Source organism: Dolichospermum heterosporum TAC447 (assembly GCF_024584745.1).
Taxonomy (GTDB): domain Bacteria; phylum Cyanobacteriota; class Cyanobacteriia; order Cyanobacteriales; family Nostocaceae; genus Dolichospermum; species Dolichospermum heterosporum.
Genome location: NZ_CP099464.1, coordinates 634387 through 692057, shown reverse-complemented (window position 1 = coordinate 692057; position 57671 = coordinate 634387). Strand labels below are relative to the sequence as shown.

Below are 57671 nucleotides of genomic sequence, written 5' to 3'. Positions count from 1 at the left end.
ACTTTTAAAAGTCAGAAAGATACATTTATTAATGCTGATGAAATTGGCGCATCTTTAGTGGCAATTCTAGAATCTTTTAAGGTTAATGTAGATTATTATGGTGCTGATGTAAGTCCGGCATTTATTCGGGTGAAAATTAAACCACATTTAGGTGTGAAAGTTCCTTCAATTTTGAAATTATCCACAGATTTACAAGTACAATTAGGGTTAGAAAATCCCCCTTTAATTGCTCCCCAAGCTGGTTATGTCAGTGTTGATTTGCCGCGTCAAGATAGACAAATTGCCAAATTTGAAGATTTTATTCAAAAGCAATTTTTACCCCCAACAGCACCCGTAAAAATTGCTATTGGAGTGGGTATTGATGGAAAGTTGTTAGAGGCTGATTTATCAGATCCGAATACCTGTCATTTTTTGGTTGGGGGAACAACAGGCAGCGGAAAAAGTGAGTTTTTGAGATCCTTACTTCTCAGTTTAATCTATCGTCATTCTCCCCAACATCTCAAAATTGCCTTAGTTGACCCCAAGCGGGTAACATTTCCCGAATTTGAACAAATGTCGTCGTTATATGCACCAGTTGTCAAAGATAGCGATCGCGCCGTAGAATTAATGCAGGAACTAGTTGCAGAGATGGAATCTCGTTATCAAAAATTTGAAAAAGCTAAATGTGCAGATTTAACCACCTATAATCAACGTTCTTCCCTAGCTTTACCGCGTATTGTTTGTATATTTGATGAATATGCCGATTTTATGGCAGAAAAAGAAATTCGCACCATCTTAGAACAAAGTATCAAACGTTTAGGCGCAATGGCAAGAGCCGCCGGTATTCATCTAATTATTTCCACACAACGTCCAGAAGCCAGTATTGTCACCCCAATTATCCGTTCTAACCTACCTGGACGAGTCGCCCTACGTACCTCCAGCCAAGCAGATTCATGTATTATTCTGGGTGGAAAAGAAACAACAGCAGCCTATTTATTAGGCAAAGGTGATTTAGTTTACCAAGGTGGTTCGCACGGACAACGTCTTCAAAGCTTATTAGCACAAACCATTAAACTACCTTAAAAAGATCCCCGACTTCTTAGAGAAGTCGGGGATCTAAGTAACATAACCAAAGTTAAAATTTATTAGATAATATGAACGCTATATCATTGGGAAAGCGTCAGTAGAGGAATTAAAATGGGATATGTAATTGCAACAGCAAACATGAAAGGTGGAGTCGGTAAAACCACCATTACCGTGAATATAGCCACCTGTTTAGCCAAAAATCACGGAAAAAAGGTACTTGTTTTAGATTTAGATAGTCAAATCAGTGCCACACTGAGTTTAATGTCACCTGTTGATTTTGCCAAACGTCGCAAACAAAGAAAGACATTTAGATATTTACTAGATCAAATTATCAACCCTGAACCAGAGGCAAAATTTACAATTGGGGATATCATTCAACCTGAGATTTGTAACCTGACTGGATTAAACTTATTACCAGGGGACATAGATTTATATGATGAATTTTTGGTTTCAGAAATGCTGCATAATCAATCAGTAGCATTAGGAGAACAGGATTTTGAAACTATCTGGAATCGCTTTGAAAGGGTCTTAATTAGAGATATTTTAGAACCTATACGGCATGAATATGATTTTATTCTTTTAGATTGCGCTCCCGGCTATAATCTCTTGACTCGAAGTGCTTTAGCTACCAGTGATTTCTACATTCTTCCAGCTAGACCAGAACCCTTATCTGTAGTCGGAATTCAACTTTTAGAAAGACGCATTGGTCAATTAAAAGAAAGTCACGAACATGAAGCCAAAATAGATATTAAAATGTTGGGAATAGTCTTTAGTATGTCTAATGCCAATCTCCTGAATGGCAGATATTATAAACAGGTAATGCACCGAGTTGTTGAAGATTTTGGAGTAGATAAAATCTGTAAAGCTCAAATCCCCGTTGATGTTAATGTTGCCAAAGCTGTTGATAGTTTTATGCCCGTTTCTTTACTAAGTCCGAATACAGCCGGTTCTAAGGCATTTATGCAGTTAACTCAGGAATTATTGCAGAAATTGTAAATTAACAATATAGCGGTATACACTCCTGAACTCCTGATAGCGCAGCGTGTTGTTAGCCATACTTCTAGCCCTCACAGATAACTTTTTCAGCAAGCCCTAAATAGCATTAATTTAGAGGGTGTTTGAAAAGTCACGATTGCTGTATCAAATGTTTTACCCCTCCCTAACCCTCCCCTTATAAAGGGGAGGGTTAGGGATTTTATTGTTTCTCCCCTTTGTAAGGGGGGTAACAATGTGATGAAAATTACGGGATACCACTTTTAAAACATCCTCTTAGAGATTGGATAAGGGGTAATAAGTAAAAATATTACCCATTACCCATTACCCATTACCAATTACCCATTAAAATCTAAGCAGCGAAATTTGCAGCGACAAAATCCCAGTTCACCAAATTATCTAAGAAATTCTTGATGAATGCAGGACGAGCATTTTTGAAGTCGATGTAGTATGCGTGTTCCCAAACGTCAATGGTTAACAGAGCTTTTTTACCATGTGCAAGGGGGTTTTCGGCGTTGGGGGTTTTCATTACTTTCAGAGTACCACCATCATCAACCAACCAAGCCCAACCACTACCGAATTGAGTTGCAGCAGCGTTAGAAAATTCTTCTTTGAATTTATCGAAACTACCAAAATCCTGATCAATTTTAGCAGCTAATGCGCCTGTAGGAGCGCCGCCACCTGCTGGTTTCAAGCAATTCCAGAAGAAAGAGTGATTCCAAACTTGAGCAGCATTGTTGAAGATTCCAGCTTTTGTAGAATCACCAAAAGCGATTTGAATTACTTCTTCCAAAGACTTGTTGGCTAATTCTGTGCTATCAACAAGCTTATTCAAATTATCTACATAAGCTTTATGATGCTTACCATAGTGATATTCAAAGGTTTCAGCCTTCATGCCATAGGATTCTAAAGCATCAGAAGCAAAAGGTAAAGCTGGTTGGGTAAATGCCATTTTGTGAAATCCTCTTTTTACTGTTTTCTAGTTGAAAGCTATTGCCATAGCTAGGCAAATTACAGGTTTCGTATTTAGTAAGCCCTACTTAATCCTGCAATACAAAACTTAACATTGTTATTCTACTACCAAAGTGGAAATTTCCACCAATTAGTTTATAAACAAAGCAAATTCCATCTATTTAGCTTAAACTCTTAACTTCTCTCTGTTGCCTGGAGTGCCTGAAGCGTGAGCAAAAAGCCCGGTTTAAAATATATAATTATTAACTCAGACTAATATCCACGAAAGATGAATCTATCTGAAACTAGTTTAGGATGTAGTTCAAAGCACTAAAAATTAAAATGGTGAGTTAGTCGGCACTCACCACTGTTTTGAAGTCCTTTAGGAATTTGGGCGCAAGCCCTGCGCCCCTACATTCTGGTGATCTACCAATGGGATAGCCGCTGGTTGTAATGGCTAATGATTTGTGCTGCTACTTCAGAAGCAGTTAAACCGTCGGTTTGGAGTTCAATGGCATCAGCCGCTTTTTGCAAAGGGGAGACTTTCCGGGTGCTATCTTTGAAGTCGCGTTCAGCAATCTCCTGTTCTAGTTGTTCTAAACTCAAGATTGAACCTGTTTTTTGAAAGTCTTGCTGACGACGACGCGCTCGTTCACCGACGGAAGCGGTTAAGAAGATTTTAATTTCCGCATCTGGAAAGACGTGAGTGCCTATGTCTCGACCTTCTGCTACTAACCCCCCGCGTTGTCCCCAACTTTGCTGCTGTTTGACCAAGGCTTGACGCACTGCACTTTGGGCAGCGATCGCCGATACAAGAGATGTTACCTCAACAGTGCGAATTTTTTGAGTGACATCAATATCATTAATCTGGACTCTCACGGGAGTTTGCAAACTTTGACTGGGAGTGAGGTCAATTTTGCAGTGAGTGGCTAATTCCGCCACAGCACAATCATCATCAATAGCAATTCCCTGTTCCATGACTAACCAAGCGATCGCCCGGTACATAGCACCAGTATCTAAGTACACCAAACCTAGTTCCTGTGCCACTTGACGAGCCACAGTAGATTTACCAGCACCAGCCGGACCATCAATAGCAATGATCGGTTGGCGGAGTCTATCATTGCCATCGCGCAGAATCGTATTATCAATTAACCTTGTAGAACCAAGACGAGCAGCGATCGCCAACATTCCTTCATCCTCAACTTTTTCTAAAAACATCAACGTATTCGGTTCAACCAATTCAATATATTCCAAGCTGATATTCCTAACTTTTGCGATTTCTTGCCGCGCCAATGCTATAAGTTCACCACTGTCACGAACGCCAGCCCGAAACGCCGCTTCAGCTTGCCGTAAACCTTTAAATAACACAGTTGCTTGCTCTTTTTCTGTAGCCGTCAAATATTGATTACGAGAACTTAAAGCCAAGCCGGACACCTCCCGCACCGTAGGACAAGCAACAACTTCTACTGGCAAATTTAAATCAGCTACTAACCGTTTAATAATTGCCAATTGTTGACCATCCTTTTGTCCAAAGTAAGCTCGGTCAGGTTGTACCAAGTTTAAAAGCTTAGTGACAATAGTTGCCACACCAGTAAAATGACCTGGACGAAAATTACCACACAAGCTAGATATCATATCAGATGGAGGGATCACTTGTGTCACTTGAGTTTCTTCTATATTCTTCCCCGGTACACCGATTTCTTCCGGAGTTGGGGCAAAAATCACATCAACTCCCGCCTGTTCACAAAATTCTCGGTCTTGTACCAAAGTGCGAGGATAGCATTGATAGTCCTCGTTGGGTCCAAATTGTAGGGGATTGACAAAAATACTCACAATTACCGTCGCATTTTCCTGTCTAGCCCGTTTAATCAAACTTAAATGCCCCTGATGTAAACCCCCCATAGTTGGCACTAAACCAACCGCTGTGGGATACCAACTGGTTTGTTCATCAAGTCCCAGATCATCTGGTAGCCTCAGATGGCTTTGCCAGCGACGACGATTTAAATAGCAGCGTAAAGCTACAACTGTTGTCAGCACACGCACAAAATACCCCTAGTTTCTATCCTTTCCCCCGTTAGTGTATATCCGATAGCGCAGTGTGGCGCAAAGGATAATTGGGAGATAAAATAGAAGAACCAGGGGGATTTAATCGTGAAAAGCGAAAACGGAGTCGGAACTAGGAAACGGGTTATTTTCCTAAAACCTCAAGACTAACTGGAGCAACACCACTGCTGATCATACCCAAAAGCCGAGCAGCGCCGGCGGAAAGGTCAATAATTCGACCCCGGATGAAAGGTCCTCGATCATTGATTCTGACAACAACAGAACGACCATTACGGGTGTTAGTGACACGGATTTTTGTTCCCATCGGTAAGCTGCGATGAGCCGCAGTTAATCCTTCGGGATTATATCTTTCACCACTGGCGGTTTTATTGCCAGAACCATCATATCCATACCAAGAAGCCATCCCTTGGAAACTGAGATTGACATTACCGAAGGCAATTTTTTGCGGTAGACTAGCACTAGAAACTGATTTACTAGCGGGTAAGTTAGCAATTGTCTGAATGGGAGATGCGTTGCCAATGAGTCTCCGCAGTCTGTTAGTTGCTTGTAAGGCATCTTGGGCAAGATTTTCTGTGGTATCTGCTAATCTAGTACCTTCATTGACTTCTACCAGTTCTTGACCGTCAATGGTAATGGTGTAGCGATCCACTGACGGTTGTTTACGGAAGAAGCCTTTTTTATTGGCTTTATTGTTAATTACGGAATTATCCGCTGTTTTCCAACTGACAGTAATCTTGCTTGCATCTACATTGTTCTGGATCAGTTCGTTAATTCTAGCGGCAATCACACTAGCTTTCTGAATTGGATCATTGTCAATAGAGCTAACTTGTTTGTTAAAATTGATTGTATTACCAGCATTGCTAAAACTGGCAACTTTGGCTGTATTGGTAGCAACAAGAGAGTCAGGATTGATATTCTCATTGTTGCCAATTACTCCAACTTTAGTTTTGTTGTTAGTAACTGGGGTAGAACCCAAAAAAGTCAGAACAGGAATGTCCCGAACATAAAGAGTAGCTGCTTGTAAACCTTTAATACTGTGAGGATAAATCCTAGTAATCACAGCATCCAAGGTGGGGTTTTCTGTTGGGGATTGGTATTCTCCTACTTTGACTGCATCACTGATAGATGATGCTTGCCTAGTTGGGGAACTTTCCTCACTGGTTTGAGTTCGACCAACTGAGGGTAAACCCAAAACGGCCAGAATTACGGCAACTGTAGTCCACAAATGTCTTTGATTCATGCGTCCGATTTTAAAGCGACTGTAGAACTTAAGTTTTTTGATTAGCGGGGGTTTCACCTTGTGAACAGTGACTCTCGCCGGAAACTTTAACCCGTTCCGCTTTCACTTTGTGTTTTGTAACTCGAATACATTAACATGAATTTTCGGACTTGGGGATCAGGGTTTTAGCGGAAGTCTGAAAGAAATGTCCAAATTTATAGTTGAGTTTGAGCTTGTAAACCGTGATTAATTCAGGACTTTGGCTATGTAACGTTTTTTTTAAGATTTCTATATTTTCTTCGGGAAACTTCATATTAAGCGATCGCCCAATTTGACAATTACTACCTAATATTTATTCTCAGTAGTTGTAAATCATGAGGTATTGAAAAACTCATCTGGTTACTTGGTGTTTCGATGAAATTTTCCTGCCAATAGTTGACTCTTCAAAAGATATCACCAGCCTAAACATAATCTAGACAAAGATTAAATTGTTAAAATACTTGGACTCTTTTCGCCCAGTACATGATTTTTTATCTACATTCTTAGTAAGTAAATATATTTAAAATGTCTACATAATTAGTTGCAATTAGAACAATTGCTGTCAAGCAATAACAGTGATTTATTTCCAGTAAGTATTTATTCTTATCCCCAAATAAAAAATTAATGAGACCATAGAAAAATGGCATTAAACGCGCATAAATATACTTGTTAAGTATACAAGAATACATACTTACTTGTTGTTACGGAGTAAAATCAGTAATCAATTTTATATCAAGCTATTAAACATATATATAATTCGGAAAATGCAGAAATGTTATCATCAGCACTTTTAGGCATTTTCCAAAACTTATATTGCCAGTATAAATCCCTGAAAGACGGTGTAGTCGCTAACTATAACTCGAACTCGCCAAAGTAAATTCAGCGTCTGGGGTTGCCTGAGTTCAATATAATATAGTCATCCTGAAAACTAATTACAGCAGGAATCAGGAGTCAGGAGTAAAACTGTTCGCTACAGTTAACCGTTTCCATGTCAGTTCTTTGCCAACCTCATCCCATTTCCAACGTAATAAGTGGGCGGGTTGTTGGGCGGCAAATTTTGGTAAGTTGATAGCTTGCCTGGGTGCGTCTGTAGCGAGGCTAACGGCGGTTTCTAGGTCACAAATTCCCCATTTCACTAGATTTTGAACTCCAGTTAATAATGGTAGGGTTGTTCCTGATAAAGTGCCATCTTGTAATCTGGCTGTACCGTTGATAACTTCTATTTGTCGGGTATCCCAAGGATAGATGCCGTCAGGTAATCCTAATGGTGCAAGGGCATCACTGACAATAAATAACCTTTCACTGGCACGCAGAAGAACTTTTAAGATCATGGGGGCAACGTGCTGACCATCGGCAATGAAACCACAAAACACATCAGGATTGTTCATGGCTGCGCCTAATAAGCCCGGTTCACGGTGGTGTAGGGGTGGCATGGCGTTGAAGGCGTGGGTTATCATTGTAGTGCCTTGAGTAAAAGCTTGTTGGGCTTCTGTGGCTGTGGCTTGTGAATGTCCTAAACTGACAGTGATTCCCAAGGAACGCAAATATGGGATGACTTTACCTGTGGTGTCTAATTCTGGTGCGAGAGTGATGACTTTGACAATATGGGCATAATCTCCTAAAACCCGTTTAACTTGATCTATGGTGAGAGGAAGAAGATATTCGGCTGGATGTGCGCCACGTTTGTAGTAGTTTAAAAATGGACCTTCTAAATGGACTCCGAGAATTTGGGCGGAGGTTGGAGAATTGGGGGTATAATTGGCGAGAATGGCGAGCGATCGCTGAATATTTTCGATAGAGGTTGTGACTAGGGTGGGTAAATAACCGTCAACTCCTGCTTCCCAGAGAAATGAAGAGATTTTTGGCAGCATAAAGGAATTGTCTGCTGTTAATTCCGGGAAGGCCAATCCTAGTCCACCATTGATTTGTAAATCCACACCACCTAAAGAAATCCAGTCTCCAGCTACATCTAAAATTTGTAAGTTTTGTGGTACAACTTTTTCCCATGCTGTGTTCATGGGCATAATTTCCTCAATTATGCCTGCTTGGTTAACTAAGATTCTTTGTAAATCTTGATAACCGGGGACTCTTACGTTGATAATATCTACATTTGCCAGCATGGTATTTTTGTCAGTTGTTAGTTGTCAGTTGTCAGTTGTCAGTTGTCAGTTGTCAGTTGTCAGTTGTCAGTTGTCAGTTGTCAGTTGTCAGTTGTCAGTTGCACAAGAATATTTCTCCCCTTTTACTCCCCCTACTCCCCCAACTCCCCCAACTCCCCCTACTCCCCCAACTCCCCCAACTCCCCCTACTCCCCCAACTCCCCCAACTCCCCCTACTCCCCCAACTCCCCCAACTCCCCCTACTCCCCCAACTCCCCCACCTCCCCCACCTCCCCTTGTTCCCTGTTCCCTAAATTATATGAGTCTTGAAGTTGGTATTATCATGGGTAGTGATTCCGATTTGCCCACAATGAAGGATGCGATCGCTATTTGTGAAGAATTTGGTATTGTAGTTGAAGTTGCCATTGTCTCTGCCCATCGTACCCCAGAACGGATGGTTGAGTATGCTAAAACTGCACATCAACGCGGTATCAAGGTAATTATCGCTGGTGCTGGTGGTGCGGCACATCTCCCTGGTATGGTAGCATCTTTAACTCCTTTACCTGTGATTGGTGTTCCCGTCGCTACTCGGAATTTACAAGGTGTGGATTCTTTATATTCTATAGTGCAAATGCCAGCAGGAATACCCGTCGCTACCGTCGCTATTGGGAATTCTAAAAACGCTGGACTTTTAGCTGTACAAATTCTTGCTACTCACCAACCAGAATTACTCGAAAAAGTTCAACTTTATCGGCAAAGTCTTTGTAATATGGTCATGGAAAAGCAAGCTAAACTAGATCAGCTTGGATATGAAAAATATTTACAACAATAGATATTTACACCAGGCGGTTAGAAACCGCGTCTACACAGGCAAAACCCACCTGCGTGGGTTAAGATTTATTAGTCCATGAAGACGGACTTTGTTTATGTAGCCGCGTATCCCTAACGGGATGCGAAACCATATTGTATTCGCCAGGGCTTAGTGCAAAATATAAATATTCACATACCTCCATATTAAGTCGTGAACCATCCTATCAACACCTCAGCCCAAACCCAAAATCGCAAAGCAGATCATATTCGCATCTGTTTAGAAGATAATGTCCAATCTCCAGAAATTACCACTGGGTTAGAAAAATATCGCTTTACTCATGCTTGTTTACCGGAAATTGATGGTAAAGATATTGATGTGAGTACGACATTTTTGGGAAAACATCTCCATGCACCTTTGTTAATTTCTTCCATGACGGGAGGTACAGAACAAGCGGGGATTATTAATCGTCGCTTGGCTGAAGTTGCCCAAGCATACAAATTAGCAATGGGTGTAGGATCTGTAAGAGTAGCAGTGGAAAAACCTCAAGTTGCGGATACTTTTGCCGTTCGTAAATATGCGCCGGATATTCTCCTCTTTGCTAATTTAGGCGCGGTACAGCTTAATTATGACTATGGTATTGATGAATGTTTACGAATTGTTGATCTGGTCGAAGCTGATGCTTTGATTCTACATATTAACCCTTTGCAGGAATTCATTCAACCCAGAGGTGATACTAATTTTTATGGACTGCTTGACAAAATATCTGACTTGTGCAACGATTTGCCAGTTCCCGTAATTGCCAAAGAAGTAGGTAATGGAATTTCCGCAACTATGGCAGAAAAACTGATAGCTGTGGGAGTGCAAGCTATTGATGTGGCTGGTGCTGGTGGTACGTCTTGGGCGATGGTGGAAAGTGAACGGGCAGAAACTGCCTTACAGAGGCGTTTGGGGCAAACATTTGGGGACTGGGGGATACCCACAGCCGATTGTATTGCCAATATTCGGGAGCATGATCCCGATGTTCCCTTAATTGCTTCTGGGGGCTTACGCAATGGTTTAGATGTGGCTAAAGCGATCGCTCTAGGGGCTGATATTGCTGGTTTAGCAATGCCCTTTCTCAAAGCAGCGGCAGTATCGGAAGCGGCTGTAGTAGAATTAACAGAGGTTTTAATTGCCGAAATCACCACCGTATTATTTTGCACTGCCAATAGCAGCCTGTATAAATTAAAGCAATCTCAGAGTTTACAACGTATACAATAGAAAAAGGTTATTTTCTGGTCATTACTTTGGCATTAATGACTAATAACTAATGACTAATAACTAATAACTAATGACTAATGACTAATTTTCTTAAACAAACCCTAGCAAGTTTAATTGGTAGTTTACTAGGACTGACAATTTTTTCTGGAGTCAGCACACTGGGATTCTTATTAATATTAATTGCGGTTGCTAGTTCTCAAAGTTCAGCCCCAACAGTGAAAGATAAGTCAGTTTTAGTTTTGGACTTGTCCATGAAAATCACAGATAGTGAACCTAATTCCAGCCAACTTTTCCAAAAAACTTTTAGTGGGGCTGAAGAAAATAACATCACACTTCGCAAAGTTGTAGAAACCTTAGATAAAGCCGGACGTGATCAAAAAATTGTAGGTATTTATATAGATGGAACTAATGCTAATAGTGCAGTTGGTTATGCTTCCTTGAAAGAAATCCGTCAAGCATTAGAAAAATTCCGCAAAACCGGCAAAAAAATTATTGCCTATAGTACAGATTGGAGTGAAAAAGAATATTATCTAAGTTCCGTAGCCAATCAAGTTATAGTTAATCCTATGGGAGTAATGGAAATGAACGGTTTAAGTTCACAACCAATGTTCTTAGCGGGGGCATTTGAAAAATACGGCGTTGGTGTGCAGATTGTGAGGGTGGGTAAATTTAAGGGTGCAGTAGAACCGTTAATCCTCAATAAACTCAGCCCAGAGAACCGGGAACAAACCCAGAAATTGTTAGATGATGTGTGGGGAGAGTGGCGGAAATCTGTAGGTGCAAGCAGAAACATTCTACCGCAGAAATTGCAAGCGATCGCTAATAGTCAATCAATTTTAGAAGCTACAGAAGCTAAATCTAATAGTCTAGTGGATACAATTGCTTATGAAGATCAAGTATTCACCGACTTAAAAAAATTAACTGGTGACAGTAAAAAAGATCAAACATTCACAAAAATCAGCTTGGCTGATTATGCCGAAATTCCCGGAAAATCCTCAAATTCAGATCATAAAATTGCCATTGTTTATGCAGAAGGAGAAATAGTTAACGGTAGCGGTAACGAAGGACAAATTGGCGGTGATAACTTTGCAAAAATATTCTCAAAAATTCGCCAAAATGATCAAATCAAAGCAGTAGTTTTAAGAATTAATAGCCCTGGTGGTAGTGCTACCGCAGCCGAAATCATGCAGCGAGAAATCAAATTAACTCGTCAAATCAAACCCGTCATCGTTTCTATGGGAGACGTAGCTGCTTCTGGTGGTTATTGGATTGCAAGTGATTCCAACCGCATTTTTGCCCAAGCTAATACCATTACAGGTTCTATAGGTGTCTTTGGCGTATTATTTAATGGTCAAAAACTAGGCAATAATAATGGCATAACTTGGGATAGCGTGAAAACGGCTCAGTATGCAGATCAACAAACCATTTCCCGTCCTAAATCACCTCAAGAATTAGCAGTTTATCAACGCAGTGTTGACCGCATTTATAATCTATTCTTGCAGAAAGTTTCCCAAGGACGGAAAATTCCCACTGCAAAAGTAGCAGAAATCGCCCAAGGACGAGTTTGGTCAGGAACAGCAGCCAAACAAATCGGTCTAGTTGATGAAATTGGTGGTTTAAATGTAGCCATTGAATATGCAGCTAAACAAGCGAAATTAGGAACTGATTGGGAAATACAAGAATATCCGCGAAGTACAACCTTTGCAGAAAAGTTATTTGGTAAAAAATTAGATCAAACAAAAGCCAAATTAGGCATAGAAAAAACCCAAACTAAAAACTCAAACCCCTTAATAAATGAACTAGAAAAATTCCAACAGGAAATCAAAACCTTGCAAACAATGAATGATCCTCAAGGGATTTATACTCGTTTACCAGTGAACTTCAAAATTGAATAGGTAAGTAGGTGAACACAATAAAACCAAACTGTGTAAAGAAACGTAAAATCGCCCAAACCCTCTTGCCTCTTGCCTTTTGCCTTGCCATAACGACAATTTTCAACGCCAACCTACCTAATTGGTAATTGGTAATTGGTAGCAGGGCAAACGCACCTAAATTCTGTAATCCATGTCCAGCAAGAGTTTCAACTTTTAGTTACAAAACTAAACAATCGTCAAAACCTTTGTCCAGTAAGCATTCTAAAAATAAGATGCGTTTGCCCTGTAATTGGTAGTTAACGAGGATTAAACTATTGATGCTAAAATTACAAAATATAGCGATTATTGGTCGAATAAAATATAGTTGAGGGCGCAGAAGAAAGCACCCCACTGTCTTTAAAGTTTAAAACTTTACCTCACTGATTTTAACCCAGAAAAATTACACTAATAAACATAATGAACACTGTTACCCTGAATCTAGATCCAGTTGTTCGCCTTACAGATGATCAGTTTTACCAACTTTGTATGGCTAATAAAGATGTAAACTTAGAACTCAATGCACAGGGAGAATTAATTATTGTGCCACCAGTAGGAGGAGAAAGCGGCCGTAGTGAATCTGATTTAAATTTCAAAGTAAGTCTTTGGAACTACAAAACCCAATTAGGAATAGTATTTAGTTCCTCTACTATTTTTCGACTTCCTAATGGTGCAAAACGTTCTCCTGATGTTGCTTGGGTAAAATTAGACCGGTGGGAAGCACTAACTGTTGAAGAACGAGAAAAATTTCCCCCACTCGCACCTGATTTTGTCATTGAACTGAGATCAAAAACAGACAGACTTAAAACCCTGCAAGAAAAATGCACCGAATATATAAATAATGGCGTGCGTTTGTGTTGGTTAATTAATCCCTACGATAAACAAGTAGAAATTTACCGACTGGAACAACCTGTAGAAATTGTTCAATTTCCTGTATTACTGTCTGGAGAAGATGTGTTATTAGGGTTTGAATTACAATTTTGAAATCCACAAACAATTTATCTTGAGGTGGGCATTGCCCACCCTCAATAATGCTATTGAAAACGATAATTGCGATCGCCACGTTCACCATTCGCATCTCTTATGGATAAACCAATGGGAACAGCATTACCTTGAGGATCTACTTTTACCCTCACTAAAATTGGTTGTTGTCTACCATTCCTGGCTTCTTGAATTTGCGAAATATCCTCATTAATCTGTTGTCTTTGTTCTTCAGGAATGAAATAGTCTTCTAACCCATAATTAATCAAACCGTCTTGATAATTACCTTTTAAAGCTACCTGATTATTAGATAAATAAACAGGACGATTACTACTTACCCGGATAGGTTTCCAAGACTGAAGTTCATTTCGATTACTAGGTCGCCCTTCGCTATCAAAAGATTGTCGTTCTTGCAAAATTAAGTATAAGACAGTCCCTCGATAAACTTGTCTACCCCTGCGGGAATTTCTTCGCAACCAGTCATTCCAACCCGGCAATCTTCTCAAAGTTTCAGGACGGGAAATATTATAATCTAAGTTCAAGGAAGAACCCCGGACAACATCATTAGAATCTACAGGTACGGTTTGCAAAATTACTGTCTTACCCGTCACATCCGTATACATTGCCTGAGAAGGTACAGCTAGAATTAAGCCTACTTGAACCAATAAAGGGGCAATTAATCGCCAAATCGGTAAAGGTTTATTAGCCTTCTGTTCTGTAGCCTTAAGATAATCCCGAAAGGTCAATTTTTCGGAAAATTCCATTTCTGGAGTGAAGGTTTTTTTTGATTCAGGGAAGTCATTTTTCATGAGATTAATTTAAGTAGGTGAACACAATAAAACCAATCTGTGTGAAGAAAAGTAAAATCGCCCAAACCCTCTTCACTCTTGCCTCTTGCCTCTTGCCTTGCCATAACGACGATTTTCAAGGCTAACCTACTTAGTTAGTAATTGGTAATAGATAATAGGAAAAAATACTTTTCCCATTCCTGCTAATTTTTCGATAGGAATTTATCCGCAGAGATTTATATACAAAGAACTCAGATTTAATTTTTTGTGAGTAAGTAGAAAGGCGTAAAAAAGTCGAACTCAGGTGCCTGAATTTTGATTGAGAATTATCCTATTACTTTCTACTTCGATAATCACCTCCACTATTGCCTCTGTTATCTCTCTCCCTTTCTCTATCCCTCTCCCTCTCCCTTTCTCTATCTCTCTCTTTACTATCGTTAGTGCCTCCACTACCATTCCGATAATCACTGCTACTATTGCTTCTGTTATCGCCTCTACTATCGTTAGTGCCTCCACTACTACTCCGATAATCACTGCTACTATTGCTTTTGTTATCGCCTCTACTGTCGTTAGTGCCTCCACTACTAGTTTTATTCCCGCTATTCCCGCTATTTCCGCTATTTCCACTATTCCCACTACCACCGCTATTCCCGCTATTTCCGCTATTTCCACTATTCCCACTACCACCGCTATTCCCACTACCACCGCTATTCCCGCTACCACCACTATTCCCGCTATTCCCACTACCACCGCTATTCCCACTACCACCGCTATTCCCACTACCACCGCCATTACTAGTTTTAGAAGTAGTAAAGCGACGTTCAAACCAAAGTCCGGCAGCAATGAGAGAATAACCGCAAATACCAAATACTAAAGCCCGGAAAAGAACCTCAGTATTATATTCTAAAACCCGGCTGATAATTTGCAGGGTAAATAATAACATACCACACCAAAATGCGGCTCTTTTTCGTAATTTCAACCCTTCTTGAACTAATCCCCAGGCTAATATTGCCAATAAAACATTGAAGATAAAAATACCTAGTTCGGTAATTCTGCTGATAGCTTGATGCCAAAAAGGAGTAATCAGAATAAACCCTAAAAAAGTAGTAATAATGCCAAGTCTGAAAAATACTTCCCGTCGAAGTGGACTATTGCTTTGACGAATTAGAAACAACCATTGTAAAACTGCCAAACCGCTGAGAATCCCTAAATCAATAATTGGCAAAGATGGTAATAAATTCGATGAATTACTAGTTGAATTGAAGGGATTTAAAAATGATAAACTGCCAATAGAGTCAACCGATTCCCATTGCCAACGGAAAGATAAAAGATAAAAAACCACACCAAAGCAAATCAAGCCAAAATTACGTGCCAGGGGTTGAAACAATCTATAATTAACTGTAGGGAAAAGTAAATCGTCATAACTCCAAAGTAAGGCAGGTGGTAAAGCCAAAGCAAAGGAAGCTATCCAAGAAGCTGCATCAGAAAATGTTAAGAGTGGTAAAGGTCTGAGGTTATATTGCAAAGATATAATAAATGCCACAACTCCTATGCCAAAAATCCACCGGGATCTGCAAATATAAGCTAAGGGAACAAACAGTAACCATGATAGTAAGGGCATATGGCGCACAGCTAACCGCGCCCAAGTCACTTCCCCAGATTCAGATCCTAAATTACCAATTCCTATCCAGTAACCGATTTGAATGAGGACAATAGCCATAATTCCCAAGGAATTGAGGGAAAGACTATAAGCCATGACTAACACCCCAAGCCCCCAAGCTAAAAATAACTCAGAAGCTGAACCGCTAATATTGAATATTTGCGCCATTAACATGAGGGTTGCCCCTAAAATAAAAGCACTGAGAATTAACAATGCTTCTCCGAGTACCCGTTTACCCTCTTGAGATTTTTTACCTTGATTTGTGGTAAGTGTAGGTTCTCGCCAAGTCAAAAACCCAGTAATGGCTGTGGAGAGAAATAAACTCATTAACAAGATAAACTTAACGTCCCGTGACCAACCTTGCCAATTTGCGCCCACAAGGGTCATTAAACCTAAGCCTAATAATAAACCGCCGATGACAATGGCAATGACACCAAAACTATCACGGGTAGATTCTTCTATTTTATTAAATTGATGCCGCTTGGCTATTTGGTCGTACTGGGAAGAACTAATAATTCCTTCGTCTCGCCAACGTTGTGATTCTTGGCGCAGTTTTTGCTGAAAATTGTTAAATATCATGACCTCTCCGGTACATAAGTGTAACACCAAATCTAAAATCGTAATTTGGCATGAGTTTGACAAACATTAACAAAACAAGGTTAGCCTCTAGCTAAAAGCCAGAAGCCATAACAGACGAACTTTGCAAACGCCATGTAAATATCGGTCAATGTCTTTTTAGTATGCAGCCAAATATATTGATTGTATTGTTCTCATGTAACAGTTTCTGTTCTGATTTAATTTGGTAGAAATTAATATGGAAAAACCTTCTAATTTATTGCTTAAAGTTACCCGACAGTTATTTACAAATGTAGATGAACAAACAAAGTTTATAGATGCTTTAGTTCATCCCCAACCTTTTGCACCCTGCATTCTTTGGTGTCAAGATCAACCAGAAATTTCACCTTTTCAATTACAAACGCCAACACATTGGCAACCGCATTTTGTAGACCGTTTATCTTTGGGAGCAAAACCAGGTAAACATTCTCTCCATGAACAGGGATATTTTTACTGTTTAGATTTTTCTTCGGTATTTTCTGCTTCTGTTTTGTTGGCAATTCCCGAATCAATATCTATAGTTTTTGATATGTGTGCTGCCCCCGGTGGTAAAAGTGTGTTTGCTTGGAAGGCTTTAAGACCTGATTTGCTAATTACTAATGAGGTAATTGGTAAGCGGTTAGGAATGCTGATTTCTAATTTAAAACGTTGTCAAATTAAACCCAGTGGGGTAGTAAATAGAGATTCGAGTATTTTTGCAGAATTGTTGCCGGCTTCGAGTAATCTGGTGATGGTTGATGCCCCTTGTACTGGGCAATCTCTATTAGCTAAAAATGAGAAAGCACCAGGATGTTTTCACTCAACTTCAATTAATAAAAGTGCCAATCGTCAAAAACGAATTATTGCTAATTCTGCCCAAGTTGTTGCCCCTCAAGGTTATTTGGCTTATATGACTTGCACCTATTCCCCTGAAGAAAATGAGCAGGTTTGTGAATGGTTTTTAGAACGGTTTCCGCATTTTCAAGCGGTGGAAGTTGATCATTTATCTACTTTTCAATCTCGTTTAACTAGCATTCCTTGTTATCGGATGTTTCCGCAATATCGGTTGGGTGCGGGTGCGTTTACGGCGTTGTTTAAAAATACGATGGAAGGTGATGCGAAGGGGGTTGATTTAGAGTCTATGTCTGCTATGTGGAGATATCAAAGTATGTAGTGTTCTTTGATGCTATCCGAATAAAGCCTACCTGCGTGTGATTTACATTTTTTCTCACGCAGAATCACGAATAAGTATTAAGATTTACAAATTAAAATAAGTCACCATAAGGTAAATCAAGGCTTTTACGTCATTTTTGCGTAATTATTGCATAATTTAGTATAACAAATTTTAATAGAATAGTATTTTTTACTGTAGTCAAGTTGGCATAAATCATTTTATGTTTATGTAGTAACAATGACTTTTTATGCAAAATATTGATCCAAATAAATACTGATTTTTTGGATATCGTCAGTGTCAGTAGGACTAATATTTAGTCTTTGAAGTACACCTAAGATGAGCATTGCCGACTAGAATCTGGATACAGTCTGCATTGCCCACCCTACGTAATCAATATTTAAATTATTTAGGAGTGCATTATGTTTGATAATTCTGAAAAGTCTTTTGATTCCTCTTTACCAGGACTGGGTAATTCTTCAACTTACCTGGATCAAAGATCCTTTAAATCCTAATCCAACAGAACTTGGTTCACAGCAACTTCCACCAGTAAATGCACCTCTTGATTATGCTGGAAATACCAGAGCTACAGCCCGTAATGTTGGGACATTAACAGGATCTCAAAGTTTTAATGATTGGGTAGGAAGTTCTGATACTAACGATTACTATAGTTTCAACGTGGGAACACAAAGTAACTTGAGTCTGAATTTAACAGGCTTAACTGCCAATGCGGATGTTCAATTACTTAATAGTTCTGGAGGTGTAATTACCACTTCTGCAAAAACTGCCACCACTTCTGAATCCATTGCCAGTCTGTTGAGTGCAGGTGCTTATTTTGTGCGGGTATATCGGTCTAGTGGTGACACTAACTACAGTTTGTCGTTAAATGCTACACCTGTTGATAGTGCTGGAAATACCTTAGTGGCAGCCCGCAATGTTGGTACATTAACAGGAACTCAAAGTTTTAGTGATTGGGTTGGAAGTGTTGATACTAACGATTACTATAGTTTCAATGTGGGAACACAAAGTAACTTTAGTTTGAGTTTAACAGGCTTAACTGCTAATGCGGATGTTGAATTACTCGATAGTTCTGGAGGTGTAATTACCACTTCTGCAAATACTGACACTACTTCTGAATCCATTACTAGTCTGTTGGGTATAGGTACTTATTATGCACGGGTGTATCAATTCAGTGGTGATACTAACTACAGTTTATCGTTGAATGCGACACCTGTTGATAATGCTGGAAATACCAGAGCTACAGCCCGTAAGGTTGAGACATTAACAGGAACTCAAAGTTTTAGTGATTGGGTTGGAAGTGTTGATACTAACGATTACTATAGTTTCAATGTGGGAACACAAAGTAACTTGAGTCTGAATTTAACAGGCTTAACTGCCAATGCGGATGTTCAATTACTTAATAGTTCTGGAGGTGTAATTACCACTTCTGCAAAAACTGCCACCACTTCTGAATCCATTACCAGTCTGTTGAATGCGGGAAGTTATTTTGTGCGGGTATATCGGTCTAGTGGTAACACTAACTACAGTTTGTCGTTAACTGTTGATAATGCGGGAAATACCCTAGCTAAAGCCCGTAATGTTGGCACATTAACAGCAACTCAAAGTTTTAGTGATTGGATAGGAACTGCTGATACTAACGATTACTATAGTTTCAACGTGGGAACACAAAGTAACTTTAGTCTAAATTTAACAGGCTTAACTGCCGATGCAGATGTTGAGTTATTCAATAGTTCTGGTACTGTAATTTCCGGTTCTTATACTGATGGAATTGTTTCTGAATCCATTGCCAGTCTGTTGAGTGCAGGTGCTTACTATGTGCGGGTGTTTCAATATAGTGGCGACACTAACTACAGTTTGTCCTTAAATGCTATTGCTCTTCCTGTTGATAATGCTGGAAATACCCTACCTACAGCCCGTAATGTTGGCACATTAACAGCAACTCAAAGTTTTAGTGATTGGACAGGAACTGCTGATACTAACGATTACTATAATTTCAATGTAGGCACACAAAGTAACTTTAGTCTAAATTTAACAGGCTTAACTGCCGATGCAGATGTTGAGTTATTCAATAGTTCTGGTACTGTAATTTCCTATTCTTATACTGATGGAATTGTTTCTGAATCCATTACTAGTCAGTTGAGTGCAGGTGCTTATTATGTACGAGTGTTTCAATATAGTGGCGACACTAACTACAGTTTGTCCTTAAATGCTATTGCTGTTGCACCAACTCCCACACCGACTCCCACACCGATTCCGACAGATTGGTACAGTCAAAATCTACTAGATGCTCAAATTATCACTTTAACCCGTTCCTTAGCTGCTGATGGTAATTTGAGTCGCAATGATATGATTTCCATTTTCCGCGATGCTAAAGATGGTAGTGTGATTGATGCCAATGAATTAACTGACTTACGGACTCTTGTTAGTAACTCTACCCTCTTCACTATGGTTGATTATGTGAAAGTCCTATCTAATAAGATTGCAAATGGTAATGCAGCTAACATTCGTTCCGGTTTTGGTAACTTGTTTGCCGATAGTAGTGATACCCAAATGGAAAATCTGATTGGTAAGTGGTTCTTAGGTACTGATCGCCCAGATACAGGTTATACCTATAGTTATGCTAGTGGTTCTCTGTTCCAAAATGGTGCTAGTGCTGATGATATTTACCAAGGAGCGGTGGGAGATTGCTATTATGTAGCAACTTTGGCTTCTATTGCCCAGGAAAAACCTGAGTACATCCAAAATATGTTTACGGACAATGGTGATAATACCTTCACTGTGCGTTTTTATAACAATGGTGTAGCTGATTATGTCACAGTAGATCGTTACTTACCAACTTATTCATCAGGTAATGCCGCTTATGCTGGTTGGGGTGGAGGTTCTTCTACTTCCACTAGCAATGAACTTTGGGTAGCTTTAGCAGAAAAAGCTTATGCTCAGTTAGCTGAATCTGGTTGGAGTCGTACTTACAGTGGTACTCAAAATAACTCCTATGCAGCTATAGAAGGTGGTTGGATGGATACAGTAATTCGCCAGGTAACAGGATTAAGTGCTACTTCCCAATCTGTCAGCAATATGACTCAAACCCAACTGATTAATTTGGTTAATTCTAATCAGGTGTTAACAGCGGGTTTTGTCTATGGCGCTGGTTATGGTGTTGTTGATGGTCATGCTTACACCATTACTGCCTATAATGCCACTAATGGAACTTTCCACTTACGTAACCCTTGGGGAAGTTACCACGCTGATGTAACCTGGTCTCAATTATTATCTTTGAGCGCGATTCTTCAATGGTCTAATACATAGGCATAGTTGAAAGCAGTATAAATAAGTAATTAGACAAAAATATTTACAGTCATTCCATTACTGCCTATAATGCCACTAATGGAACTTTCCACTTACGTAACCCTTGGGGAAGTTACCACGCTGATGTAACCTGGTCTCAATTATTATCTTTGAGCGCGATTCTTCAATGGTCTAATACATAGGCATAGTTGAAAGCAGTATAAATAAGTAATTGGACAAAAATATTTACAGTCATTGCGAGCGAAGGGAAGCAATCACAACCCTTGGAATTGCTTGATTTCACTTCGTTCCATATGGCTAACGCCACGCTGCGCTAACGCAATGACATTGTGTAATTAATTCTGTCTCGCTACTTAATTAATGTTTGTACTGCTGTCTACTGGTTTAATAATGATTTGAATAATTAGAGGTGATTTGGTTGAAACCGTTATTATTACTTTTTAGTTTATTCGGTTTTGATAGTATGGTAAATTCTTGTAATTATTTACTTACAGATTTTTATAGTCAACCATCTTCACACTTACAGTCAAAAGCTGTTAATAAGAAAGTTATGATTAAGGTTTCTTTATTATCTCAAGAGAATAAATTACCACCTTTAGGTATTCCTCCCCAAAGGAATCGAGATATTGGTTTTGCGACTGTATTTGTCAGCTTAGAAAATCATCAGATGAAAAATCAAACGGTGATCATTGAAAATATTGAAGTTCGTAATATTTCTGATCATAAATTACAATCTTTTAGTTTTCAGCCAAAACAAATTGAATTAAAACCTTTAGAAAATTCGGTAATTGATATTCATTTAACTAATAAAACTGGCTATTCTGGAAAAGATCAAGTAAAAGCAATAATTACCTATCAAGTCGGAGAAGAAGTTAATAAAATTGAATCTCAAGCTGTTGAGGTTGATAGACATTAGCTAGTGTGTTAATTCTAAATCCCTTATCCCATAAGACTTCATGCACAAAATGTGTCGCCATATTTTTATAAGTCGGGGATCTAATTTTTAAAGTGTATTGATATCAATACCTTTGGCTTGCAATTTTGCTAATAAGGTTTGATAATTTTGACGTTCTTGTTCTGCACGTTGATATTCCTGCTCTGCACGTTGATATTCCTGCTCTGCACGTTGATTTAATTCCAGAGATGTGAGAAACTTCCGCCCTTCAGGATAATAAATTTCTAAATTATCTGCTGTTAATTCAAACCGTATTCCTAAACGGGGACTTATCCAATTATTGATTTCTTCAATCTCTTCTAGCCATGCTTGTTCAAGAATAAAACCTGTTAATTCGATTTTGTCTGGATTATAAACATAATATTCTTCCACGCCATGACGTTGATAAAAAAGGAGTTTCTTTGCCATTTCTTGACTACGATTTCCTGGAGATAGAATTTCAAATACTACTTGAGGTGCAATATTATTTTCTTCCCATTGTTTGTAAGAACCTCTTTTACCTTTTGGTCTCCCGAAAATCACCATAACATCAGGTGCTTGACGAGTTTTTACACTTCCCTCAACTGGATACCAAAGTAAATCACCTGCGATGAAAACATCATTTTCTGATGCAAATAATATTTCTAAATTTTCTTTAATTTTAACTATCCATTCATAATGTTCTGTATTATCAGCCATGGGATTTCCATCACTATCAGGGTAGATGATTTCTGCTTGAGTTTCTGGTGTGAGTTGTTGTACCATTTCTGTAGCTCCATTTTACCCAAGGTAAATAAATTTTTTAACTTGACAGTGGCACTTATGAATCTATTGGTAATTGTATGTGAACTACCCACACTGACCTGACGGTACAGTGTGGGATTAGAAAGCGTAGTAGTAGATTTCTTTCGTCCTCTATTACTCATCGCCTCTCTTCAAGCAGGCTAGAGGATTCTGCTATTTTAGCTAAAATGTGCCAGGAATTGCTATGCTAAAACTATAATAACTATTAAGGAAACAATGCGATCGCCTACTCTGACCCCGACAATGACTGCTTTTCCCTTGGCTGCTGTGGTTGGTCAAGAAGCCATCAAGATAGCCTTACTGTTGACAGCAGTTGATCCCGTTTTGGGGGGTGTGGTAATTGCAGGTCGTCGTGGTACGGCTAAATCTGTGATGGCGCGTGCTATTCACGCTTTGTTACCACCTATTGAAGTTGTGAAAGGTTCTGTTAGCAACTGTGACCCCAATCACCCCGAAGAATGGGATGATAAACTTTTAGCGGAAGAAAGACAGGAGATAGAAACGGAAATTATCCCTGCACCTTTTTTGCAAATTCCTCTGGGGATTACGGAAGACCGACTTTTAGGTTCTGTGGACGTGGAACAGTCGGTTAAACAAGGTGATACAATCTTTCAACCGGGGTTACTGGCTACAGCTAATCGAGGTGTGCTGTATGTGGATGAAATCAACTTATTAGATGACCAAATTAGTAACCAACTGTTATCAGTATTATCCGATGGGCGGAATCAAATTGAACGGGAAGGAATTAGTTTTCAACATCCCTGCAAACCGTTGTTTATTGCCACCTATAATCCAGAAGAAGGGGCGCTCAGGGAACATTTACTTGATAGAATAGCGATCGCCTTATCAGCAGACGGAGTTCTGGGTATAGATCAAAGAGTACAGGCAGTTGAACAAGCGATCGCCTATTCCAAATCTCCCTCAGAATTTCTCCAACAATACAGCGAAGACATAGACTCCCTCAAAACCCAAATCATCCTGGCACGGGAATGGTTAAAAGAAGTTACCATTACCCAAGAGCAAATTGCCTATCTCGTCAATGAAGCCATTCGCGGAGGTGTAGAAGGACATCGTGCAGAACTATTTGCAGTCCGCGTAGCCAAAGCCGCAGCAGCCTTAGAAGGACGTAACACCGTCACCGCTGAAGATCTACGTCGGGCTGTGGAATTGGTGATAGTTCCCAGGACTACTATAATACAAACACCACCCCCAGACCAACCACCACCACCTCCCCCACCACCACAAGAAAGTCAAGACGAGTCGGAACAAGAAGAAGAACAAGAGGAAGAACAGGAAGAGGAAAAAGAAGAAGACCAAGAACAGCAAGAACCCCCAGACATTCCCGAAGAGTTTATCTTTGACCCCGAAGGGGTAATTCTCGACCCAGAAGTGCTTTATTTTACCCAAATGGCACAACGGCAAGGTAAATCAGGAAGTCGCAGTATTATCTTCTCAGACGATAGGGGACGGTACATTAAACCGATGATTCCCAAAGGTAAAGCTCGGAGAATAGCCGTAGATGCCACATTGCGAGCCGCAGCCCCGTATCAAAAAGCACGCCGCGCTAGACAACCTGGTAAAAAGGTGATTGTTGAACAGGGAGATATCCGTTCTAAACGGTTGGTGAGAAAAGCCGGTGCTTTAGTGGTGTTTGTTGTGGATGCTTCTGGTTCAATGGCTTTAAATAGAATGCAATCTGCCAAAGGTGCAGTTATGCAGCTTTTAACAGAAGCCTATCAAAACCGGGATCAAATCTCTTTGATCCCCTTCCGAGGAGAGCAAGCGGAAGTATTATTACCTCCTACCCGTTCCATTGCTTTAGCCAAAAATCGCTTAGAAAGATTACCCTGCGGTGGTGGTTCACCCCTCGCACATGGGTTAACTCAAGCCGTGCGGGTGGGGATAAATGCCCAAATGGGTGGGGATATCGGTCAAGTTGTTATCGTGGCAATTACTGATGGTCGTGGTAATATTCCTCTGGCTCGTTCTTTAGGTGAAACCATAGAACCGGGAGAAAAACCGGATATCAAAGCCGAATTATTAGATATTGCAGCCAGAATTCGGGCTTCAGGGATGCAATTATTGGTAATTGATACGGAAAGTAAGTTTGTATCAACTGGCTTTGCCAAGGAATTGGCGAAAACAGCAGGTGGTAAATATTATCATCTACCCAAAGCCACAGATAAAGCGATCGCCGCGATGACTAGGGGAGCGATCGCAGATATAAAATCCAGATAGTCTGAATCAGGGTTTGCGAAATCAGTTGTTGGTGGGTTAAGGTGCAAGCTAACCCACCCTCCGACTAACACAAAAACACCAACCGGAAAAAAGTGATTTTATGGTGTTGACAAAAAATTTTCAGTGTGTTATCGTATTTTTGATAAGGAAGAGCTATTTTAAATTAATAACCAGATCCCCGACTTCTTTAAGAAGTCGGGGATCTAAATTGAATTCTATTAATTCTTAGCTGCTGGTTGAGTGCCTGCAATGGTAATATCTATGGTTGTGACTTTGGCGGCTAAATTGGTTAAGGGTTGTTTCATATCAGATTGGTTTCCGACTACTAAGGTGACTAAATTTTCTGGTTTTAAGTATTTCTGCGCTACTCGTTTCACGTCTGCGGTTGTGGTGGTAGTGATGGCTTTTTGATAACGAAATAGGAAATCGGCGGGATAACCATAATATTCGTATCGCATTAATCTGGATAATGTTTGGCTAGGATCTTGAAAGTTGAAGACAAAGGAGTTTAGGGTGGAGTCTTTGGCTTTATTTAATTCTTGGACTGTGATATTTGCGGTTTGTAGCCGTTTAATTTCTGTTTCCAGGGATTTGATAAACTGAACTGTGGTTTCTGTGCGGGTTTGTCCTCCAGCGACGAATGTTCCTGGATAGTCAAACCGGGGACTCCACATACCATAGACAGAATAAGCTAAACCTTGACGCGATCGCAATTCATTAAATAAACGTCCGCCAAAACTATTTAAAACGCCATTCATGACATCTAAGGCTGGATAATCGGGATTGTCGAATTTTCCGCCTAAATGACCAAGTAAGACGCTACTTTGGGTGAGTTGAGGTTGATTAACGAAATATACACCACCTAAGTTAGCTTGGGTGACTTGTGGTAATGGGGTTTTGGCAATTTGCGGATTTGGTTTCCAGTCACCTAATTTGGCTTGTATGAGCGATCGCATTTTTTGAGCATTAAAATCACCCACAATCCCTAAAATGATCTTATTGGGGTGAAAATACTGTTGATAAAATTTTAGCAAATCATCACGGGAAATTTTATCGAGAGTTGCATATTCAACTGTCCGGGCATAAGGACTTTCTTGCCCATAAATTAATTTTCTCAACTCTCGACTGGCAATACTATTAGGATTATCATTGCGTCGAGCAATACTACCGCGAATTTGAGTTTTATCCACATCCAACTTTTCCTGTGCAAAAGCCGGTTCTCGAAGTACCTCAGTAAATAGCCCAAACACCATGTCTACGTCTTCAGTCAGGGCTTCAAAACTAGCACTTCCAGCAGCCTCACCCATATCTGTTTCCACAGAGGCAGCCCGTTGTTCTAGAATTTCATTTAATTCATCTGCGGAATGTTTTTGAGTGCCACCACTTCGCAATGTAGAACCCACCAAAGAAGCTAAACCTGCCTTTTCCGCTTGTTCCCAACGGCTACCTGTTCTGATTAGTGCTGTACCACTTACCAATGGTAGTTCATGATCTTCCATCAAATAAACTACTAAACCATTTTTTAGGACATACCTTTCATACTTGGGTAATTTAATTGCTGATACTGGCGGAAATTGTAATTCATTGTAATGCTTTGCTGTAGTTGCTGCCCAAGAAAAATTCAAATTTACGAGCAAACAAGCAACAATGATCACCAATGTAAAAACAAATCTTTGTCCCTTAGAAAAGTGGAATTTTTTGCTTTTCAAATCAAACCTCAACATATCTATCTTCAAATTTGGATCAGGATTTATGGCTAACGCCACGCTTCGCTATCAAGATTAAAGGATTGACAGGATTAATCTTTAATCCTGTTTGAATTTTGGATTTCTAGCACAGCATGGCGCAAGTAAACCAACTATTCTTAATCGCCAAAAATCTTGCTCAATATTACTTTTGACTTTTGACTTCTGCCTTGCGGTACTATCCTGGTTGTTTGGATAACAACTTGCCAACTATGCGATTTTCTGGTATAAATGTGGCTTGGGCTACTCTTTGAATATCTTCAGGAGTAACAGCGGAAATTTTCTCTAATTGCTGAAATAAGTTGCGCCAAGAACCGGTTTTGACTTCATATTCTAACAACTGTGCTGCCATGCCGGAATTAGAATCAAGGCTGCGTAATAAACCGGCTCTGGCTTGGGTTTTTAGTCGTGCCAATTCCACCGCAGATACAGGTTCAGTTTTCAATTTATCAATTTCTTGGCGTAAGGCGATCGCTACTTCATCTACTGTTTTCCCTGGAGATGTGAGAGCATAAAAGAAGATCAGATTAGGATACTTGTCTCCTGGAAAGCCACTAGAACCTTGAGCATTTAGAGCTAAACTTTGTTTTTCTACTAAAGACTTATAAAGTCTCGATGTTCTCCCATCACTCAATAAACTGCCAATGATTTCATAAACTGCATTATCAGGATGAGTAACAGCCGGACGATGATAACCTTCTAAATACCAAGGTTGAGTAGCTAATTCTAAAGTAACTTCCCTGGTGGCGGTTTGCTGGGGTTCTACGGGTAGTTTTTGTTGGGGTTTGGGTTTAGCTTGATAACGTCCAAAATAAGTTTGTGCCAGTTTTTTGACTTCAGCAGGATTGACATCGCCGACAATGGCAATTGTTAAATTACTGGGAGCATAATAAGCATCAAAAAACTTCTTAACATTCTCTGGTGTTAAGTTGCGAATATCTTGATCATAACCAATTACTGGTCGGCGGTAAGGATGAACTTTGAAAGCCGCATCTATGAATTTTTCCACCATCTGACCGATAGGAGAATTTTCGACTCGTAAGCGTCTTTCTTCCAAAATTACTTCTTTTTCTTTATAGAATTCTCGAAATACAGGATCTAAAAACCGATCTGATTCCAAGGACATCCATAGTTCTAATTTATTCGATGGAAAGCTATAAAAATAGCGAGTAGCTTCGGAAGAAGTATTAGCATTTAAACCCACACCTCCAGCTTGTTCAACTATTTGCCCCATTTCGTTTTGTTTAACTAATTTCAGGGCTTGAGATTCTACTGATTTAAATTCAGTTTCTAACCGGGCTATTTCAGCTTTTTTTTCGCTGGTTTTTGCGGTTTTGATTTGGTTATCTAAATTTTCTAACTTGGCTAAAAGTGGTGCTTCGGCTTGATAGTCTGTAGTGCCGATGCGCTTTGTGCCTTTAAATGCTAGATGTTCAAGAAAGTGGGCTACCCCTGTTTGTCCATCTGGTTCATCAATGCCACCGACATCAGCATAGGTGAGAAAGGAAACTACTGGGGCTTGATGTCTTTCTAAAACGATGAATTTTAGCCCATTATCCAGGCGAAATTCAGTGAGACGATTAATTACTTGTTCTAGATAAGGTTGAATGGAACTTTGGGATTTTTGCAGGGCTAAAGCTGTTTCCGGTATCCATCCCCCACTAAATACTATTAACGCCAAAATGGTGGCTAATAGACGACGGAATGGGAATTTTTTAACGTTACCCATGAAGAAATTTAAAATTGTCTGGTGCATAAGCAAAAGTTAAAGTAAATTTACATTACTTGAGAAATAGACTACTTAACAAAAAGAGAGTTATCTTCTATTAAGCTTTTTGTATTTTTAGCATTTGGTGTTGCACAATAGGGCTACGAATCTTGTTTTAAAGATATCAAAATAACTACTATGCGGATTTTTAGTTCTCCTCCATCATCAGAAACGCAGACGCGCGGACGTATTTTGCAAGCAGCACAGCGGTTATTTGCAGCCAAAGGGTTCGAGGGAACTACAACCCGTGATTTAGCACAAACCGCAGGGGTAGCTGAAGGAACTCTCTTTCGTCATTTTGCCAATAAAAAAGCAATTTTGGTGGAAGTGGCCACTAGCGGTTGGGTGGATATTCTCACAGATTTACTGACAGAACTTAGCGAAATGGGTAGCTATAAGGCGATCGCTCAAGTTATGCGGCGACGGATGTGGAATTTACAAAAAAACGCCGATATTATGCGCGTTTGCTTCATGGAAGTGCAATTTCATCCAGATTTGCGCGATCGCATTCAAACAGAAGTTATTGATAAAATGACAGATGTTGCTGAAGCATTTTTTCAAACTGCAATAGATAAAGGCATCTATCGTCAGATGGATGCCAAACTTGGAGCTAAAGTTTTTTTAGGTTTATTTGCGATCGCCGGTTTCTCTGATCATACCCTCATAGACCCTAACGCCTCCCCCCAAGAAATGCAAAAAATGGCGGAGGGGTTAGCGGATATCTTCCTTAACGGTGTCCTAGAAAAGGAATAGGTGACAGGTGACAGGTGACAGGTGACAGGTGACAGTTAACAGGTGACAGGTGACAGGTGACAGGTGACAGGTGACAGTTAAGAAGAAAAAAGGGAATGGACAAAAATTTTACTATTCACTACCCACTACCCACTACCCACTACCCACTACTCACTCACCACTGACAACTGACTAATTACCCATTGCTTGCGCTTGATGACTCCACTGTTGTACTAATTCAACTGCTGGACACAAATCCCGGTTATGCAATGTCGCTACTTGCAAGCGCATAACTTGTCTATGCAATCTGTGAGTAGGAGTTTGGGCTAGTTGAGCTATGGAAATAACCCCAGAGTGAAGTAATACACCGCAATATTGAGTTCCTACACTGGGAACACGGGCTAAACCTGCTAAAACTACCCATTTATTCACAGAATGGATATTTACCTGTAATTTACCTGCTAATACTATTCTCTCTTCTAGAGTTTTCCCTCTTTTGATTAGTTCTTCTGTGGTATTAATGCCACAATTTTTGAGTTGAGCTTGATCTTCTGCACTCAATCCTGGTAAGTCTTTAACGGGCCAATCGGATTTTTGAAGTAAATTTCTATTAGTTGCACGGTTAGTGGTCATTTTTGGAGTTTTTAGTATGGGTTAATTTTATGTAAAAATTCAGGATTTACTGGGATTTTATTTTCTGAATTTTAACACTCTTATCAAATCGCCATCCCTCTTTAGGAATGTATTACTAACATTATGGCCTATAAAAAATGGAACCTCCAATGTATTTACTGCTCAAGTTCCTACATTAAAGGAGGTTTACAGTCAATAATGCCCGATAAGCGTCATCTTAAATATAAAAATTTAATTACAAATATTAACTTAATACCTGTCTGCAATCCCCCCTGAGATCCCCGACTTCTCTAAGAAGTCGGGGATCTGATATCTCATGATCAATCCTTAACCTAAAGTTAATTGTCCTTGCATTACTGTTACAGCTTGTCCAGATAGAAAGACGCGGTTGGCTCCTGGATAGTACATTTTCACCACTCCACCGCGATTGGAAGCTTGATAAGCCAAAAATTCATCTTTTCCCAATTTATCCCGCCAAAAAGGTGCTAAACAACAATGTGCTGCACCTGTTACCGGATCTTCATTAATCCCTAACATGGGGGCAAAAAAGCGGGAGACAAAATCATATTCTGAACCAGAATCAGCAATGCTAGTAACGATAATATCCGCCTTTGTTAAGGTTTTCATCTGCTGGAAATTCGGCTGCATTTCTCTGACTAATTGCTCAGATTCTACTTCTACTAAATAACCAAGAGAATTTTGGACAACAGATTTACAAGTTACTCCTAAAACTTGACTTAATTCTGGAGGTGACTCCACAGATTGAGAGAGATTTACCGGAAAATCTAACTGAATCCAATCATTTTCTAGTTTAGCTATCAGTATACCACTTTTTGTATAAAAACGCGCCTCCTGATTTGGTAATAAATGCCCTTGTAACCATAATACATGAGCGCTGGCTAAGGTAGCGTGTCCACACAGGGGAACTTCTACCGTGGGAGTAAACCAGCGCAAATTAAACCCATCATCTTGTTTAAGTAAAAAAGCGGTTTCCGATAAATTCATTTCCTGAGCAATATTTTGCATCCATAATTCAGATTGTGGACTATCTAAAACACATACAGCCGCAGGATTTCCTTTAAATGGAGTATTAGTGAAAGCGTCTACTTGAGTAATAATTTGATTCATTTTCAGTCAGAAGGGAGAAATCTCTAAATCTATAATTCTGTGTGGGATTTTAGCCATTGTTCTAGGTCATTAATATCTCCAAAATCTAATAATGCTTCTCCGAGGTCTTCTAGCTGTGCTATTGTCAAGCTGTTAATACTTTCGATATGGCGAGTAATCAATTTTCCAAACCGCTTAGATAACTGCCGCAGCAGTAAGGTTTTTTCACCTTCTTGTCTACCTTCCTGTCTACCTTCCTGTCTACCTTCCTGTCTACCTTCCTGTCTACCTTCCTGTCTACCTTCCTGTCTACCTTCTTGTCTACCTTCTTGTTCACCTTCCTGCTTTGCTTCTTGATATACCCTTGTTTGCTTAATATCACTTACTAAAAACATGGCTTCTATCTCCTGACGGCTTAATTGGGAAAACTTTGACACTAAGACAGTTTCCAATAACTCTATAATACCTTGTCTTTCTCTCTCATTGCTAACTTCTGTTTTTGTTCTTGCCATCAAGTTTTGAACTAATTGCGGTGATTGGTTTTCTTTACTGACAATTAATTCAATTAACCCTACACCTATTGAACCTGATGGTATTTCATCTAAATAAATTCGTTTGATGCGACCACTATTGACTAACTCTTGTTGGTAATTAGTTAATCTTTCTACATCTAAACTACGTTTAGCAAATAAAGCTACTGCCTGCCAGTCTTGTTCTGGTTTATATTGATTGAGATAAATATTTATCTCTGTGATTAATTCCCAGTAAAATTCTGGTTTATTTTGAAATTGTACTTCGACGAAATAGATGGGTTTTTCCTCACTATCTGGCATGAATATCCCATCAAATCGAAAAGCTTTTTCTTTAACTTCTACAGATGTAAACTCATAACCTTCCGCATTTTCTGTGGGTTGTCCCAGTAGTTCAAATAATAGAGTATGGAAGGTGAGGAAGATTTGGTAGAATATTGTATCTGTGTGCATTATTTATGATTCTGTGTGGGATTTTAGCCATTGTTCTAAGTCATTAATATCTCCAAAATCTAATAATGCTTCTCCGAGGTCTTCTAGCTGTGCTATTGTCAAGCTGTTAATACTTTCGATATGGCGAGTAATCAATTTTCCAAACCGCTTAGATAACTGCCGCAGCAGTAAGGTTTTTTCACCTTCTTGTCTACCTTCCTGTCTACCTTCTTGTCTACCTTCTTGTTCACCTTCCTGCTTTGCTTCTTGATATACCCTTGTTTGCTTAATATCACTTACTAAAAACATGGCTTCTATCTCCTGACGGCTTAATTGGGAAAACTTTGACACTAAGACAGTTTCCAATAACTCTATAATACCTTGTCTTTCTCTCTCATTGCTAACTTCTGTTTTTGTTCTTGCCATCAAGTTTTGAACTAATTGCGGTGATTGGTTTTCTTTACTGACAATTAATTCAATTAACCCTACACCTATTGAACCTGATGGTATTTCATCTAAATAAATTCGTTTGATGCGACCACTATTGACTAATTCTTGTTGGTAATTAGTTAATCTTTCCACATCTAAACTACGTTTAGCAAATAAAGCTACTGCCTGCCAGTCTTGTTCTGGTTTATATTGATTGAGATAAATATTTATCTCTGTGATTAATTCCCAGTAAAATTCTGGTTTATTTTGAAATTGTACTTCGACGAAATAGATGGGTTTTTCCTCACTATCTGGCATGAATATCCCATCAAATCGAAAAGCTTTTTCTTTAACTTCTACAGATGTAAACTCATAACCTTCCGCATTTTCTGTTGGCTGTCCCAGTAGTTCAAATAATAGAGTATGGAAGGTGAGGAAGATTTGGTAGAATATTGTATCTGTGTGCATTATTTATGATTCTGTGTGGGATTTTAGCCATTGTTCTAAGTCATTAATATCTCCAAAATCTAATAATGCTTCTCCGAGGTCTTCTAGCTGTGCTATTGTCAAGCTGTTAATACTTTCGATATGGCGAGTAATCAATTTTCCAAACCGCTTAGATAACTGCCGCAGCAGTAAGGTTTTTTCACCTTCTTGTCTACCTTCCTGTCTACCTTCTTGTCTACCTTCTTGTCTACCTTCTTGTTCACCTTCCTGCTTTGCTTCTTGATATACCCTTGTTTGCTTAATATCACTTACTAAAAACATGGCTTCTATCTCCTGACGGCTTAATTGGGAAAACTTTGACACTAAGACAGTTTCCAATAACTCTATAATACCTTGTCTTTCTCTCTCATTGCTAACTTCTGTTTTTGTTCTTGCCATCAAGTTTTGAACTAATTGTGGTGATTGGTTCTCTTTACTGACAATTAATTCAATTAACCCTACACCTATTGAACCTGATGGTATTTCATCTAAATAAATTCGTTTGATGCGACCACTATTGACTAATTCTTGTTGGTAATTAGTTAATCTTTCCACATCTAAACTACGTTTAGCAAATAAAGCTACTGCCTGCCAGTCTTGTTCTGGTTTATATTGATTGAGATAAATATTTATCTCTGTAATTAATTCCCAATAAAACTCTGGTTTATTTTGAAATTGTACTTCGACGAAATAGATGGGTTTTTCCTCACTATCTGGCATGAATATCCCATCAAATCGAAAAGCTTTTTCTTTAACTTCTACAGATGTAAACTCATAACCTTCCGCATTTTCTGTGGGTTGTCCCAGTAGTTCAAATAATAGAGTATGGAAGGTGAGGAAGATTTGGTAGAATATTGTATCTGTGTGCATTATTTATGATTTAATTCCAAGCTGGTAGCTTCTGCTAAATGCTTAATTAGTGTAGACTGAGGTAAAGGTCCATGCAAGTGATTCCAAGGTAAAATTTGCTCAGTTGACCAATTGCTGTGAACATAAAAATCTAAGTCGGGAATTTGTCCTTTCAGTTGTTTAAAAGCCCGTTTATAACTTCCCAAAGAGTCGCCAAAATCACGGGTTAATTCTAATAATGGAGAAAGTCGGCGATCGCCTCTCGACAACAAAGCCTGTATAATTGACCAATTATAGCTTTCTGGTCGAAACTCCATCCCTTGAGGTTTTATTTGCTTTTGTAACAATTGCAACCGCTTTTCTGCTTGCTTATTTACCCCAAACCATTGAAATGGTGTGTGTGATTTGGGGACAAAGGTACTACATCCCAGTGTTAACCGCAAACCAGGGGCAGCTTTTCTTATACCTTCCATCATTTTTACAGTTGCGTCCACATCTTCTGCTTCTTCCCCAGGAATTCCCACCATTCCATAGAGTTTTAAACTAGATAAACCACCAGCTTTTGCATTGATAGCTGCTTGGATAATTTCATCATTACCTAATTTTTTATTGACAATTTTCCGAACTTTTTCCGAACCACTTTCCACCGCAATTGTCAATGATCTTGTATCTCGTTTTGCCAAAGTTTCGGCTAATTTAACTGTAACTGTATTGGTTCTTACAGAAGCCACACTCAACCGCACATCATCATATTTTGGTTGACTAATATAATCTAATAATTCTGTAAATTCTGGATGTTGAGTAACAGAAGCCCCTAACAAACCCAACCGACTTGTAACTTTTAAACCCCGTTCAATCCCAGGAATTAAAGAATTTTCCAAACTCGCAGTTCTAAAAGGCAACGTTAAATAACTAGCTAAACAAAAGCGGCACATTTCGGGACAACTCCGCACCACTTCCACCATATAAATATTTTCCCAAGCCGCTTTTTCTGTCACCACAGTAGAAGCAGAAAGAGTATTGCCTCGATAAGTTTGCTTTTGGATAATTGGGGGAATTTCCTCTGAAATCGGATTAATTGATTTTATTTCCCCATCTGGGGTAACATATTCTATTACATATAAACTAGGAATATAAATTCCCGGAACTTGGGCTAAAGTTTTTAATTGAGTTTCTCTATCAGCATTTCTGACTTTTTTATAAGTATCTATAAAATCGCCAAGCAGATTTTCACCATCTCCCAATAAAATCACATCAAAAAATTCGGCGTAAGGTTCAGGATTAGCCGTCAAAACTGGTCCACCACCAAAAACTAAAGGATAATTTTGATTGCGAGAATTAGCCCGAATGGGAATTTCTAAAGATTCCAGAAGATTAAAAATATTCACATAATCTAATTCCCAAGACATCGAAAAACCTAATAATTCTGGATGTCTAGGAAGTTGTTCCCGAATATCAGTAAATAAGCGACTTACCTGCAAATCATCACGCATAGCCAAAGTCGCCCATACTACCTGATAACCCAGGCTAGTTATCCCCACAGTGTACTCATTGGGAAAGGCGAAAATTACGGGAATGGCATCGTGCTTGGGGGTTGCAGGGGTAAATAGAAGGCGTTCGCAGTCAAATACAGATGATGTCACAGCTTTTTTAGTAAGGTTATCTATATTTAATTTTAAGCCATAGAATAATCAAGTTAAAACATAATGTCACCCCATTAGCGAGAATAACGGGCAAAGCACCGAGAATAATCCCATAGACTAACCACAGAAACAAACCACTCATGAAGACAATCAGCATCACATAAGAAACATCTTTTGCTGATTTCGTGCGCCATATTTGGAACATTTGTGGTAAAAAAGCAATAGTAGTTAATGCCCCTGCAACTAAGCCTAAAATGGTGATAAAATCCATGTTCAATAATATATCCTGATTTTAAAGATTATACTCCATTAATTGCAGATATTTAGCTCAATAGTAGAAATTAAAAATTGAAAAAGTTTGTTAGATCATGTTATTTGAATCTTAGATCCGGAAAAAATATTATTTGTGAGTTATTGTTTTGATGATAAGTAGGTAAACGGAAAAATTTAAAGGTATATAACGATATGTAAAGTTGTCTCAATGCGAGATTATGATTGAGTTTCAGCCATTTTACAAAACGCAATACCCCTCATTTTTATTTTGTTTACCTACTTAATGTGGGCATTCTATGGGAACACCAAAAAATAAATTACCCAATTTTGTGGGATGGGCATACTTCGACAAGCTCAGCACAAGTCCTGCTTGTCCTTGATGATTAGCGGGCAAGATGCCCGCACCACAAGAAATTTTTGGGTATTTTTTTAATTGGAAGTCCCTATAAGAATAAGTAGGTGAACACAATAAAACCAAACTGTGTAAAGAAACATAAAATCGCCCAAACCCTCTTCACTCTTGCCTTTTGCCTTGCCATAACGACAATTTTCAACGCCAACATACTTAGTTATCAATTGCCATCTCTAATTGGCGAGGAATCGAATATGAAACAATACACCCTTTTTTATCCCACATTCCCCACTTCATTGTGTATTATCCATTAAAAAAGCTAAAAACCGGCTAAAATAAATCCTTTGCTGACAAGCCTTTCAAGACTTAATGGGAAAAGTCAGAATTCTACATGAGGAGTGATGCGATCGCCTAAACAGATCCTATAAATATGTGTATGTGTAGACCCCGTAGTTGCCCTCATAATTAGAGGGTTAATGATCAATATCAATTCTACATGATGCGATCGCCCAAAAAATCCCATAATATATGTAGGGACGATCCCCCCGTGGTTCCCCTAATCTTTACTACAATTATATTTTACATAAGGATAAATCTTTGTGGATGATACTCTGACAATAACTAATGCAAATATTCCCCATGCACCAGAATTAGCAATTATTCGATTAGAGGATATTTTCAAAATTTATGGAATTGGGGAAATAGAAGTTAAGGCACTAAATAATGTAAATTTGGTGATCACACAAGGCGAATATTGTTCGATTATGGGACCCTCTGGTTCGGGCAAATCTACAGCTATGAATATTATCGGTTGTTTAGATCGTCCTAGTAGTGGAAATTATTATTTAGATAATTTGAATGTCGCGCAAATGAATGATACTGAATTGGCGCATATTCGCAGTAGAAAACTCGGTTTTGTCTTCCAACAATTCCATTTATTAAATCAATTAACAGCCCTAGAAAATGTCATGCTGCCAATGGTGTATGCTGGTGTTAAATCTGGGGAAAGAAAAGATCGGGCGACATCCGCATTAATCAAAGTTGGCTTAGAAAACCGCCTCAACAACAAACCTACCCAATTATCAGGGGGACAACAACAAAGAGTAGCGATCGCTCGTGCCATTGTCAACAATCCCGTTGTTCTCCTCGCAGATGAACCCACCGGCGCACTTGATTCTCATACTACCCAAGAAGTATTAGACTTGTTCAGTGAACTTAATAGCAGTGGTATTACCGTTGTTATTGTCACCCATGAATCAGAAGTTGCGCGACAAACTAAACGGATTGTTTGGTTTCGTGATGGTGAAGTTGTTCATTCTCATCTGACTCCCCATGAATTACATGAAGTTGTCACATCTTAAATACAGCAGGAGGGAAAAGATAAGAGTTTGATGGCTTAATTTTCTTACTTCACTAAATCAAAATTTGCACTGGGAGTAAATCTAAAAAGATGTCTAACACCCTATATGATAGCGATTTGCAATTATGGATTGAGCAAACAATTCAGCAGTTACAAAATCATGAATTTGAGTCGCTAGATATTCAGCATTTGATTGAGGAGTTAGTTGATTTGGGTAAATCGGAGAAGAATACGCTCAGAAGTAATCTCAAAATTTTATTGGCTCATTTACTCAAGTTAAAGATTCAACATGATGCACCTGATTCGATGAAGGGAAGTTGGTACAGTTCAGTTGTGGAACATCGTCAGCGGGTTCTGGATAATTTAGCCGATACTCCCTCTCTTAAAAGTTTCTTGGTTGAAGCTATAGAAAAAGCTTATCCCGACGCTCGTAAGTTAGCAATTAAAGAAGCTAAATTTGCCAAATTTGGGGTGCGGATACCGGAAGAAAGTGAATATCCTATCACCTTTCCTTTTTCGATTGAGCAAATTTTAAATGAGGACTTCTACGGATTGTAAATGACAGGAGAAGTTTCATTTCACAAAAGTAAGGTGGGAATTACCCACCCTAAATTATTAAACTTGAATTACACCTTAAACTTAGCGGTGATTCGCTTCATGGCTTCTTCCACATTTTCCCGACTATTAAAGGCAGAAATACGGAAATAACCTTCACCCGCAGCCCCAAAACCAGAACCGGGAGTTCCTACTACATTCACAGTTTCTAATAACTTATCGAAAAATTCCCAACTAGATAAACCATGAGGAGTTTGCACCCATACGTAAGGAGCATTTACACCACCATAAACATTTAAACCAGCATTTGTCAGTTCTTCACGAATGATTTTAGCATTGTCTAAATAGAAGTTTACCAAAGCTTTGATTTGTGTTTGTCCTGCTTCTGAATAAACCGCTTCTGCACCACGTTGAATAATATAAGAAACGCCGTTAAATTTGGTAGACTGACGACGATTCCAGAGTTTCCAAAGTTCGACATTAGTACCGTCAGCAGCTTTAGCTGTGAGGTTTTTGGGAACAACAGTTAAAGCGCAACGAGTTCCGGTAAACCCAGCATTTTTGGAGAAAGAACGAAATTCAATAGCACAATCTCTCGCACCTTCGATTTCAAAAATAGAATGAGGTAAGGTAGGATCTGTAATAAATGCTTCGTAAGCAGCATCAAAGAAGATAATTGAACCGTTAGCTTTGGCATAATTTACCCAGGCTTGCAAGTGTTCTTTAGTTGCAGTTGCACCTGTAGGATTATTAGGAAAGCAAAGATAAATTAAATCAACTTTTTGGCTAGGAATTTCCGCTGTGAAATTATTTTCAGCGGTGACAGGTAAATAAACTAACCCACCATATTCACCTTTTTCGTTAGCATCTCCCGTGTTACCCGCCATGACGTTGGTATCTACGTAAACGGGGTATACTGGGTCTGTAACGGCGATAATGTTATTTTTGCCAAAAATATCGAGAATGTTGCCAGAATCGCACTTAGAACCGTCGGAAATGAAGATTTCATCCGCTTCTATGGCTGCTCCCCGTGCCTGGAAGTCGTGGGTGGCGATTTTCTCCCTTAACCAAGCATAACCTTGTTCTGGTCCATATCCTTTAAAAGATGAGCGATCGCCCATATCTTCTACAGCTTTAATCATGGCTGTGCGACAAGCTTCTGGTAAGGGTTCAGTGACATCACCAATCCCCAAGCGAATGATTTTAGCATCAGGGTTAGCTTGGGCAAAAGCATTTACCCGTCGCGCAATTTCTGGAAACAGATAACCAGCTTTGAGTTTCAGGTAGTTGTCGTTAATTGTAGCCATAGTAAATTTTGAGAAAAAAGACAATCATACACTATCTTACTTTGAGTAATGTCTGATAGAGCAATTTTCCATGAAATCGAGTTATAATTATTTTAGAAAATTCCCATATTTGAGAAACTATGAGTCTCATTAATGAAGCTACTAAACAACGAATTATCCAAGAGGTTTTAGAGGCTAGAAAAAATCGTCCTCAGTTTCTAGTTGCTATGCAAGAACGCCAAAAGCAAGGTTTAAAAATTGCTCGACAATGTGCCAAAATATTGAAAGAAAGATTTGGTGCAGAAAAAGTTGTCTTATTCGGTTCTTTATTGGATCATCAACAAATGAGTTGGCGTTCTGATATTGATTTAGCTGTTTGGGGTTTACCAGAAAAAGATTATTTTAAAGCAGTGGGGGTTCTTTTAGATATTGCTGAAGATTTTTCTCTTGATTTGATGGAAGCACAACACGCTAAATCTTATATTTTACCTGCAATTTCTCAAGGAATAGAACTATGATTGGATTGAGGAAAAAAATTTCTGAAGAACTAATCAAGCTTGAAGAATTGGTGAATAGAGTTAATAGATTATTATTATTAATTCAGCAAAATGATGATCCTAAATCAGGGTTTTTATTGTCTGAATCAGGATTTCCAGGATTAGATGATTTTCAGGATTTTTATTTGAAGGTTAATCAATAATACTAATATGATCTGATCATAAATAATAATTAAAAAACTTCATCCTGTACATCCTTAAATCTTGAAAATCCTGATTCTGACAAATAATAAATTAATAACTTTTTACCAATCCCCAATTACCTAATTTACAACTTGGCTACCGTGACTGCGAGGATCATCTTGATTACTATCTGTGGCGGCTCGTGCAGAAAATTGCGAGGTTTTGCCATTACCTTGAATGTGGGGAAGGGTAGAACCGACAATTAAAGCTTCTAAATTACTAGCCATAATGGTGCGGGGGATATCACCAATGGTTTCGGCGATGGTTTCCCCTTGTTTACCCAAAAATATAAAGTGGGGAATGCCATCTACTCGATATTTGAGCATTTCTGGCAACCATTTGGTATTATCAACATTCAACATGACAAAATTCAGGCTGTTATTGTACTTTTCTCTGAGTTTTGCCATGTCGGGTGTCATTTTCTGGCAAACTGTACACCAATCGGCGTAAAACTCGACTAGAGAAGGTTTTCCGTTGCTAACAGCTACTTCTAAGGGCATGGCAGTTTTACCTAATTCCGCCAAGGAAACTGAGGTAGAATCAGTTTTAAGTCCCAGGAACAGGGCAACTCCCAAAGCGATCGCTACAATAGCAATTAAGAAGTTTTTGATGCGGTTACTAGAATTTACAGAGGCTTCGGTACTCATAATCAATTTATTAAGACTTATTAACTTAGTTCATCTTACTGTTTTCTCACATAATGAAAAAAAGAGTTACCCTGACTTTTCCCAAACGGGCGATTCAAATGCCTGTTACCTACCGACTAGCAAAGGATTTTAATGTCGCTGCGAATATTATCCGCGCTCAAGTTGCGCCGAATCAAATTGGTAAACTAGTAGTAGAATTATTGGGGGATATTGATCAGTTAGATGCAGCAATTGAATGGATGCGATCGCAACATATTCATGTTTCCCTGGGTTTGGGTGAAATAGTTATTGATGAGGATGTATGTGTTCACTGCGGTTTATGCACGGGGGTTTGTCCCACTGAAGCCCTAGCTATTAATCCAGAGACATATAAACTCACCTTTGTGCGATCGCGCTGCATAGTCTGTGAACAATGTATTCCTACTTGTCCAGTACAAGCTATTTCCACTAATCTTTAAACAACAATTAAGTATTAATTCAAGTTGTTAATTATTTGAATGAAGGTATGATTTTTGCTCACGCAGAGGCGCTCCAGGCGCAAAGAGTAAGAGTTTGAGAAATAGAATGTGTGAGTTTCATACCTCAATTGAGCAACGCCTAAAATTCCCGGTTTAATCCTGTTAATCCTTTAATCCTGGACATCCTGATTCTGACAATGAAAATTCCCTCGGAAACATCAATCAAAACCCTCGGTGAAACTGCACACCAAGCTATTGAAAACCACTTGACAAAAACTATAAGGTGGGAAAAAGCAGTTAAAAGAGACGAAGATCCAGAACCACTTCACCAAATGCGAGTGGGAATGCGACGGTTAAGAACTGCTGTGAGTAGATTTGAAAGATATTTATTTTTACCAAAATCAGTTAGTGATAAAAATATTGGTAAATTTGCCCGCATTTTAGGTAGTCTCAGAGATTTAGATGTCCTTGCAGAAATTCTCGAAAAGAATTACAAACCGCATTTACTTGAAAAAGAACAAAAATCTCTAGAAACAGCTTTTACAGAATTGCATAAACAACGAGAAAATGCCGTTTCTCATGTTCAGAAAACATTTAAAGATGAAACTTATAAATCTTTTAAAAATGAATGTGAAAATTGGTTGAAAAATCCCAGTTATCGCAGTTTCTCATCTATACCGATTTATCACATCTTACCAGATTTACTCTCACCAGAAGTGAGTGAATTTTGCTTACATCCAGGATGGCTAATTGGCACTAAAATTATCGAATCAGAAATAGTAGTCCAAACAAAATGGACACCCAACCAATTAGAAGAACATCTAAAAACAGAAGGTAAAACTCTCCATGATTTGCGAAAACAAGCCAAGCGTCTCCGCTACCAAATGGAGTTATTTACTGAATTATATGGTGAGTCTTTTTCCGCATATATTCATGACATTAAAAGCATCCAAGAAATCTTGGGAATGATCCAAGATAATATGGTTTTACATGAATGGTTAGAGAATATCTTCAAATCAGAACTGGATACTCAATTAGGTGGATTAACGACGCTACTAGCCGCAAATCGTTATCAATTGTGGCAAGAATGGCAACCACTACAACAACGTTATTTGCAAGCAGATACTAGATATAATTTACATTTAGTGGTATTACAACCTATGGTAGAAAATGTTAAATAAGCTTTTGCAAATTCCTAATAATAACCGCTTGCTGTTATGATATTATCAATCACCAGTGGTTGATATTCTGGACTAGAAAAAGGGCGAAAGTCATCTTTACACAAAGTAGTTATGTGACACAATAGGCGAAACTGAAGTGGTGTAGGTGGTAGATTTACACGCTCTACTTCCAGCCTGACTGAACTAGGGTCTTTCCAAATCAGATCAAAAACTTCACTTCGTAAGTAACGCGGACAATAGCCTACAATATGATGATCTTCTGTGTTTAAAGTTAATGCTTTAGTATCATGAGGGTTTTGAAATTCATGAGCTAACCATAACTTTTCTGTTGACACAAAATGATTAATTCTTTCAATGGCACATTTAGGTAGGTGTCGTAGTCCGTGAGCAAAAAAGTGTAGTTGATATTCTCCTTTTTCATCTGCTTCTGGACAGGGGAAAACGGCAAGACTATCTGTTTCTCGTTCTCCACCACTTCGGGCTAAAATTGTGAGGGGATCATCTTCTAGTTCTGAAATATTTAACCATTGCAGAAAATTAGCATAATCAGGACGGGAACGAGACATCAAACGATTAGAGAAAACTGGAAATAAATGGATTGATGTATATACTTTTTCTAAATCAGGAAATGAATATAAAGGTTCAAAACCACAAATATTTTGTGCCTCTTTGACACTCTGAGTGTAAACAAATTTGTACTTTGTGCCATCATAAGTCAATCTACCAATTGTAAACCAAGAGCGACTATGGGTATCTTGCCAAGCTAGAAATAGTGTTTGAGGTGTTTTCACTGTAATAATTCCTTTAAATTAAGTAATCTATTTTGGTTCAATTCCAGAATCTTTTGTGCAAATTCGACTGCTATATTTGATATCCGCTTTTGTGGAATTCGGTTTAAAATTAAGAGAGTATCTGCTTTAGATATACATTCAAGATGCTCTAGCCAAATCATAGCAGATTGGGGATAACGAAGCGCAGACCGATAAAATACATCAAAAGTTTTCAGTGGCTTTTTATCTTCTGCACTACTATAAAAAGCAGATTTGCACTTGTTGATATATGAATCTACCGAGCATTTTTGTCTCTTTTCGTCATATAGTTCCCGTCCTAAAGAAGAAGCATGATCATAAGTTGGTGCTAAGTGTATAGTTTCTGTTATATTGGGTGTCAATTTACTTCTTACTAAACCCCAATTGTGATGGTGACGATCTCCATTACCAATCCAAGCATCTAACATGAGGTAGCCAACAAACACTTCTACAGCTTTCTGAATACCACTTGGTGCTGTCCAACCAATAGGGAGATTAATATGATCTGCTTCTAGCACTTTTAGCACAATATCTATTGTATGTTGTGAAACGCCATATTTTTCAAATGTGGGATAGTTCGGCACAATTGGAGTGAGAATTTCATTGCCATGAATTAGTGTCTCACCTTTTGATAAGAATGAAGGTGAAACTACACCAAGATTTCCTTCCCAAGTTTCTGCTAGATCATAAATAGCATGGGGTAATCCTAAAAGCTCACACAATTCAGATGCAACTTTTTCTGCCCAGTCCTGTCCGATATATTGTGATTTTATCTGTTTATATAAACAATAGTCAAGTTCTTTATGCTTAAACTAAAATTTTGTATTAGTTCCTATTACCTCATCATGAGAAAATTCATAATACTCTTGGACGACAAAAATAATAGGAAATTCTGGCTTAAATTCCATGAGATTATTAACAGTAGATATTATTTGGATTCAGTCTAGCCTGTTTATTAGTTTATTATGTCACATAGTAAGTAGGTAAACAAAATAAAAATGAGGGGTATTGCGTTTTGTAAAATGGCTGAAACTCAATCAGAATCTCGCATTGAGACAACTTTACATACCGTTATATACCTTTAAATTTTTCTGTTCACCTACTTATTTTATTATTCCAAGAATAGCCGCATCCCCAATGTATCATTTTTACATCTCTCGACGAGAAATAGATTCCCATGAAAGACTGATACTCTCAAACTGAGATTCACATTTTTCAGAGAATTTATGCACTATTCTTTCCCGAAGTTCTAAAATATCTAGACACAAGCCAAATTAATTTTCCACCAATCCCCAATTCTTATGAGTGATAATATTAATCCTGCGAATTTTCCTGAATCAGATGTAGCAAATAACGGCGAGTCACTAACCTTACAACGCGGTGGTGAAGAGTTAACGCTAGAAAAAACGCTGTATCGTTTTACTATCCGTCCTAATGCCAATTTTCCCCATGAAAAATTAACACAGATTCCTGGTAGCGTATGGCGGCGGAGTATTCCTCAAGCAAAATTAGAACTATATACGGTTTTTCCTAATCAGCTAGATGCAGTCATGTCTCAACTCCGTGCTGATGAAAATGTGGACTTTGTGAGTCATGTTTATACATTGGAAAATAATCCCGGAACTTTTGTTTATCTCAGTGACCAAATTACAATTCAATTTGCTACTTGGGTAGATAATACTAAAATTAATACTATTACCAGTAAATTGAATTTAGTTCAAGATCAACCAGTATTCGGAATACCAAATACCTTCATTTTTCTTGTTAGTAAACAATCCACACAAAATCCCGTTAAAATTACCAATTATTTACAAACACTGCCAGAAGTTTTAGCGGCTGAACCGAATATTCTCATTCAACAAGAACCCCATTATAAACCCAAAGATTCTCTTTATTTCCAGCAATGGTATCTCAATCATAATAGTAGTAATCAATTGGTAGCTGGTTCGCATATCTCCGTAGAACAAGCTTGGGATACTACTCGTGGTGTGCGTTCTATAGTGGTGGCTGTAGTAGATGATTCCTTTGATTTAAAACATCCAGATTTTCAAGGTACAGGTAAAATTGTTGCTCCTAGAGATTTAAAAGAAAATGATTTTTTACCCTTACCTGGAGAAAAAGAAACTAGTCATGGGACTGCTTGTGCAGGATTAGCTGTAGCTGAAGAAAATGGTTCGGGAATTGTGGGAGTTGCTCCTGGTTGTGCAATGATGCCCATTCGCACTACTGGTTTTTTAGATGATCAATCAATTGAGGATATTTTTGATTGGGCAGTAGAAAAAGGCGCGAGTGTAATTTCTTGTAGTTGGGGAGCTTCTGCTGTTTATTTCCCCCTTTCTATTCGGCAAAAAGCGGCTATTAACCGGGCTGCTACCAATGGACGCAAGGGAAAAGGCTGTGTGATTGTTTTCGCGGCTGGAAATGCTAATCGTCCGATTAATGGGACTGTAAATGAACAGAATTGGCCGAAAAATATTGTCCAAGGTAAGACAAATTGGTTGAGCGGTTTTGCTGTTCATCCTGATGTGATTACTGTATCTGCATCTACTAGTTTGAATAAAAAGGCTGCTTATAGTAATTGGGGAGGTAATGTTTCCGTTTGCGCTCCTAGTAATAATGCTCCCCCAGGAATGTGGTTTCAAGAAACTGGTTTTGTTTATACACAACCGGCAATTGTTTCTTCTCTATTTGGATTGGGAGTATTTACAACAGATCAAATAGGTGCGGCTGGTTATGATGCGGGAAATTTTACTAAAAACTTTGGTGGGACTTCTAGTGCTACTCCCGTAGTCGCAGGAGTAGCGGCTTTGGTATTATCAGCTAATCCTGATTTAACGGCTCAACAAGTTAAACGGATTCTCCAAGATACGGCTGATAAAATTGTGGATAATAACCCTGATCTTCAGTTGGGTGTGAGTGGGGGTACTTATGATAGTAATGGTCATAGTCAATGGTTTGGTTATGGCAAAGTCAATGCAGCTAAGGCTGTGAGACTAGCGCAGCAGATGGGTGCGGTTGCTAAAATTACGAATAAACAAATCCAGTTCAAAAATTCTCAAGTTGTGGATATTCCTGATAATAATAGACAGGGAATTAAAAGCGCGATCGCTATTAATGAAGCTGTCAATGTCACAGATATCCAAGTTACCGTAAATATCACCCATGATTTTTTAGGAGATTTAGAAGTTTATTTAATTGCTCCTAATAATCAGCGGATTTTATTACAAAGTCGCACATTAGGTCGTCGTAATCAATTACAAAATACTTACACAGTGCGATCGCATCCTGCCCTTAAACAATTACTTTCTTTACCCGCAAAAGGTAACTGGCAATTACAAGTTATTGACTACGCTGCTTTAGATGTGGGCAAACTTAATAACTGGGAATTGGTAATTGGTTACGGGAAGTGAGGGGGTAGGGGAGGTAGGGGAGGTAGGGGAGTAGGGGAGGTAGGGGGAGTAGGGGGGTAGGGGAGTAGGGGAGTAGGGGAGAAATTTCATTCTTCATTCTTCATTCTTCATTCTTCATTCTTCATTCTTCTGAACTCCTCTCAATTATGAATTTCTATGAAGATGCGATCGCTAATTTTTACTTCTTGATGACTTAATTGTTTTAATTTATGGGTTAAATCTGCTGTCAGCCTTTTGGCCTCTTGCTTTAAATTACCATTCATATAATCTGCGGCTTTGATAGGTTCACCAATATGAATATTCACATCAGTACCCCAATTAGGATAGGGTTCACTGTAGTGGATACCGACAGGGATAACCTTAATATCTAATCCTGGATAGGTAGATTCAGCAGTCACAGCTAAACGAGCGATTCCCGGCTTCAGGGGGTGAAGTTGACCATCACGATGAATGCCACCTTCGGGATAAATAACTAACATTTCCCCCTGCTGCATTAACTCTACTGTATGCCGGAGAGTTGCGATCGCCGGACGTTCAATATTCACAGGAAAACCACCCATTCGCAGCACAAACCAACCTTGCAACCCTTGACATTCATTACTCGTTACCATAAATCGCATATCTCTACCCGTCACACAACGACCAGTAGCATAGGGCAAAACCAAGGAATCCCAGCGGGAACGATGGGTAGGGGCAAGAATTACCGGTCCACTTGTAGGAATATTTTCTCTTCCAGTCACCTTAATATGCCCAAAGAAAGATGGCAAAACTATGTAGTGTCCTAGAAGATAAGCAACACGGATTAACAAAGGCGAAACCCGCGAGGTATTCTGAAGCACCGAAGGTTGCCGAGGGGAGTCGAGGTGAGGATTTACCGGCGTATTTCTAGTTTGAGAATGGCGGTTAGTAGAAGCAAAGTATGATTTGATCATGACGGTGGCTGATTTTTTGGCGAATAAAAGATGACACAAACTTGATTATGTCCACCGTAGATTTTCTTGGGTAATTTGTGTTTTTCCATTTGGACAGTTTGATCTGTGTCTGTTATTTTTGCTGACGTTGGGTAACAAACCAACTTTGTAATTGTTCTCGACATTCTGATTCTAGAATACCCCCCACCACTTTCACTCGGTGATTAGATGCTGGGTGATCAGGGATGTTAATAACAGTACGAATAGCACCAGTTTTGGTATCGTCCACGCCATAGATCAATTTTCCTAATCGGGCATGAACTATAGCACCGGCACACATCGGACAGGGTTCTAGAGTGACATATAAAGTACATTGATGCAAGCGCCAACTTTGTAAAACTTGACTAGCAGCCCGAATCGCCATAATTTCTGCGTGTGCAGTAGGATCTTGATCTCGCTCTTTGCGATTTTCACCCACAGCAACCAATTGATTATTCATATCAACAATCACAGCCCCCACAGGAACTTCACCAGCATCACCAGCCACTCGTGCCAATTCCAGAGCGTGATTCATCCATTTTCGATGTTTTAAATATTCTGGGTGTTCAAGCATGAATTGTCAGTTGTCAGTTGTCAGTTGTCAGTTGTCAGTTGTCAGTTGTCATTAATTCTCTCTCTTGTCTGTTCCCTGTAACCTGTCACCTGTAACCTGTAACCTGTAACCTGTAACCTGTCACCTGTAACCTGTAACCTGTAACCTGTCACCTGTCACCTGTCACCTGAAATAACAGAGGGTCAAGTTGAGCTTTTGCATCTAATTGATACAGGTCATCACAACCACCAATATGTTGATTATTAATAAAAATTTGGGGGACGCTACGGCGACCGTCGGCGCGTTCTGCCATGATTGTTCTAGCTGTTTCGTCACCGTCAATTTTGTATTCGGTGAAATTAACACCTTTCCATGATAGTAGCATTTTAGCGCGAATGCAGTAGGGGCAAGTTTGCCAAGTATAAATTTCAACATTGGCTTTGATTTGCTCTGGGTGGCGACCGAGAAGAGAGTTGAGAAAATTTAGCATATTCTTAATTAAGAGGTTTTTTGTAGGTAGGTCGGTAAAATTGATTATATAAAAGATTTGAATTTGATGTAGGGGTAGCACCCCGTGCCTACCCCGGTATTTAGGGCAACTATAGAAGGTTTGCCCCTACGTAATTCATGGGTTTAGGTATTTTCAAAATGTTTAATTTTGCTCTTCTAAGAAGATATATTTGCCACGAGTATCAATAAATGTTTCAATTATGTGGAAACATCCAAAGAAGATTCTTGGGAAAAACAATGATGAAATTTAGTAAATTATCTGTAATTTTACAGGGGATAGGGATGCCTTTAGCGATCGCCCCTTTAATCATAATTCTGAGTGCCTGTAATGATCAACCACAAAATAATCCCAATACACAAAATCCCGACAGCACCCCCCAAGGACAAGTTACTCGCGTTCTCTGGAATCGCATTAAAAGCCGTGGACAGCTTGTTTGTGGCGTTAGCGGTGAACTACCAGGATTTAGTTTTGTCGGCACTGACGGCAAATATAGCGGTATTGACGTTGATATTTGTCGGGCTGTTGCAGCAGCAGTATTTGATAATCCAGATGCGGTAGAATATCGCAATCTCAACACCAAGGAGCGATTTACAGCTTTGCAAACTGGAGAAGTAGATATTCTCAGTCGCAATACTAGCTGGACTTTTAGCCGCGCAACTTCCCAGGGTTTAGATTTTGCCCCTGTGGTATTTTATGATGGTCAAGCCGTCATGGTGCGTAAAAATAGCAATATTAAATCTATCAAAGACCTGAAAGACAAAGCCATTTGTGTGCAAACTGGAACTACTACTGAACAAAATTTAGCAGACCAAATGCGGAAACGGGGAATTACTTATAAACCCGTTGTTTTTGAAGATGTGAATATCACCTTTGCCACTTATGCAGAAGGACGTTGTGATGCTGTCACTACAGACCGTTCTGCACTGGTTTCTCGACGGACAACCCTACCTAAACCAGAAGATAACGTGATTTTAGATGATGTTCTTTCTTCTGAACCTCTAGCGCCAGCAGTTGCTAAGGGTGACACCAAGTGGAGTGATATAGTCAAATGGACTGTTTATGCTTTGGTGAAAGCAGAAGAATTAGGCATTAATTCTCAAAATTTAGCAGAGTTTGCTAATAGTAAAGATCCCGATATCAAACGTTTTTTAGGAACAGAAGGAAACTTGGGTGAAGGAATTGGTTTAACGAAGGATTTTGCTGCCAAAATAATTAAGCACGTTGGTAACTATGGCGAAATTTATGATCGCAATTTGGGAGCAAAAACAAAACTAAATCTCCCACGGGGACAAAATCAAATTTCCACAAAAGGAGGATTACTCTATTCTCCACCTTTCCGCTAAGGAAGCAAGAGAAATTTCTTACTATTAACAACTGACCAATGACTAATTCAAAACCTCCTTTCTGGCGTGATAATCGCTTTTGGCAAAATGCTATCCAGCTAATTTTTGTATTTTTAGCAGTATTTGTATTTGTTATCTTCTGGGGGAATGTCAGCCGAAATTTACAGCAATTAGGAATTCAATTTGGATTTAATTTTCTCAAGCAACAGGCATCTTTTGATATTGGGGAAACTCTCATTAATTACAAACCAACGGATGCTTATAATTATGCTTTATTAGTGGGATTAGTTAATTCTCTGAGAATAGCAATAATGGGAATTTTCCTCACCACAATTGTGGGAATTACTGCGGGAATTGCAAGATTATCAGATAATTGGTTAGTCAGAAATATTACGGTTATCTATGTAGAGGTTTTTCGGAATACACCATTATTGTTGCAATTGCTATTTTGGTATTTTGCAGTTTTCTTGAGTTTTCCCAAAGCCGAAAATAAAATTTCCTTTTTGGGTTTTGCTAATTTTAGCCAAAACGGAATTCAACTTCCTTGGTTTACCTTGTCTCCAGAATTTTCTAGTTTATTATTGGGGTTAACTTTTTACACAGGTGCGTTTATTGCGGAAATTGTGCGCGGGGGAATTCAATCAGTTCCGACAGGACAACTAGAAGCAGCCAAATCCTTGGGGTTAAACCCACGTTTAGCAATGCGATTGGTGATTTTTCCCCAAGCTTTGCGGGTGATTATTCCCCCATTAACTAGTCAATATCTTAATTTAACCAAAAATTCCAGTTTAGCGATCGCTATTGGTTATCCTGATATTTATTTTGTTGCTTCTACCACTTTTAACCAAACTGGGAAAGCGGTAGAAGTGATGCTGTTAATTATGATTACTTATCTGACTTTGAGTTTGATAATTTCTCTAACTATGAATTTATTTAATCGTTCTGTGCAAATTAAGGAAAGATAATGTTGAACGCAGATAAACGCGGATAAACGCGGATGAATACGGGTGATGATTATTCTATGCAGTCTCACATTTTTATGATGATTAAACTTAGTTGGCTCAGAAAAAATCTTTTTAATAATTGGTACAATAGTTTACTAACTGTTGTTTGTTTTATATTTCTATTTTGGTTAGTTCAAGGATTTGCAATTTGGTTAATTACTAAAGCACAATGGCAAGTAATCCAAGTTAATTTACACTTATTTTTAGTAGGCAGATTTCCCCAAAGTTTATATTGGCGAATTTGGGTTGTTTTGGGAATATCTACAACTTTAACCGCGATTACTGGGGGTGTATTTACCAAAAAAGTAATATTCACAAACCGTAATTCGTTGATTGCTGTTGTGATTATGGGGATTTCACTGTTTATTTTACCCACACCATTAACAAGCCGTTTATGGTTATTATTAATTACAGGTTTAATAGTTGTAGGTTTGATAATTGGTCAGAAATTTACTAAAATCATTACACCTTGGCTTTCCCTAACTTGGTTATTATCTTGTCCCCTAATTATCTGGTTAATTGGTGGTGGTTTAGGATTACAATCTGTATCTACAAACTTATGGAATGGTTTATTACTTACCCTATTAATGGCAATAATTAGTATTTTCCTTTCCTTCCCCATAGGAGTTTTCCTCGCATTAGGAAGAACCAGCAATTTACCCGTAGTCCGGTGGTTTTCTATTCTTTATATTGAAATCGTCAGAGGATTACCATTAATTGGGATTCTATTTTTAGCCCAAGTCATGTTACCCTTATTTTTACCAGCAGATTTACGTTTAGATAGATTACTCAGAGGTACTACCGGATTAATATTATTTAGTGCAGCATACATGGCTGAAAACGTACGTGGCGGACTACAAGCAATTCCCAGAGGACAAATAGAAGCAGGAAAAGCATTAGGATTAAATACACCTTTATTACTCATATTAGTAATATTACCCCAAGCCTTACGTGCAGTTATTCCCGCAATTGTTGGTCAATTTATTGGTTTATTTAAAGATACTTCTCTTTTATCATTAGTAGGATTAGTAGAATTAACAGGAATGGCACGCTCTATATTAGCACAACCGCAATTTTTAGGAAGATATGCAGAAGTATATTTATTTATCGGCTTGATTTATTGGGTATTTTGTTATTCAATGTCCTTAGCTGCTAAAAACTTAGAAAAACAATTAACATCTTAGGTTGGGTTGACGTATGTTACCCAACATTCCTACGATTTTCAACCACAAAAAAGGAATAACTGTCAGAATCAGGATACCCAGGATGAAAAGATGAACAGGATAAAAAACAATGATTTTATCACCAATTACCCGTAGGTTGGGTTGACGTATGTTACCCAACATTCCTACAATTTTCAACTACAAAAAAGGAATAACTGTCAGAATCAGGATACTCAGGATGAAAAGATGAACAGGATGAAAAAACAATGATTTTATCACCAATTACCCGTAGGTTGGGTTGACGTATGTTACCCAACATTCCTACGATTTTCAACCACAAAAAAGGAATAACTGTCAGAATCAGGATACCCAGGATGAAAAGATGAACAGGATAAAAAACAATGATTTTATCACCAATTACCCGTAGGTTGGGTTGACGTATGTTACCCAACATTCCTACGATTTTCAACCACAAAAAAGGAATAACTGTCAGAATCAGGATACCCAGGATGAAAGGATGAACAGGATAAAAAACAATGATTTTATCACCAATTACCCGTAGGTTGGGTTGACGTATGTTACCCAACATTCTTACAATTTTCAACCACAAAAAAGGAATAACTGTCAGAATCAGGATACCCAGGATGAAAGGATGAACAGGATAAAAAACAATGATTTTATCACCAATTACCCGTAGGTTGGGTTGACGTATGTTACCCAACATTCTTAAATATTTAAATATAACTTGTATGACACAAAAGGAATATATGACAGAATCAAACCCGATAATTATTGCTGAAGATGTTCACAAATGGTATGGTAAATTTCATGCACTCCAAGGTGTAAATTTAACTGTAGAACGGGGAGAAGTCGTTGTTTTAATGGGACCATCTGGTTCAGGAAAATCAACCTTTATTAGAACATTTAACGCTTTAGAAGAATATCAACAAGGAATTATTACCATTGACGGAATTACCCTCAGTCATGATTTAAGAAATATTGAAACAATTCGGCGAGAAGTGGGAATGGTATTTCAGCAATTTAACTTATTTCCCCATTTAACAGTTTTACAAAATATCACCTTAGCACCAATATATGTTCGCAAAATATCCAAAGTTAAAGCGGAAGCATTAGCAATGCAATTATTAGAAAGAGTGGGAATTTTAGCACAAGCACAAAAATATCCCGGACAATTATCCGGTGGACAACAACAACGAGTAGCCATAGCGCGTGCATTAGCAATGCAACCGAAAATCATGTTATTTGATGAACCAACATCAGCTTTAGATCCAGAAATGGTGAGAGAAGTTTTAGACGTAATGCGAAATCTCGCTAATGACGGAATGACAATGGTAGTTGTTACCCATGAAGTCGGATTTGCGCGAGAAGTTGCTGATAGAGTTGTGTTAATGGATAGCGGTTTATTAGTTGAATCTTCTACCCCCGACACCTTTTTTACTAATCCCAAAGAAGAAAGAACCAGGAAATTTTTATCCCAAATTCTCTAGGGTGATTCAATTCAGGCTAAAGATCCCCGACTTCTTAATTTAATCTTTTGTAAATAATGATAATTTATCAAAGAAGTCGGGGATCTAAATGCAGGTTTAACGATGTCCAAATATTGGGAAGATTTGATAATATTCTTTACCTATAGACATCGCTAGGTTAACCGTATATATGGTATCGAAACTTACATTTATAAAAATTGTTTACAGGATTTACGAGTACGTTTGTTCTACACTAGAATAAATATGATGTCCTGAATTTTTCAATAGGAGTAAACTATATGTCAAATCATAGCGGAAGTTATATGTTAAATGAAGTGATTACAATTTTGAGACGTGAGCATTGTTTTGATCATTTAGATAAAGAAAAGAAGCAAAATTTGATTGAAGAAATTGTCAGACTAGCTCGTTATGAAGATGATTGTAATTCGGGGGAAATTTTAGAAGGACACACAGACTATTTTAAAATCTGTTATTGCTGTTTAGCGAAAACTAATGATCTGGAATCTGGTCTTTGTGTAGAATGCAGGTGATAGATTATGGTCAAATAATAACTACTCATCTTGATTTACAGATTTGGCTTTAACATTCGTTCCTCTATTTCTTGCCACCAAAGTGGGCAAGTTTCTCCAATTGCTGATTTTTTGCAATCAATGATGAGTTTATTTGCATATAAATATTTTTCATCTAATGTTTTTAGTTCTTCCTCAGATAAATCAATCATTTCTGGTATGAAGTTAAAAGCCTCTAGCAAAGTCTTACGGAGTCCTTCAGCAAATGTATTAAATTCTTCTTGTTGTTTTTTATCATTGGGAATTTTAGATTTATGTTCTTCTAGTTTTTCAGCTAGTTTAAATTCTTCATTATTAAAGATTTTTAATTCTTCAAGTTTAGGCGTAGTTTCAATAGCAAGATTAATGTCATAAGTGATATCGTGAGCTTTAGCTATAGCATTGACGTAAGCGTTGGCATATAAAATAGCACTACTATGAGTTCTGTCTTTGGTATATATCGAGGTAATACTGTTAGAATAGCTATAAACTATAGAATCAATAATAAAAATAGCATTGGCATTAGCTACGGCAATTTCTTTTAATTTAGCGTATGTGTTGGCTAGGTTGTAAGCTTTGGCATAAGTAATAGCAATTGCACGTTTACCTATAGGTTTAATATTTCCTGCTGTTTCTGATGTTATTTCATCTGCCCAGCCTAATAATTTTTGCAATTTAGGCTTATTAATATATTTTTGGGATTCTGCTTGCATCAACGATAACAAATTACCAGCTTCATCACCCATCAATTCTGCTGTCAATAAAAACACTTCCCGCCAGCGAGTATCTGTTAAATGTTCTTTAACTAATTGCTCAATTTGTTTATTTTCAACAATGTATTTAGCTGTAAAATATTCCTGGAATGTCAGATGAGAAAAAGACCAGAATCCTTCTGAACGCTCTATTAATAAACCTGATTTTGCTTCAATTGACTTTAATACTTTCTCAGACTCATATTTTTTAACTCCCAGTCTAGAAACTATAAAGGTTTCTAATTTTTCTTGTTGAGGAAAATATTCATTTTCTTTAAAGAAATTGGCAGCTAATTCAGTCAATAATTTCTCAGTTTCATCCAAATTAATATTTGGATATAGTTTTTCTCTATTTATTCCTTTTGATTCATCTAATCCTCTTAGTAGATCCTTTATTCCCTTCTTATAAAGCTCGGCTCTATTTGTCGGTAAATCATCTCCATTACGAAAAACAAAGCATATTAAGTTTAATAACACTGGTGTTACGGACAGTTCTGCAATTTGAACATTTTCTGGTTGTTCCAAAAGTCGAGTTAATTTAGATGCTAAATTATCTGAATCTGAGCTTTTTTCAACAACTTTAAACCAATGTTTAATAAATTTTTTGGCTTGTTCTGGTTTAAAATCATCTATTTCAACTTCAGTAAATCCTGGAAGTTTATACTTGTGAGTTTGAGTACGACAGCTAATAATAAAGCGGTTATTATAAAACTTATTACAGAATTTTTCTACTTCTTCAACAACAAAATCACGATCTTGCTTAGACACTTCATCTATACCATCTAACAAAACTAAAGTTCTAGAATTAGATAATATAGTTTGTATAACTTGCTTGTTTATTTCGTCCCAGCTACAAAATTCACGTGTATAGATATAATCAAATAAGTGTAGCTGTTCTTGATTTGCAGTTTGGAGTTTCAGAGGATGTATATACTCTGCAAACTTATTCAATCTAATAAAAATCGGAACATAATCTTGTTCATCAAATTGATTTTTTTTGTCAATACACAATATTCCTAATGATTTAAGAAAAGTTGTTTTACCTGAACCAGGTTTTCCAAATACCATTAGTCTTCGACAATCTTTTACTTTTGATAAAGCTGGTAGTCCTTTTTGTTTAACTGCTCCTGATCCAAGACGATCAAAATTCCGCCAGTCAGGTTGAAAGTCTTTACGCCAATCGCTAAAAGTACGATAACTACTCACTTGATCCAAAATATTAAGATCAATGTAAATTTCATCTACTGGAACAGGATCGGAAACCCTTAACATTTGCATAGTTCCATGCAGATTCTTAAATTTATCGCGGGTTAGCGATCGCACTTCCTCAACTAAATCATCAATCGGCACATTCTCAAGCCCCCCCAAACCTGTACCAGGTGCATTCGAGGGGGCTGCTAAGGGTTTGAATTTAAACATTCTCCAATAAACGTTCTCACACTTTTATAGACGGTGTTATAAATTGTATCTCCTATGATATTTCCTTCTTGAGATTTAGAAATTAGTTGAGGTTTAGCGATGTTAAGATGATTTGCAGTAACAGGAATACTATCCACTCCTGGAATACTTAGACTGGCACTATCTCGTTTTACAACTTTACCAAGATGTAATTTTATTCCTAATGGAAGTTGTATTGGTATTGATGTTGATTCTGTTTCATAAAAAACTTTACAAGTTATACCTAAACTAGAAAAATTTTGTATGAACCATTCATTTGTTTTTGTTAAGGAAGTGTCATCATTATTAGCTTTAAGTTGCTTTACTATTATTGAGGATTGAGAAAAAGTTAAAATGTTAATTATATTAGCTAGGTCTGAACCCAGATGTGGACTAGCTATAAATACTATGCCCTTAATTTGCTGAATAATTTTTTTCTTATCTGGTGTTGAATTTATTGTATTAGCATTATTTAGCATCTCTTTAATTACCAACCCACCTAGACTATGAGTGATAAACATTAATGGGTTTTTACCAATACCATAATCTTTAGCTTCATTTAGCAAAATATTGAGCAAACTATTAGCTTGTTCATATATTGACATAGCATTACCAACGGGATTAGCTTTATAACCAAAAGACCAAATCCCAACAGTTTTAAATTCCTTTTCGTCTCCTAGCCAAAAAGGCCAGCATTCTTGATCACACTTTTCCTCTGGATGCCAAGTAGTGATTGCATGACCCATTAAACCATGTACAAAAATTACATCAGCTTTGCGTTCTGAATTATCACAATTCTTGATTTTATGTAACCCTGTTTGGTCAAATTGTTTCTTATCTAATTGATTTATATTCACAGCTATAAACTAGGATTATCCAAATCAGCCAGGGCTATTTTAACACAAGTACGAACACCAAGCCAATCACGCTCTGACAAATGACCAATTAAACTAAAATTAGCTGAAGGTGGCAGTGTCACAATATAACTGCGAAAAATAGACGCAACTCGTAAACCAGCCTCATTCCAATCTTGAAGTATATAGTCAGTAATACCTAATGCAGTTGTTTGAGAAGTAATTAATCCAATGATAACATCAGGACGATTTGCGTGATAAATTACAGATGATAAAACTACAGCCGGACGGCGTTTAATACCTGTAGCGCCAGGAAAATCAACCGTTACCACATCCCCAGGATTAAATTTCACTGTGTTATTTCCTCACTTTCTGGAAATATCGAAGCAGCATATTGTAAAGAAAAAGAGGTGATATCAAGTTGGTCTTCTTCTGTCCAAGTATGACTTTCATCAATAACAGACAAATTTTTCTCAGCTAAATTATTTTCTAAAGCGTTGAGAATGAGTCTAGCAATTATATCTTGTTCGGTTTCAGGAAGTTGCTTTATTTGTTTAATGGCTTCTTCAAGTAATTGAGTCATAGTTTTTACCGCTAATCATTATCTATTATACTAGATATAAGACAGCCAGGGAATAAATTCCCTGTCTAAAAGCAAAAGTCGGTTAAAACCGACTCATAAAAAATATCTTTTCCTCTTTGCGTGAGAAAACAT

The 57671-nt window shown here is 38.3% G+C and carries 52 protein-coding genes and 1 pseudogene (1 of these 53 running past the window's edge); 23 read left to right on the top strand and 30 right to left on the bottom strand.

Annotated features, from left to right (window positions below; translation table 11 throughout):
* Both NG743_RS03090 and NG743_RS03085 read left to right on the top strand, forming a co-directional pair.
* On the top strand, positions 1 to 1062 hold the 3' end of the coding sequence (locus NG743_RS03090; protein WP_257121504.1) for a DNA translocase FtsK. It extends 1668 nt beyond the left edge of the window; only the last 1062 of its 2730 coding nucleotides appear in the window; its start codon lies beyond the left edge, outside the window; it ends in the stop codon at positions 1060 to 1062.
* Positions 1063 to 1176: 114 nt separating this feature from the next.
* Complete coding sequence (locus NG743_RS03085) at positions 1177 to 2061, top strand: ParA family protein (RefSeq protein WP_027404912.1); 885 nt, start codon at positions 1177 to 1179, stop codon at positions 2059 to 2061.
* A gap of 349 nt (positions 2062 to 2410) precedes the next feature.
* On the opposite strand, the gene sodB is transcribed toward NG743_RS03085, so the two are convergent.
* From sodB to nagA, 4 genes are all read right to left on the bottom strand, one after another.
* Positions 2411 to 3010 carry a superoxide dismutase [Fe] gene (sodB, locus tag NG743_RS03080; RefSeq protein ID WP_027404913.1) on the bottom strand — a complete coding sequence of 200 codons (600 nt, stop codon included), beginning with the start codon at positions 3008 to 3010 and terminating at the stop codon, positions 2411 to 2413.
* 425 nt (positions 3011 to 3435) lie between these two features.
* On the bottom strand, positions 3436 to 5052 hold the full coding sequence (locus NG743_RS03075; RefSeq protein ID WP_257121503.1) for a bifunctional pantoate--beta-alanine ligase/(d)CMP kinase: 1617 nt from the start codon (positions 5050 to 5052) through the stop codon (positions 3436 to 3438).
* Between the two features lie 145 nt (positions 5053 to 5197).
* Positions 5198 to 6313: a septal ring lytic transglycosylase RlpA family protein gene (locus tag NG743_RS03070; protein ID WP_053539226.1), complete on the bottom strand. Its 1116-nt coding sequence runs from the start codon at positions 6311 to 6313 to the stop codon at positions 5198 to 5200.
* Between the two features lie 962 nt (positions 6314 to 7275).
* Entirely contained in the window at positions 7276 to 8451 is a 1176-nt protein-coding gene (gene nagA / locus NG743_RS03065; RefSeq protein ID WP_193962179.1) for an N-acetylglucosamine-6-phosphate deacetylase, read from the bottom strand.
* A gap of 298 nt (positions 8452 to 8749) precedes the next feature.
* On the opposite strand from nagA, the gene purE reads away from it, so the two are divergent.
* The 4 genes from purE to NG743_RS03045 all read left to right on the top strand — a co-directional run bounded on the left by purE (position 8750) and on the right by NG743_RS03045 (position 13395).
* Positions 8750 to 9262 (top strand): 5-(carboxyamino)imidazole ribonucleotide mutase, encoded by a 513-nt coding sequence (gene purE, locus NG743_RS03060; RefSeq protein ID WP_027404918.1) that lies wholly within the window; start codon positions 8750 to 8752, stop codon positions 9260 to 9262.
* A gap of 189 nt (positions 9263 to 9451) precedes the next feature.
* Positions 9452 to 10501 carry a type 2 isopentenyl-diphosphate Delta-isomerase gene (gene fni / locus NG743_RS03055; RefSeq protein ID WP_027404919.1) on the top strand — a complete coding sequence of 350 codons (1050 nt, stop codon included), beginning with the start codon at positions 9452 to 9454 and terminating at the stop codon, positions 10499 to 10501.
* A gap of 77 nt (positions 10502 to 10578) precedes the next feature.
* Positions 10579 to 12396: a signal peptide peptidase SppA gene (gene sppA, locus NG743_RS03050; RefSeq protein ID WP_027404920.1), complete on the top strand. Its 1818-nt coding sequence runs from the start codon at positions 10579 to 10581 to the stop codon at positions 12394 to 12396.
* Between the two features lie 435 nt (positions 12397 to 12831).
* Complete coding sequence (locus NG743_RS03045; protein WP_027404921.1) at positions 12832 to 13395, top strand: Uma2 family endonuclease; 564 nt, start codon at positions 12832 to 12834, stop codon at positions 13393 to 13395.
* Between the two features lie 50 nt (positions 13396 to 13445).
* Here the strand turns inward: NG743_RS03045 and NG743_RS03040 are convergent, their stop codons facing one another.
* Positions 13446 to 14201 (bottom strand): GDYXXLXY domain-containing protein, encoded by a 756-nt coding sequence (locus tag NG743_RS03040; RefSeq protein ID WP_027404922.1) that lies wholly within the window; start codon positions 14199 to 14201, stop codon positions 13446 to 13448.
* 769 nt (positions 14202 to 14970) lie between these two features.
* Positions 14971 to 16419 (bottom strand): annotated as a pseudogene (locus NG743_RS03035) (DUF2157 domain-containing protein); the annotation flags it as partial.
* Positions 16420 to 16654: 235 nt separating this feature from the next.
* On the opposite strand from NG743_RS03035, the gene NG743_RS03030 reads away from it, so the two are divergent.
* The 3 genes from NG743_RS03030 to NG743_RS03020 all read left to right on the top strand — a co-directional run bounded on the left by NG743_RS03030 (position 16655) and on the right by NG743_RS03020 (position 21848).
* On the top strand, positions 16655 to 17608 hold the full coding sequence (locus NG743_RS03030; protein WP_027404923.1) for an RsmB/NOP family class I SAM-dependent RNA methyltransferase: 954 nt from the start codon (positions 16655 to 16657) through the stop codon (positions 17606 to 17608).
* A gap of 444 nt (positions 17609 to 18052) precedes the next feature.
* Entirely contained in the window at positions 18053 to 20932 is a 2880-nt protein-coding gene (locus NG743_RS03025; protein WP_257121502.1) for a pre-peptidase C-terminal domain-containing protein, read from the top strand.
* A gap of 418 nt (positions 20933 to 21350) precedes the next feature.
* Complete coding sequence (locus tag NG743_RS03020; RefSeq protein WP_027404924.1) at positions 21351 to 21848, top strand: hypothetical protein; 498 nt, start codon at positions 21351 to 21353, stop codon at positions 21846 to 21848.
* An 87-nt stretch (positions 21849 to 21935) separates the two neighbouring features.
* Here the strand turns inward: NG743_RS03020 and NG743_RS03015 are convergent, their stop codons facing one another.
* The gene (locus NG743_RS03015) at positions 21936 to 22631 is read right to left on the bottom strand and encodes a Uma2 family endonuclease (protein WP_027404925.1); all 696 of its coding nucleotides are present in this window, start codon (positions 22629 to 22631) and stop codon (positions 21936 to 21938) included.
* Positions 22632 to 22886: 255 nt separating this feature from the next.
* Here NG743_RS03015 and bchD point away from each other — a divergent pair, with 255 nt between their 5' ends.
* A complete protein-coding gene (gene bchD / locus NG743_RS03010) occupies positions 22887 to 24908 on the top strand; it encodes a magnesium chelatase ATPase subunit D (protein ID WP_193963275.1) in 2022 nt (673 codons plus the stop codon).
* Between the two features lie 218 nt (positions 24909 to 25126).
* Here the strand turns inward: bchD and NG743_RS03005 are convergent, their stop codons facing one another.
* Together NG743_RS03005 and NG743_RS03000 are read right to left on the bottom strand one after the other, a co-directional pair.
* The gene (locus NG743_RS03005) at positions 25127 to 26632 is read right to left on the bottom strand and encodes a M16 family metallopeptidase (protein ID WP_193963443.1); all 1506 of its coding nucleotides are present in this window, start codon (positions 26630 to 26632) and stop codon (positions 25127 to 25129) included.
* Positions 26633 to 26831: 199 nt separating this feature from the next.
* Entirely contained in the window at positions 26832 to 28409 is a 1578-nt protein-coding gene (locus NG743_RS03000; RefSeq protein ID WP_173401731.1) for a M16 family metallopeptidase, read from the bottom strand.
* A gap of 150 nt (positions 28410 to 28559) precedes the next feature.
* Here NG743_RS03000 and NG743_RS02995 point away from each other — a divergent pair, with 150 nt between their 5' ends.
* A complete protein-coding gene (locus tag NG743_RS02995; RefSeq protein WP_027404932.1) occupies positions 28560 to 29174 on the top strand; it encodes a TetR/AcrR family transcriptional regulator in 615 nt (204 codons plus the stop codon).
* Here NG743_RS02995 and NG743_RS02990 read toward each other — a convergent pair.
* The 8 genes from NG743_RS02990 to NG743_RS02955 form a co-directional block, all read right to left on the bottom strand.
* Complete coding sequence (locus tag NG743_RS02990; RefSeq protein ID WP_257121501.1) at positions 29149 to 29277, bottom strand: hypothetical protein; 129 nt, start codon at positions 29275 to 29277, stop codon at positions 29149 to 29151. The genes NG743_RS02995 and NG743_RS02990 overlap by 26 nt on opposite strands.
* Before the next feature lie 68 nt (positions 29278 to 29345).
* The gene (locus NG743_RS02985) at positions 29346 to 29786 is read right to left on the bottom strand and encodes a DUF4332 domain-containing protein (protein ID WP_027404933.1); all 441 of its coding nucleotides are present in this window, start codon (positions 29784 to 29786) and stop codon (positions 29346 to 29348) included.
* Between the two features lie 327 nt (positions 29787 to 30113).
* Complete coding sequence (locus NG743_RS02980; RefSeq protein WP_027404934.1) at positions 30114 to 30914, bottom strand: PhzF family phenazine biosynthesis protein; 801 nt, start codon at positions 30912 to 30914, stop codon at positions 30114 to 30116.
* A 29-nt stretch (positions 30915 to 30943) separates the two neighbouring features.
* The gene (locus NG743_RS02975) at positions 30944 to 31876 is read right to left on the bottom strand and encodes an Rpn family recombination-promoting nuclease/putative transposase (RefSeq protein ID WP_257121500.1); all 933 of its coding nucleotides are present in this window, start codon (positions 31874 to 31876) and stop codon (positions 30944 to 30946) included.
* A 3-nt stretch (positions 31877 to 31879) separates the two neighbouring features.
* Entirely contained in the window at positions 31880 to 32752 is an 873-nt protein-coding gene (locus NG743_RS02970; RefSeq protein ID WP_257121499.1) for an Rpn family recombination-promoting nuclease/putative transposase, read from the bottom strand.
* A gap of 3 nt (positions 32753 to 32755) precedes the next feature.
* Positions 32756 to 33640: an Rpn family recombination-promoting nuclease/putative transposase gene (locus NG743_RS02965; protein WP_168465787.1), complete on the bottom strand. Its 885-nt coding sequence runs from the start codon at positions 33638 to 33640 to the stop codon at positions 32756 to 32758.
* On the bottom strand, positions 33640 to 35262 hold the full coding sequence (locus NG743_RS02960; RefSeq protein WP_027404935.1) for a B12-binding domain-containing radical SAM protein: 1623 nt from the start codon (positions 35260 to 35262) through the stop codon (positions 33640 to 33642). Before NG743_RS02960 ends, NG743_RS02965 begins: the two co-directional genes overlap by 1 nt.
* A 16-nt stretch (positions 35263 to 35278) precedes the next feature.
* Positions 35279 to 35533 (bottom strand): SemiSWEET transporter, encoded by a 255-nt coding sequence (locus tag NG743_RS02955; protein WP_027404936.1) that lies wholly within the window; start codon positions 35531 to 35533, stop codon positions 35279 to 35281.
* 953 nt (positions 35534 to 36486) lie between these two features.
* Between NG743_RS02955 and NG743_RS02950 the strand changes: the two genes are divergently transcribed.
* Positions 36487 to 37248 (top strand): ABC transporter ATP-binding protein, encoded by a 762-nt coding sequence (locus NG743_RS02950; protein ID WP_257121498.1) that lies wholly within the window; start codon positions 36487 to 36489, stop codon positions 37246 to 37248.
* A gap of 89 nt (positions 37249 to 37337) precedes the next feature.
* Positions 37338 to 37805 (top strand): DUF29 domain-containing protein, encoded by a 468-nt coding sequence (locus tag NG743_RS02945; RefSeq protein WP_027404938.1) that lies wholly within the window; start codon positions 37338 to 37340, stop codon positions 37803 to 37805.
* A gap of 68 nt (positions 37806 to 37873) precedes the next feature.
* On the opposite strand, the gene NG743_RS02940 is transcribed toward NG743_RS02945, so the two are convergent.
* On the bottom strand, positions 37874 to 39109 hold the full coding sequence (locus NG743_RS02940; protein WP_053539203.1) for an LL-diaminopimelate aminotransferase: 1236 nt from the start codon (positions 39107 to 39109) through the stop codon (positions 37874 to 37876).
* Between the two features lie 119 nt (positions 39110 to 39228).
* Between NG743_RS02940 and NG743_RS02935 the strand changes: the two genes are divergently transcribed.
* Together NG743_RS02935 and NG743_RS02930 are read left to right on the top strand one after the other, a co-directional pair.
* Positions 39229 to 39606: a nucleotidyltransferase family protein gene (locus NG743_RS02935; RefSeq protein ID WP_027404940.1), complete on the top strand. Its 378-nt coding sequence runs from the start codon at positions 39229 to 39231 to the stop codon at positions 39604 to 39606.
* A complete protein-coding gene (locus tag NG743_RS02930; protein ID WP_027404941.1) occupies positions 39603 to 39788 on the top strand; it encodes a hypothetical protein in 186 nt (61 codons plus the stop codon). The genes NG743_RS02935 and NG743_RS02930 overlap by 4 nt, the downstream gene beginning before the upstream one ends.
* 120 nt (positions 39789 to 39908) lie before the next feature.
* Here NG743_RS02930 and NG743_RS02925 read toward each other — a convergent pair whose 3' ends face one another.
* Positions 39909 to 40475: a thioredoxin family protein gene (locus NG743_RS02925; protein WP_193963804.1), complete on the bottom strand. Its 567-nt coding sequence runs from the start codon at positions 40473 to 40475 to the stop codon at positions 39909 to 39911.
* Between the two features lie 53 nt (positions 40476 to 40528).
* Here NG743_RS02925 and NG743_RS02920 point away from each other — a divergent pair, with 53 nt between their 5' ends.
* Together NG743_RS02920 and NG743_RS02915 are read left to right on the top strand one after the other, a co-directional pair.
* Positions 40529 to 40933, top strand: coding sequence for an NIL domain-containing protein (locus tag NG743_RS02920; RefSeq protein ID WP_027404943.1), 405 nt, complete (start codon positions 40529 to 40531; stop codon positions 40931 to 40933).
* A 197-nt stretch (positions 40934 to 41130) separates the two neighbouring features.
* A complete protein-coding gene (locus tag NG743_RS02915) occupies positions 41131 to 42114 on the top strand; it encodes a CHAD domain-containing protein (RefSeq protein ID WP_027404944.1) in 984 nt (327 codons plus the stop codon).
* A gap of 14 nt (positions 42115 to 42128) precedes the next feature.
* Here NG743_RS02915 and NG743_RS02910 read toward each other — a convergent pair whose 3' ends face one another.
* Together NG743_RS02910 and NG743_RS02905 are read right to left on the bottom strand one after the other, a co-directional pair.
* Positions 42129 to 42905 carry an HIRAN domain-containing protein gene (locus NG743_RS02910; RefSeq protein WP_193963806.1) on the bottom strand — a complete coding sequence of 259 codons (777 nt, stop codon included), beginning with the start codon at positions 42903 to 42905 and terminating at the stop codon, positions 42129 to 42131.
* Positions 42902 to 43645 carry a HipA domain-containing protein gene (locus NG743_RS02905; RefSeq protein WP_236630662.1) on the bottom strand — a complete coding sequence of 248 codons (744 nt, stop codon included), beginning with the start codon at positions 43643 to 43645 and terminating at the stop codon, positions 42902 to 42904. The genes NG743_RS02910 and NG743_RS02905 overlap by 4 nt, the downstream gene beginning before the upstream one ends.
* 579 nt (positions 43646 to 44224) lie before the next feature.
* Between NG743_RS02905 and NG743_RS02900 the strand changes: the two genes are divergently transcribed.
* A complete protein-coding gene (locus NG743_RS02900) occupies positions 44225 to 46333 on the top strand; it encodes a S8 family serine peptidase (protein ID WP_257121497.1) in 2109 nt (702 codons plus the stop codon).
* Positions 46334 to 46473: 140 nt separating this feature from the next.
* On the opposite strand, the gene NG743_RS02895 is transcribed toward NG743_RS02900, so the two are convergent.
* The 3 genes from NG743_RS02895 to grxC all read right to left on the bottom strand — a co-directional run bounded on the left by NG743_RS02895 (position 46474) and on the right by grxC (position 48326).
* Positions 46474 to 47265: a lysophospholipid acyltransferase family protein gene (locus NG743_RS02895; protein ID WP_193964028.1), complete on the bottom strand. Its 792-nt coding sequence runs from the start codon at positions 47263 to 47265 to the stop codon at positions 46474 to 46476.
* A 112-nt stretch (positions 47266 to 47377) separates the two neighbouring features.
* Positions 47378 to 47818 carry a tRNA adenosine(34) deaminase TadA gene (gene tadA / locus NG743_RS02890; protein ID WP_035083607.1) on the bottom strand — a complete coding sequence of 147 codons (441 nt, stop codon included), beginning with the start codon at positions 47816 to 47818 and terminating at the stop codon, positions 47378 to 47380.
* Positions 47819 to 48005: 187 nt separating this feature from the next.
* On the bottom strand, positions 48006 to 48326 hold the full coding sequence (grxC, locus tag NG743_RS02885; RefSeq protein WP_027404949.1) for a glutaredoxin 3: 321 nt from the start codon (positions 48324 to 48326) through the stop codon (positions 48006 to 48008).
* Positions 48327 to 48583: 257 nt separating this feature from the next.
* On the opposite strand from grxC, the gene NG743_RS02880 reads away from it, so the two are divergent.
* The 3 genes from NG743_RS02880 (at position 48584) to NG743_RS02870 (ending at position 51878) form a co-directional block, all read left to right on the top strand.
* On the top strand, positions 48584 to 49690 hold the full coding sequence (locus NG743_RS02880) for an amino acid ABC transporter substrate-binding protein (RefSeq protein WP_039203229.1): 1107 nt from the start codon (positions 48584 to 48586) through the stop codon (positions 49688 to 49690).
* A gap of 38 nt (positions 49691 to 49728) precedes the next feature.
* Positions 49729 to 50655 (top strand): amino acid ABC transporter permease, encoded by a 927-nt coding sequence (locus NG743_RS02875; protein WP_027404951.1) that lies wholly within the window; start codon positions 49729 to 49731, stop codon positions 50653 to 50655.
* 77 nt (positions 50656 to 50732) lie between these two features.
* Positions 50733 to 51878, top strand: a complete 1146-nt coding sequence (locus NG743_RS02870) for an amino acid ABC transporter permease (protein ID WP_027404952.1) — start codon at positions 50733 to 50735, stop codon at positions 51876 to 51878.
* Here the strand turns inward: NG743_RS02870 and NG743_RS02865 are convergent.
* On the bottom strand, positions 51867 to 52040 hold the full coding sequence (locus tag NG743_RS02865; protein WP_257121496.1) for a hypothetical protein: 174 nt from the start codon (positions 52038 to 52040) through the stop codon (positions 51867 to 51869). The two genes, NG743_RS02870 and NG743_RS02865, sit on opposite strands and share 12 nt — an antisense overlap.
* On the bottom strand, positions 52030 to 52581 hold the full coding sequence (locus NG743_RS02860; protein ID WP_257121495.1) for a hypothetical protein: 552 nt from the start codon (positions 52579 to 52581) through the stop codon (positions 52030 to 52032). Before NG743_RS02860 ends, NG743_RS02865 begins: the two co-directional genes overlap by 11 nt.
* A gap of 43 nt (positions 52582 to 52624) precedes the next feature.
* On the opposite strand from NG743_RS02860, the gene NG743_RS02855 reads away from it, so the two are divergent.
* Together NG743_RS02855 and NG743_RS02850 are read left to right on the top strand one after the other, a co-directional pair.
* Complete coding sequence (locus tag NG743_RS02855) at positions 52625 to 53365, top strand: amino acid ABC transporter ATP-binding protein (protein WP_027404953.1); 741 nt, start codon at positions 52625 to 52627, stop codon at positions 53363 to 53365.
* A 278-nt stretch (positions 53366 to 53643) separates the two neighbouring features.
* Positions 53644 to 53895, top strand: a complete 252-nt coding sequence (locus NG743_RS02850; RefSeq protein WP_257121494.1) for a hypothetical protein — start codon at positions 53644 to 53646, stop codon at positions 53893 to 53895.
* A 35-nt stretch (positions 53896 to 53930) separates the two neighbouring features.
* Here NG743_RS02850 and NG743_RS02845 read toward each other — a convergent pair whose 3' ends face one another.
* From NG743_RS02845 to NG743_RS02830, 4 genes are read right to left on the bottom strand one after another with little or no spacing between them, the layout of a single operon-like run.
* Positions 53931 to 56084, bottom strand: a complete 2154-nt coding sequence (locus NG743_RS02845) for an NACHT domain-containing protein (protein WP_257121493.1) — start codon at positions 56082 to 56084, stop codon at positions 53931 to 53933.
* Positions 56063 to 56959, bottom strand: coding sequence for an esterase/lipase family protein (locus tag NG743_RS02840; protein ID WP_257121492.1), 897 nt, complete (start codon positions 56957 to 56959; stop codon positions 56063 to 56065). Before NG743_RS02840 ends, NG743_RS02845 begins: the two co-directional genes overlap by 22 nt.
* Positions 56960 to 56961: 2 nt before the next feature.
* The gene (locus tag NG743_RS02835) at positions 56962 to 57309 is read right to left on the bottom strand and encodes a type II toxin-antitoxin system PemK/MazF family toxin (RefSeq protein WP_257121491.1); all 348 of its coding nucleotides are present in this window, start codon (positions 57307 to 57309) and stop codon (positions 56962 to 56964) included.
* Entirely contained in the window at positions 57306 to 57539 is a 234-nt protein-coding gene (locus tag NG743_RS02830; protein WP_027404956.1) for a hypothetical protein, read from the bottom strand. Before NG743_RS02830 ends, NG743_RS02835 begins: the two co-directional genes overlap by 4 nt.
* Positions 57540 to 57671 lie beyond the last annotated feature (132 nt).

Excerpts from the sequence above, each read along its gene's own strand:
- NG743_RS03085 (WP_027404912.1), top strand. The coding sequence starts at position 1,177 with ATGGGATATGTAATTGCAACAGCAAACATGAAAGGTGGAGTCGGTAAA.
- sodB (WP_027404913.1), bottom strand. The coding sequence starts at position 3,010 with ATGGCATTTACCCAACCAGCTTTACCTTTTGCTTCTGATGCTTTAGAA.
- NG743_RS03070 (WP_053539226.1), bottom strand. The coding sequence starts at position 6,313 with ATGAATCAAAGACATTTGTGGACTACAGTTGCCGTAATTCTGGCCGTT.
- nagA (WP_193962179.1), bottom strand. The coding sequence starts at position 8,451 with ATGCTGGCAAATGTAGATATTATCAACGTAAGAGTCCCCGGTTATCAA.
- purE (WP_027404918.1), top strand. The coding sequence starts at position 8,750 with ATGAGTCTTGAAGTTGGTATTATCATGGGTAGTGATTCCGATTTGCCC.
- sppA (WP_027404920.1), top strand. The coding sequence starts at position 10,579 with ATGACTAATTTTCTTAAACAAACCCTAGCAAGTTTAATTGGTAGTTTA.
- NG743_RS03045 (WP_027404921.1), top strand. The coding sequence starts at position 12,832 with ATGAACACTGTTACCCTGAATCTAGATCCAGTTGTTCGCCTTACAGAT.
- NG743_RS03040 (WP_027404922.1), bottom strand. The coding sequence starts at position 14,201 with ATGAAAAATGACTTCCCTGAATCAAAAAAAACCTTCACTCCAGAAATG.
- NG743_RS03030 (WP_027404923.1), top strand. The coding sequence starts at position 16,655 with ATGGAAAAACCTTCTAATTTATTGCTTAAAGTTACCCGACAGTTATTT.
- NG743_RS03015 (WP_027404925.1), bottom strand. The coding sequence starts at position 22,631 with ATGGTACAACAACTCACACCAGAAACTCAAGCAGAAATCATCTACCCT.
- bchD (WP_193963275.1), top strand. The coding sequence starts at position 22,887 with ATGCGATCGCCTACTCTGACCCCGACAATGACTGCTTTTCCCTTGGCT.
- NG743_RS03005 (WP_193963443.1), bottom strand. The coding sequence starts at position 26,632 with ATGTTGAGGTTTGATTTGAAAAGCAAAAAATTCCACTTTTCTAAGGGA.
- NG743_RS03000 (WP_173401731.1), bottom strand. The coding sequence starts at position 28,409 with ATGCACCAGACAATTTTAAATTTCTTCATGGGTAACGTTAAAAAATTC.
- NG743_RS02995 (WP_027404932.1), top strand. The coding sequence starts at position 28,560 with ATGCGGATTTTTAGTTCTCCTCCATCATCAGAAACGCAGACGCGCGGA.
- NG743_RS02985 (WP_027404933.1), bottom strand. The coding sequence starts at position 29,786 with ATGACCACTAACCGTGCAACTAATAGAAATTTACTTCAAAAATCCGAT.
- NG743_RS02980 (WP_027404934.1), bottom strand. The coding sequence starts at position 30,914 with ATGAATCAAATTATTACTCAAGTAGACGCTTTCACTAATACTCCATTT.
- NG743_RS02975 (WP_257121500.1), bottom strand. The coding sequence starts at position 31,876 with ATGCACACAGATACAATATTCTACCAAATCTTCCTCACCTTCCATACT.
- NG743_RS02970 (WP_257121499.1), bottom strand. The coding sequence starts at position 32,752 with ATGCACACAGATACAATATTCTACCAAATCTTCCTCACCTTCCATACT.
- NG743_RS02965 (WP_168465787.1), bottom strand. The coding sequence starts at position 33,640 with ATGCACACAGATACAATATTCTACCAAATCTTCCTCACCTTCCATACT.
- NG743_RS02955 (WP_027404936.1), bottom strand. The coding sequence starts at position 35,533 with ATGGATTTTATCACCATTTTAGGCTTAGTTGCAGGGGCATTAACTACT.
- NG743_RS02945 (WP_027404938.1), top strand. The coding sequence starts at position 37,338 with ATGTCTAACACCCTATATGATAGCGATTTGCAATTATGGATTGAGCAA.
- NG743_RS02940 (WP_053539203.1), bottom strand. The coding sequence starts at position 39,109 with ATGGCTACAATTAACGACAACTACCTGAAACTCAAAGCTGGTTATCTG.
- NG743_RS02935 (WP_027404940.1), top strand. The coding sequence starts at position 39,229 with ATGAGTCTCATTAATGAAGCTACTAAACAACGAATTATCCAAGAGGTT.
- NG743_RS02930 (WP_027404941.1), top strand. The coding sequence starts at position 39,603 with ATGATTGGATTGAGGAAAAAAATTTCTGAAGAACTAATCAAGCTTGAA.
- NG743_RS02925 (WP_193963804.1), bottom strand. The coding sequence starts at position 40,475 with ATGAGTACCGAAGCCTCTGTAAATTCTAGTAACCGCATCAAAAACTTC.
- NG743_RS02920 (WP_027404943.1), top strand. The coding sequence starts at position 40,529 with ATGAAAAAAAGAGTTACCCTGACTTTTCCCAAACGGGCGATTCAAATG.
- NG743_RS02915 (WP_027404944.1), top strand. The coding sequence starts at position 41,131 with ATGAAAATTCCCTCGGAAACATCAATCAAAACCCTCGGTGAAACTGCA.
- NG743_RS02900 (WP_257121497.1), top strand. The coding sequence starts at position 44,225 with ATGAGTGATAATATTAATCCTGCGAATTTTCCTGAATCAGATGTAGCA.
- NG743_RS02895 (WP_193964028.1), bottom strand. The coding sequence starts at position 47,265 with ATGATCAAATCATACTTTGCTTCTACTAACCGCCATTCTCAAACTAGA.
- tadA (WP_035083607.1), bottom strand. The coding sequence starts at position 47,818 with ATGAATCACGCTCTGGAATTGGCACGAGTGGCTGGTGATGCTGGTGAA.
- grxC (WP_027404949.1), bottom strand. The coding sequence starts at position 48,326 with ATGCTAAATTTTCTCAACTCTCTTCTCGGTCGCCACCCAGAGCAAATC.
- NG743_RS02880 (WP_039203229.1), top strand. The coding sequence starts at position 48,584 with ATGATGAAATTTAGTAAATTATCTGTAATTTTACAGGGGATAGGGATG.
- NG743_RS02875 (WP_027404951.1), top strand. The coding sequence starts at position 49,729 with ATGACTAATTCAAAACCTCCTTTCTGGCGTGATAATCGCTTTTGGCAA.
- NG743_RS02870 (WP_027404952.1), top strand. The coding sequence starts at position 50,733 with ATGATTAAACTTAGTTGGCTCAGAAAAAATCTTTTTAATAATTGGTAC.
- NG743_RS02865 (WP_257121496.1), bottom strand. The coding sequence starts at position 52,040 with ATGTTGGGTAACATACGTCAACCCAACCTACGGGTAATTGGTGATAAA.
- NG743_RS02860 (WP_257121495.1), bottom strand. The coding sequence starts at position 52,581 with ATGTTGGGTAACATACGTCAACCCAACCTACGGGTAATTGGTGATAAA.
- NG743_RS02855 (WP_027404953.1), top strand. The coding sequence starts at position 52,625 with ATGACAGAATCAAACCCGATAATTATTGCTGAAGATGTTCACAAATGG.
- NG743_RS02850 (WP_257121494.1), top strand. The coding sequence starts at position 53,644 with ATGTCAAATCATAGCGGAAGTTATATGTTAAATGAAGTGATTACAATT.
- NG743_RS02845 (WP_257121493.1), bottom strand. The coding sequence starts at position 56,084 with ATGTTTAAATTCAAACCCTTAGCAGCCCCCTCGAATGCACCTGGTACA.
- NG743_RS02830 (WP_027404956.1), bottom strand. The coding sequence starts at position 57,539 with ATGACTCAATTACTTGAAGAAGCCATTAAACAAATAAAGCAACTTCCT.